The organism is Sphingobium sp. B11D3A (assembly GCF_025961695.1).
GTDB lineage: Bacteria > Pseudomonadota > Alphaproteobacteria > Sphingomonadales > Sphingomonadaceae > Sphingobium.
Window position 1 is genome coordinate 2,306,666 of the sequence record NZ_JAOQOE010000001.1, and the last position, 55,698, is coordinate 2,362,363.

Consider the following 55,698-nt stretch of genomic DNA (forward strand, 5'->3'; position numbering starts at 1 on the left):
CGCATCGTGCTCGTGCTGCCGCCGCTGATCCAGTTGCTGATCTTCACCTTCGCAACCACGCTGGACGTCAAGAATGTCGACATCGGCCTCGTCGATCGCTCCGGCGGCGCCCATGCGCAGGAATTGCTCCAACGGATCGAGGGCAGTCCGCGCTTTCGGGACGTCATCGTGCTGCCCTCCATGGCGGCGATGGAAGAGGCGATCGACGAGCAAAAGGTGCTTGCGGCGCTCGTCATTCAGGAGGATTTCGACCAGCGGCTGGCCCGAGGCCAAAGCGCCACGCTGGGCCTGGTGCTGGATGGCCGCCGGTCCAATGCCGCACAGATCGTCGCGGGCTATGTGAACCAGATCGCGGCGGGCTATGGCGCGGAACTGGCGCCGATCAGTGTGCGCATGGCCGGCGGCAGCGCGGTGACGCATTGGTACAATCCCAGCCTCGATTACATGTGGTTCACCCTGCCGGGGCTGGTGGCGCTGATCATCTCCATCGCCGGCATCGCCATCACCTCGCAGGCGGTGGCGCGCGAGCGGGAACTTGGGACGTTCGATCAGCTGATGGTCTCGCCCATGCGCGTGCATGAGATTCTCATCGGCATGATGGTGCCGCCGCTCTTGGTCGGCATGGTCAATGGCGTCTTGTTTCTGGTGGTGGCGCAGGTGGCGTTCGGGGTGCCTTTCACCGGCTCCTTCCTGCTCTTCGTCATCGCGATGCTGTTCTACCAGCTTGCCCTCATCGGCCTGGGTCTGCTCGTCTCGGCTATGTCGATGACGCAGCAGCAGGCGTTTCTCGGCTCGTTCATCGTCACCGTGCCGCTCATCCTGCTCTCCGGCTATGCCGCGCCGATCGAGAATATGCCGGACTGGTTGCAGATCATTACGCACGCCGATCCCGTCCGCTATTTCCTCATCATCGTGCAGGGCCTGTTCTTGAAGGCCATGCCCGCCGCCGTCGTGTTCCATCAGCTCTGGCCGCTTGGCGTCATAGCCCTCGTCTCTCTGAGTGCGGCGGCCTGGCTGTTCCGTGCCCGAATGGAGTGAAGTCCATGCGTGTTACCTCTCTCCCTCCGCTCGCCGGCGCTGCGCTGGCACCACTGCTGCTCTCCGCCTGTGCGCTCGGTCCCGCCTATGCGCTGCCGCAGACCCATGTGACGGATCGCTGGCTGGGCGAGGCTGGGACGGGCGCCGTGCAGGCCGAGCGGTGGTGGGAGCAGTTGCACGATCCCATGCTTAACGGACTGGTCGAGCAGATGCTGGCTGGCAATCCCGATCTGCGCGAGGCACAGGCGCGGGTCGCGGAGGCGCGGGCAAATCGCGATGCCGTGCGCGGCGGGCGCCTGCCGCAGGTGACGACGAGTGCGAGCGGCAATCAGGTGGTGCTGAGCGAGAATGGCCAGATGCCGGTGGGCCAGATTCCCGGCTTCGCGCGGGACTTCCCGCTGTTCGATGTCGGCTTCGACGCCAGTTGGGAACTTGATCTGTGGGGCCGGCAGGCGCGCCAGAGTGAGGCCGCGCAGGCGCGTAGCGAGGCGGCGGCGCTCTCGGCGCAAGCGGTGCGGATGCAGCTCATCGCGGAGCTGGCCCGGGCCTATGTTGGTCTGCGGCAGGCGCAGGCGGATCTTGCGGTCGCGCAGGACATGCTTGCCGCGCGCACGCAGCTTGCCGATCTGGCGGGGCTGCTGGAGCGTGCTGGCGAAGCCAATGCCATCGATGCCGGCCGCGCGCGGGGCGAGGCCGAGACCGCCCGGCTGGCGGTAACGCAGGCTCAGGCCGGCGTGCGGAGCGCGGCGGTGCAGGTGGCGCGGCTGGTCGGCAAGGAACCCGCGGCGCTGGTCCCGCAACTGGAGCAGCCGGGCGCCATTCCCGCGCCGCCGCCGGCCATTGCCGCGGGCCTGCCCTCCGAGCTGTTGCGACGTCGGCCGGATATTCTCGGCGCCGAGCGGGAGCTGGCGGCAGCCACGGCCGACATCGGCGCGGCGCGGGCCGATCTGTTCCCGCGCCTGTCGCTCAGCCTGGCTGTCGGCCAGCAGGCCCGCGCGATCGGCGATCTGGTGAGCGGGGACAGCACCCGGCTGCAGGGCGGGGGCGGCCTGTTCTGGCCGCTGTTTAACGGCGGGCGGGCGCGGGCGATGGTGCGTGCGGCCGATGCGCGCGCGCAGGCAGCGGCGGCCCGCTATGATGGCGCCGTGGTCGGCGCGCTGGCGGACAGTGAAGACGCGATCAATCGATTCGACCGCAGCGTGGAGGGGCTCACCGCTGCACGCGAGACGCTGGCGCGGGAAGAGGCTGCCTATGCGCTGGTGTCTCGCCGCCAGGCCGCAGGCGAGGACGACCGGCTCGCCCTGGCGCGGGCCGCTCTGGCGCGCCAGTCCGCGATGCAGCAGCTGAACCGCGCGCAGGCGGGGGCGGTGCAGGCTGCGATTGCACTCCACAAGGCATTGGGTGGTGACTGGTCGTCCGAGTCGCAGGCCTCAGTGGAACCCTTGGGAGCGCGCTGAGCGAGCCGCGTGAGAACAAGAAGAGGACAAGCGCAAATGGTGTCCGAACGGTTAAACTTTCGGGGCTCGGGAGCGCTGTGACCTGATCTTCGGAATCCCAACGATTCGCAGCGGGCGCAGTGAATTCCGACCTTTCAATGCCAGAAAAACATATTAGATATCAGATACTTATCTGTTTAACCGTCCTTCTGGTCGGGATTCCGTGGTCAAGCATTTTATTTCAGATTTTTGACAGAGGGCGTGCTTGATCGGGGGGGCGAGCACTGCCACAACTTGCCCTCGGCGGGGCTCGAATCATAGCCTCGTCATACAGCGGTCTGAGTTGAACACTGGACGTGGGAGGGGCACTCCCGCGAGGGATTTTCGCGTCCAGCGTCTGACGGCAGATCACCTGCGAGGAGTAGGACGATCGGGGATCGGGAAGACATGGGGCAACACGTGAATCAGCAACATTTCAGCAGCGTTGCCGACGGCATCGGGCCAGCCGACATTGGCGAGCAGCCCGAGCGGGAGGCGCTGGAACAGGCATGGACGGAGATCCGCGCAGGGCTGCGCAGGGCCGTCGGGGTTCGCCTGTTCGATCAATGGATTCGGCCGTTGCGGCTGGGCAGCTTCTGCGCCCAGTCCGGCACGCTCGATATCGAGGCGCCGTCGGAATTCGCGGCGAGCTATGTTTCCAGCAATTTCGCCACCCGTATTGCTCTGGCCTGGCGCACGACGCCGGTCGGCGTGCATGACCTGCGCATCGTTCGAGCCAGCGAAGCGCCTGAAACGGTGCCGGTCACCCCGCGCGGCTTCCGCCCACAGGAGAGCACGGCGCGTCCGGGCCAGTCGGCGCGGGCGCTTGCGTCCTCGCAAGACGCATCGACCAACCGCGAGTCGGCGGGGCGGCGCGCTGCGCAACGCTTCGAGCCGCGTCACGATTTCGCCGGCTTCATGACGGACGAGAGCAATGTGCTGGCGGCGTCGGCTGCCAAGGCCATGGCCGGCGCGACCCGCCCGGCCTTCAATCCGCTGTTCGTCCACGGCCCGACCGGCTTTGGCAAAACGCACCTCCTCCACGCCATTGCGCAGGCCTATGGTGAGACGCTTGGCGGCAGCACCGGTGCGCAGCCGAGGGAGGGGGCGATCCTCTATATGTCGGCCGAGCGGTTCATGAACGAGTTCGTGGCGGCGATTCGCGCCAACGACACCTTCTCGTTCAAGGCCCGGCTGCGCGAAGCACGGATGCTGCTGGTCGACGACATCCAGTTCATCGCCGGCAAGGGGCCGACACAGGAGGAATTCCTCCATACGCTCAACGATCTCATCGATGCCGGTGCGCGGATCGCGATCGCCGCCGATCGGCCGCCCCAGCAGCTTGGCTCGGTCGATCCGCGCATCCTGTCCCGCCTCGCCGGCGGGCTGGTCGCCGACATCCAGCCTGCAGGCCTCGAGCTGCGCATGAAAATTCTGGAAGCGCGGCGCGAAGCAGTGGCGGACATTGCGGTGCCGGACGACGTCATCGCCCTGCTCGCCGGGGCCATCCGCACCAGCATTCGGGAGCTGGAGGGCGCCTTCAACAAGCTGGTGGCTTATGCCCAGCTCGTCGACAAGGCGATCACCACCGAACTGGCACAGTCGATGCTGGCCGAATCGCTGCGAGCCAGCCACCGGCGCATCACCATCGACGAGATCCAGAAGCTGTGCGCGGCTCATTACCGGATCGACCAGTCCGAAATGCGCTCACAGCGTCGCGCCCGTGCGGTTGCACGTCCGCGTCAGGTGGCGATGTATCTGGCCAAGAAGCTCACGCCGCGCTCGCTGCCGGAAATCGGCCGCGTGTTCGGTGGACGGGACCACAGCACGGTGATCCACGCCGTGAAGACCATCGAGGCGATGCGTCTCGATAATCCCGAGATGGATGCGGATATCCGCACGCTGCAGAAGCAGCTCGAGGGATGAAGGGGTGAAGAGGCGGGCTGGGTGCGGTGTGCATCCGGCTCGGCTGGTCACGGGCCGCCGCCAGCCGAGATAATCATGTCCCGCGTCGGCCCGTTTGAGGCGATCAAATGCTCTCCACCCACCCACTACGTGCTCCTGCGAAGGCAGGAGCCCAGGGCGGTTTAGGCGGTCCCATGCGCCCTAGGCTCCTGCCTTCGCAGGAGCACGGGGTGGTCAGGTCGTGGGGTTTTCTTCCCCAACGTGCGGCCATCGAAAGGCACGATGCACCGCACGGAACTTGGCAAATGAGGGCTCTTCCCCTATTTTCCGATCTATCGAAGCCTCCGTGGGGACGGGATGCGGGGCGCGTTGCAATCATCGATTGATCGAAAAGAGCCGTCATGTCCGTTGTGCATCGCCGTCAGTTTCTTACGCTCGCTGGAGCCGCCGCATCGGCTGCTCTGGTGCCTGCCAGTGTGCGCGCCGCCGTGCGCACGCCACCGCAATGGGCCAAGCTCGTTGCCAAGGCGGAAGCGGCCATGGACCAGTATAGCATCAAGTTGCGCGACCGGTTCGTCGTGGTGGACTTCTCGCTGCCCTCGGCCGCCGCGCGGATGCTGCTGGTCGATCGCGAGAGCGGCCTCCATCGGCTGCTGACCGTCGCGCACGGGCGTGGGTCCGATCCGGCGCATAGCGGCTTCCTGCACAGCTTCAGCAATGCGCCCGGCTCCAACGCCAGCTCGCGCGGGGCCTATCTTACCGGCGCTCATTATACTGGCCAGCATGGCCGCTCGCAGCGGCTGATCGGGCTGGAGACGAGCAACGACAATGCCGAATCGCGCGCCATCGTGATTCACGGCGCTTGGTACAGCAATGACGACATGGTGAAGCGCCTCGGCAAGCTGGGGCGCAGCGAGGGCTGCTTTGCCGTGAGCGAAACGCAGATCAACCCTCTGCTCGACTGGCTCGGCCCCGGACGGATGCTCTACGCCGACAAGGTGTAAGGCGCCGCTACTGACGAGCGTGTTACGGGGCGCCTAGCCGGCCAGACATCCCATGCTGGAGAGTTGCCGGGTCGCGGCGAGGTTGCCGGCGCCGAGGGCCGCGGCAATGTCGCCATCCAGCCCATAGACATCATCGAACCTGTTGAGCCGGCCCTTCGCGTCGGCACGCGCGGTCATGTAGACGATGTAGACCGGAATCGGTGCGGACAGCTTGGCCGTCACGGTGGTACCGGCGGCGACGGCAGCGTTGATCTGCGCTCGCGTCCACTCCGTTCCGGCGAGCATCGCCACGGCGAGGTCGAACGGTTGCTCCGTGCGCACACAGCCATGGCTGAAGGTGCGCTCTTCTTTCTCGAACAGGCTCTTGCTCGGCGTATCGTGCAGGAAGATGGCGAGCGGATTGGGCATGTCGATCTTCATCTGACCCAGCGCATTGCTGGGGCCTGGCTGCTGCACGACCTGCAGGCCGCTGCCTTGCTGGGTCCAGCTATACCCCCGTGCGCGGGCCGTGGCTGGGCGCGTGCGGATCAGCGCGCCGACGCTCTCGCGGACGATCGATTGCGGCACGGTCCATGTCGGGTTGAGGATGACGCCTGTGGCGGTGGTGGTGAATTGCGGGGTTGGCGTGCCGAGTTTGCCCACGATCACCCGGTGCGTGGCCAGCACGGCACCGCGATCGACCAGTTGTGCCACATATTCCGGCACGTTCACAATCAGATAGCGCGACCCCATGTTACGGGGCAGCCAGCGCCAGCGTTCGAGATTGGCGCGCAGCCTGGCGCGGTCTGCGGCCGCATCGGCGGGCAGGCTCAGCAGTGCGGCGCGGAGTCTGCGATAATCGGGATGGGCAGGGGCCAGCCGGTCCAGTTCGGCAGCGACATCGCCGTTGCTCAGCGCACGGTCGATCAGGGCGAGCACCGCGTCCGGGCTGAGATTGGGGGTGCGGAAATAGGAGAGGCGGCGCTGGTCGACAGGCACCCGGCCATTGGCGAGGTCGCGCGCCATCAAGGCAAAGCTGCGGGTCGCGGCGATGTCGAGGCCGCGCTGGTCTCCGCCTTCGAGAGCGCCGCGCAACCGGTCCAGCTCATAATCACGCGGATCGAGGCCATGTGAGTCAATCTTGCGGCCATAATCGAGCAGCGTTGTGGCCGCCGGGCGGGACCAGGGCGTGCTCGCCTGCGCCGGCATCGCGATGAGAAAACACAGAAGAGCGAGCAAGATACGAGGCATGGGCCGTCCTCCCAAGGTGATCGGTCCCTCCTAGGCCGGCACCGCAACCCCGCCATGATATGCATCAATCTCCGCCGTCAGGCTGCGCATGGCGGGATGAATCGGCCGTCCGTCCGGAATGTTCAGCCAAAGGCGCAGTAGCAGGCGGCGCGCATCGGGCGTGTCATGGAATTGCTGGCGCGAGTGCAGCACGAGGAAATTGTGCCAGAAGAACATCTCGCCGGGCTGCAGCACGAAATCGGCGCGGACATCGGGCCGCAGCGCGATCTCGTCGAACAGGGCAAGCGCCTCGCGGAATGCAGCAGGCAGCTTCTCCGGCTCGCGGCCATGGCGCAGGAACACGCGGTTGTTGAACCCGCTCGTCTTGCCATCCAATGTCCAGAAGAAAGGCAGCGCCTCTTCGTGAGGCTGCTGCCGCTGGGGCCAGTCGATATAATGGCCTTCGTAGAGACGGGCGAGAAGATCGGGTCGCTCGCGGGCCATGATGTTGTGGATGGCGAGCAGGCTGACAGCACCACTCTCGCCGCCCTGCGCCGAGGCACGAAGGCCGTAGAGCGAGAGGACTTCGTGAAAATCGGTATGGGAGCGCAGTTCCAGATCGGACGTGTAGCCGCGCGACGGCCCGCCCTCTTCCTTCTGGACATGGGCGATATGGTCGCCACGCGGGCTTTGCACCACGCCGGCGCCGATATGGGTGCCGAGCCCCCAATAGAGCCGCTCATGATCTGCCAGATCATAACGGCCCGCATCGATCCCGGAGAGAATGACCGCGCCGCAGCCATGGAAAAGCTGCCAGCGTGCTGCCTTCATCAGCGCGTCGATTTCAGGGCAGGAGAAATCCTCGCGCCGGAGGTCATGCGCGACTCGGCCGCGCACGCGGAGCACGGCGCGATCGATAGCGTCGCGTTGCGCCGGGGAAAGCCGATGGGTGAAGCCTTCGCGTCCACCAATTTCGGCGCTGGTCCAGACAGCGGGATCGTCGACCGGCACGGGATGCAATGGCATGGGCGGTCGATCCTCTCCGTTGATGGCCCGGTCTTCGCCGGTTCGGTCGTCAGCCGTTCAGAGGCTGGCGCCGGACGAAATGTCTGGTTTGTTCACAATGTCCGGGGTGTCGGCCGGGCCGCCCGCCAGCACGAAGCGCCTGTCGCAATAGCCGCAATCGACATAGCCATGCTCGTCGATCTCCAGGAAGATGCGCGGATGCCCCAGCGCAGCGGGGATGCCGTGGCCCGAGCCATCGCAGGAGACTCGGCGAGCATGAACGTGAATGATTTCAGGCGGCGTGTGCATGAGGTTGGCGGTTAGCATCCCCGCCGCCAGCGGGCAATATGGAGGATGCGGTTGATCTCGCGCAAAGCCTGGCGGTGGGGGCTGACCTATCTTCTGCACATGTTGGAAGACGAGCGGCAGACGATGGGCAATCCACCAGAGCAGCAGGACCGCGCGATGGCCGCACGGCTCGCTTATGCGGCTGCACTGGCCTGCGCGTCGCTCGCCCTTGCCTATGTCGGCGGGCAACTGCTCGAATGGCTTGGCCTGCTCGGCTCTGCCGGCGGCCCGAATGCTGCCAGCACGGCGCGCGGGCTGGCGCTGCTGCTCACGCCCTCGCTGCTGCTCGGCCCGGCCTTCGTGATCCTCACGGCCGCCCTGCATCGGCTCGCGCCGCCGGGGCGTCGGGCCTTCAGTCAAAGCGCGTTTGGCTTCGCGATCATGTATGCCACGCTCACGGGCCTTGTCTATTTCGTTCAGCTCACTTTCGTCGCGCCGAGACTGGCCAGCGGCCATACGGCCGGCATCGAGCCCTTTCTCTTCCTGCCCTATCGTAGCTTTCTCTTCGCGGTGGATCTGCTGGGCTACGCTCTGATGAGTCTCGCTACCTTGCTGGCTGCCTTCGCGCTTCCCGTCGGGCGGGGCGGTCGCGCGGCCCATGCAGCCCTGCTCGCCAACGGCCTCCTGATGCCGGCGCTGGCGCTGCAGATGTTCTGGCCGTGGCTGATTTGGGTGGGCGCCTTGTGGGCGCTCAGCTTTCCCGCCGCGATGCTTCTCGTCGCGCGCTTGGTGCGGCGGATTTGATTCCGCGCACGATCGCGCCTACATCGCCCCTTCAACGCCGGCAGGAGCACATCATCATGGACAAGGCACCGGACATCCGCCCGATTGTTCCTTCGTCACAGGTGTTCCATGCCCGGCCCAAATCCCGCTCTTCTCACCCTCGATTACGTCACGCTCGCCCGGCCTGACGGGACGGCGCTTTTCTCTGACTTGACTCTGGCCATCGGGCGGGAGCGGGTCGGCCTTGTCGGGCGCAACGGCGCCGGCAAGTCGAGCCTGCTCGCCATGATCGCCGAGGGCGGCGCGCCACAGGCGGGGACGATCCACCGGACCGGGCGCATCGGCACCTTGCGGCAGATCCAGCCGGATGCTGGCAGCGTTGCACATGCGCTCGGCTTGTCCGATGCGCTGGAGAGACTCGCGCGCCTGGACGCGGGCGAAGGATCGCTGGAGGATGCAGCGGAGGCGGACTGGACTCTGCCCGAGCGCCTTGAGCGAGCGCTGGCCGATGTCGGGTTGACCGGCACCGGCCTTGATCGCGATTGCGCGACGCTGTCTGGTGGGGAACGCACCCGCGTCGGGCTGGCGGCGATGCTGCTTGCAGAGCCCGAACTGCTGCTGCTCGATGAACCCACCAACAATCTCGACGACGCCGGCCGGGCCGCGGTGGGGGAGTTGCTGGCCTGCTGGCCGGGCGGCGCACTCGTCGCCAGCCATGATCGCGCGCTGCTGGAAGGCATGGACCGGATCGTCCAGCTCTCGCCGGTCGGGGCCTTCAGCGTCGGCGGGGGGTGGAGCGCCTTTGTGGCGAGTCGTGACGCGATGCGCGCACGGGCCGAGGACGAGCTGGATCGCAGCCAGCGCACACTCGCCCGGCAGCAGCGGGATGCCCAGGCTCAGGCCGAGCGAAAGGCCCGGCGGGACAAGGCCGGGCGCACTGCCCGGGCGCGGGGGGATCAGCCGCGCATTCTGCTCGGCAAGCGGGCGGAGCAAGCCGAGCAAAGCGGGGCGCGCGAGCGTCATCAGGCTGAGCGCCAGATCGACGCGGCAAGCGAGTCGCTGGAGGCTGCCCGCGCGCAGGTGGAGGTTCTGACGCCGCTGCAGATCAATCTGCCATCGGCCGGCCTCCCGCATAATCGCACGTTACTGCGGTTTGAGGATGTGATGCTGGCACGGGGCGGGCGCCGGCTGTTCGGCCCGCTGTCCTTTGCCATGACCGGGCCGGAGCGCGTCGCGATCACGGGCCCGAACGGCAGTGGCAAGACCAGCCTGCTCGCCCTGGCGGTCGGCTTGGCCGAGCCGAGCGCGGGGGCCATCCATCGCGGACCGGGCCGGATCGCGCTGCTCGACCAGCATGCCGACCTGTTGAGGGCCGGCCAGACCCTGCAACGGGCGATGCTGGCCGCGCATCCCGGGATGACCCCGCACATGGCGCATGAGGCGCTGGCCCGCTTCGCCTTCCGCAACCGCGATGCCCTGAAGGATGTCGCGGTGCTGAGCGGCGGCGAGCGGCTGCGCGCCGCCCTGTGCGTGATCACAAGCGGGCCGGTGCCGCCGCAGCTTTTAGTTCTTGATGAGCCGACCAATCATCTCGACATCGAGAGTATTGAGCTCCTTGAGCAGGCGCTCGCCGACTATGACGGCGCCTTGCTCGTCGTGAGCCACGATGCCGCGTTTCTGGACCGGATCGGCATTGAGCAGCGGCTTGCGCTGGGCGTGGACGGCGCTGGCACGCGACGCTGAATGCCGCCGATCAGTCGAACAGCTCTTCGAGGAACGACTTCTTCCGCTTGGGATAGCCTTTATGCGAGCGGTAGCCGCCGTCTCGATAGCCCTGCTCGCGATATCGCTCATCGCGGTACGGCTGCTGGGCCTGAGGCTGGGGCGGATAAGGCTCGGCGCGGGTCTGCGGCGGGGCGGCAGGCGCCAGTTCGGCACTGGCGCGCTCGATAATCTTGTCCAGCTCGCCCCGGTCCAGCCACACGCCACGGCATTGGGGGCAATAATCGATTTCGACGCCTTGGCGCTCGCTCATCACGAGCGGCACGTGGCAAACCGGGCAGGGCATGGATTGGGCTGATGTCATGAAAAACCTCCGATGGAACGATTGTCGATCGGGTGGCTGATGCAGGTGTTCAATAAGTCTGGACCCGGCACCGAGCGCACTCGATGCGGTCCGACATCACGATCCATAGGGGATCGCCAGAGGGGCCCGGCCCGCAGACCCAAAGTAGGTGAGCCCTGTCGTAGGTCAAGCCTTCGCGCGTGAAGCTATGCGCGCTGCGCCCATAATGCGCCTAAAGGAAAAGGGCCGCCCTGAAGAGCAGCCCTTGTTCCGGTCCCGGACGGGATATTCTGAACCTTCTGCGCGTCCGCGGAGCCGGACCATGGTCTGCTCCGCGAAACGACGTCGACGTTCTTAGCGCTTCGAGAACTGGAAGCTGCGGCGAGCCTTGGCGCGGCCGTACTTCTTGCGCTCGACGACGCGCGGATCGCGCGTGAGGAAGCCTTCTGCCTTCACGGCGGCGCGCAGCGTGGGCTCATACTTGCTGAGCGCCTGCGCGATGCCGTGCTTCACGGCGCCGGCCTGACCGGAGAGACCGCCACCCTTCACGGTGCAGATCACGTCATACTGGCCGGTGCGGTCGGTGACCGTGAAGGGCTGGTTGATGACGAGACGCAGCGTGGGACGTGCGAAATAGGTTTCCTGATCGCGGCCGTTGACGGTGATCTTGCCGGTGCCGGGCTTCACCCACACGCGGGCGACGGCATCCTTACGGCGACCAGTGGCGTAGGCGCGGCCCTGCTTGTCCAGCTCCTGCTGGCGCAGCGGCGCGTTCGAGACCTTTACCGGCGCGGGTGCGGCAGCATCGGCAGCCGGTGCGTCGGCGTTACCCTGGGTGAGGTCCTGCAGATCGGACAGCGAGTTGACGGTATCGGACATCAGGCACCAACCTTGTTCTTGCGGTTCATCGCCGCAACATCGAGCACTTCGGGGTTCTGGGCTTCATGCGGATGTTCGCTGCCCGCGAAGACGCGCAGGTTGCGCATCTGCTGACGACCGAGGGGACCGCGCGGAATCATGCGCTCCACGGCCTTCTCCAGCACGCGCTCGGGGAAACGACCCTCGAGCACCTTCTGCGGAGAGGTCTCCTTGATGCCGCCGGCATAGCCGGTGTGCTTGTAATAGCGCTTGTCGGTCAGCTTGTTGCCGGTGAACTTCACCTTGTCGGCATTGATCACGATGACATTGTCACCGCAGTCGACATGCGGGGTGAAGCTGGGCTTGTGCTTGCCGCGCAGGATGTTCGCGATGATGCTCGCGACGCGACCGACGACGAGACCCTCGGCGTCGATCAGCAACCATTTCTTCTCGACCGTGGCCGGGGTTGCCGGCTTGGTGGTCTTCATGAGCGCCTTCATGGCCTCTTGCCTCCAGGAATGAGTATCCAGAAAATAACAACAGCGGCGCCCCGGAAAAGGCACCGCCCGCGCGGCCCCAATGGCGATGAGGGGCCGGAGAGTCAAGAAAAAGCACGCCCTTGCTGACGGGTATCAAGATACCCTATCAGTCCAGACGGACGTCAGGCCGTGTTTTTTCGTGCACCCAGGCCGCATAGGCCGGGGTGGTGTGCGCGGCCCAGGTGAGGATCGCGGGGAGATCATAGGCATGGGCCTGCGCGATGGCGGTCATGAGCGCCGCGCAGCGGTCCGGCGCGGTCTTGAACAGCACCACCGTTTCGACGCTCTGCTCGATGGCGCCATCCCACGGATAGATCGAGCAGCCTTCGCCCAGCACATTGGCGCAGGCGGCCAGTCGCTCTTGCACCATCTGGTGGCCCGCCGCTTCAGCCTCCGCGCGCGAACCATAAGGCACGTAGACCAGAGCGATCTCGCTCATGCGCGCTTAGGCGTGAGATCCGATTCGCGATCCCGCTGGCCGAGTCGATGCGCGCCGGCCACCGCGATGGCGAGGAGCAGCGCGCCGGTGACCTGATGCGTGACGGCAATGTGCAGCGACACGCCGGTCAACACCGTGCCGATGCCGAGCATCACCTGCACCAGCGTGGCGCCGGTCAGCGCATAAGAGAGGCGAAGCCCGCCCCGGGCATGAAGGCGCCCGGCCATCCACAGCATGGCGCCCGCCGCGACCATGGCCCACCAGCGATGGAGGAAGTGGACGAGGAACGGGTCGCTGGTCAGCGTCATCCACAGCGATCCCCACCATGCGATGCCGTCCGGCACGAAGCGGTCGTTCATCATCGGCCATGTATTGGAGACATAGCCCGCGCGCAGGCCGGCGGTGAGCGCGCCGAGCAGCAACTGGATGAAGAGGATGAGCACGGGGATGGCGCCCGCCCATGTCGGCACGGCCCGTCGCGGCGCGAGGGCGGCGGACGTGGTGGGGCTGGCGGGATTGGCGGCATCGTGCCGGGCCAGCCGCAGGAAATCGCAGGCCGTCCACACCACGGCGCCGAGCAGGATCAGCGCCATGCCCAGATGCGCGGCGAGCATCGCCGGCTGCACGTTCACCCGGTCGACAAGGCCGCTCTTCACCATCAGCCAGCCGACGGTGCCCTGGGCGCCGCCGAGCGCCAGCAGCACCAGCAAGCGGACACCGAAGCCGCGCGGAACAGCGCGACGGAGCGCGAACCAGGCCAGCGGCACGGCATAGGCAAGGCCGATGATGCGGCCGACCAGACGGTGGAAATATTCCCAGAAATAGATGTGCTTGAACGCTTCGAGCGTCATGCCCTTGTTCATCAGCGCATATTGTGAACTGGTCCGATACTGGTCGAACTCTTGCTGCCACTGTGCCTCGTTCATGGGCGGCAGGGTGCCGGTCACCGGCTTCCACTCGGTGATGGAGAGGCCCGACTCGGTCAGGCGGGTGATGCCACCCACCGCCACCATGAAGAGAATCAGGCCCGCGACGACGAACAGCCAGCGTGCCAGCGTGGCGGGACGGCCAAGATGGCGCCCGCTGACCGCGGGCGCACCGGGCGAGGACGAGTGCGCAAGTTCAGCCATCCGGTCCCCATGCGCCGCGGGATCGGCGGAAGCAAGCCCCCAGCATAAAGGGCTCACCCGGAGGCAAAGGATATGTTGTATCTTCCCGCGAGGGGGCGTATGGCCCTTGCAATGAGAACGCTCACCGCACCCCGGATGTGGACAATGCCACAGCTCGACCGGCTGGCCATCGGCCTGTCCGGCCTGTGCGCCGTGCATTGCCTGACGACGGCGATTGCCGTGGGCGTGCTGTCTTCTGTCGCGGGCATTTTCGAGGCGGAGATCATCCACGAAGCCGGCCTGATGATCGCCATGGTGCTCGGCGCGCTGGCGCTCGGCCACGGCGCGCTCAAGCATGGCATGGCCCTCCCGGTCGCGGTCGGCGCGCTCGGCCTTGGCATCATGGCCGGGGCGCTCAGCCTGCCGCATGGCTGGGCCGGCGAGACGCCTTATACGCTGCTCGGCGTCGCCCTGCTTGCCTTCGGTCACGAGCTTAATCGCCGCGCCTTCTGGTGACTCCCTAGCGCCAGGGGCGCTGCGAGGACGACCCCCCGCGCGATCAACATCCCCTGCTTGATCAAGGTCAATGTCTGCCCGGCGCGGCGAGCGCAGTGACGGATCCAGTCCTGAAGCAGGAGCATGGATCAATGGGTGCGATCGAAACGATCGAGGCGGGAACGACCGCCAAACGAATCATTCCCGGTACGCCGGTCTTCGACGGTGATGCGGCGGCGCGCGGCTTCGCGCTGAACGCCATGTGCTTTTCGTTCAACGATGCTGCCAATCGCGCCGCCTATCAGGCGGACGAGGAAGCCTATTTCGAGCGCTTCCATCTGACTGAGGAGCAGCGCGAGGCGGTCCGCGCCCGCAATGTCCTCCAGATGATCGAGGCGGGCGGCAACATCTATTATCTCGCCAAGCTGGCCGGCATCTACGGCCTCAATGTGCAGGATGTGGGGGCGCAGCAGACCGGCATGAGTGTCGAGGCTTTCCGTCAAATGCTGCTCGACGCAGCCCATCAGCAAGAGGAGGCCTGAGCCATGGCGCATATTCTCGGCGGTATCTTCACCAGCCACGTGCCGGCAATCGGCGGCGCCATTGCGCGCGGTCAGGAGCAGGACCCTTATTGGAGCCCGTTCTTCGATGGGTTCAAGCCGATCCATCGCTGGCTTGCAACCGCCAGACCGGACGTTGCCGTGGTCTTCTACAATGACCACGGCCTCAACTTCTTCCTCGACAAGATGCCGACCTTCGCGGTGGGCGCGGCGGACAGCTATCACAATGCCGATGAGGGCTGGGGCCTGCCGGTGCAGAACGGGTTCAAGGGCGACGCCGCCCTCTCGTGGCACATCATCGAGGGACTGGTGGAGGACGAATTCGATGTCACGACCTGCCAGTCGATGCTCGTGGATCATGCGCTGGTCGTGCCGTTCCAGCTGTCATGGCCCGGCGGCGGACAGTGGCCGGTGCGCATCGTGCCCATCGCCATCAACACCGTGCAGCATCCGCTGCCGAGCCCCAAGCGCTGCCTGGCGCTCGGTCGCGCGGTCGGCAAGGCGCTGCGCAGCTGGCAGGGCGATGAGCGGATCGTGGTGTTCGGCACCGGCGGACTCTCCCACCAGCTGGACGGGGAACGCGCCGGCTTTATCAACCAGCGCTACGACCAGTTCTGCATGGACAATCTCGGCCCCGATCCGGATGCGCTGACGAAAATCAGCGCCCTCGATATTGTCGAGGAAGCGGGCAGCCAGGGCATAGAGATCGTCAACTGGATCGCGGCGCGTGGGGCCTTGGGCGAGGATGTGGCCGAGGTCAGCCGGAATTATCACATCCCCATTTCCAACACGGCGGCTGCGACGATGTTGCTGGAAAGCGGCTCGACCGCCCTTGAACAGGCGGCCTGAGGGGAGGCTGAATCTCCCCTCCTGTTGAGAGGAGGGGCTGGGGGTGGTGGCGATGCGCCAGCATCGCATAGCCGGTGAATGACTGCGCGGGTGTAACACCACCCCAACCCCTCCTCTGAGCCGCAGGCGAGCGAAGCTCAACAGGAGGGGCTAAGGTTGTTCGCTTACGCCCCGATGATCGAGCAAATGCGGCCCGGCGTCCGTAACGCGGGCGCAGCCGGTGAGCGCGAGGCCGGAGCGTAGTTCGAGCGCATATTGTGCGAGCATGCGGGAGACGGCGGCTTCTCCCCCGGCGGCGAGGGCGAAGGCCCAGGGGCGGCCGATCATGACGCCCTTGGCACCCAGCGCCAGCATGCGCAGCACATCGAGGCCGTTGCGGATGCCGCCATCGATCAGCACGGTGAGGCGATCACCCACCGCTGCCACGATATCCGGCAGCGCCTGCGCGGTGCCGACCGTGGCATCGAGCTGGCGGCCGCCATGGTTGGAGACGACGATGCCATCGGCACCGATCTCCGCCGCGCGGACTGCGTCGGCCGGGTCCATGATGCCCTTGAGCACCAGCGTGCCGGACCAATGCTCGCGGATGAAGGCCAGATCCTTCCAGGTGACGGACGGATCGAAGTTCTGGCCGCTCCAGCGCAGAAAATCGCCCATGCGCACCTTGCCGTTCATGATCGGCACCAGATTGCCGAGCGTATGCGGGCGGCCATGCAGCCCGACATCCCAGGCCCAGCCGGGATGGGCAAGGATCTCACGCCAGCGCCGGGCCTGACCGCGCAGGCCGGGCGGTCCCGAGAGGCCCGAGCGCTGGTCGCGCCAGCGCGGGCCGGGCAGGGGCAGGTCGACGGTCATGAACAGCGTGTTGCAGCCCAGAGCCTTCACCCGGGCCAGCAGGTCGGCGATGAACCCGCGATCCTTGGCCATGTAGAGCTGGAACCAGAAGGGCAGGCCGGTGCCGGCGATTTCTTCCGCCGAGCAGACCGTCACGGTCGAGGCGACCATCGGCACGCCGTTGGCATGGGCGGCCCGGATCGCCTGCGCCTCGCCGCGCCGCGCCAGCAATCCACCCATGCCGATCGGCGCGAGCATCAGGGGCATGGCGAGCTTTTGCCCGAACAAAGTGGTCGAAAGATCGGATGCCGAGACGTCGTTCAGCACCTGCTGGCGCAAGGTGACGGCGCGAACGGCGGCGCTGTTGCGCGCCAGGGCCAGCTCGTCGATGCTCCCGCCATCGACATAATCGAACAGGAAGCGCGGTAACCGGCGGCGGGCGGCGTCACGCAGATCGGTGAAGCTGTGCGGCCAGACCATTCAGCGCCGTGCCTCGCGGGCCTTGGCCGGCGCGTTCGACGCCGCCTTCGTCATCCTCATCATCCGGCTCTCCTCACGGGGGGTGTGCCCGCATTCTGTTCGCGGCGGTGAGCGTAGAGCGGATGATGCGCAAACAAAATAGCATGCTTTCGATATGGCGCTCGGTGTGTGATGGTGAATTTCGCCAACTATCTGAACGAATAACCAACCTGTGGGAGGAGGCTTTTGAAGGTGCTGAGCCTCCTGATTTTCAAAACACTGAAAAGACGTGTTTTTATGAGTTGGCACGCAAAGTGCAAAGCCTTGTGTGTCAGTCATTCGGGACTGAAAAAATTCAGTAGGGAGAACCAACATGTCGAGCAAATTTCATCTGATCGCCGCCGCTGCCGCTATCGCCATCCTGCCGCTGGCCCAGCCGGCGCTGGCCGCGCCTGCTGCGGAAACCACCTATCAGATTCCGGCCAAGGTGCTGAAGCGTGGTGGCCAGACCTTCTATTGCTTCAAGCAGCAGGCGACGACCGGCACGCGCATGTCCCGCCGGGTTTGCGTGACCGAGAAGGAACTGAGCTATGCCGGCGCGCGGATCGAAGGCGCGGGGGACTCGGTGCAGATCAGCAAGGGCGGTGAAACCCGGATCGCGAGCCAGCGCTGATCGTTCCAGGGCACAGGCCGGGGGGAGCGTGGGAGCGTGACCCCTCGGCAGCCGGCCCGGTCGGTTAAGGATTTCAATCCCGGTCCGGCGCGCCAAGCGGGAAATAATGGCGATAGGGCCTTGCGCCCTCGATACAGCGGGCAACCGACGGGCGTGCGTTCAGCCGCCCGCGATAGGCGCGCACTTCCGGATAGCGCTCGCCGATCGGGTGGACCCAATCGGCATAGAACAGAGCCGGCGCGGCGGCGCAATCCGCCATGCTGAAGCCTTGCGGCGAGGCCCAGAGATGCCCGGTCAGCCGCGCTTCCAGCCAGCCATAAATGGTCTCGAGCGCATCGCGCGCGCGCTGGGTGCGCACCGGATCGCTCGCGCCGACGAGGTGGGGCAGGGCCTCGGTCACCGCCGCCTGAACCGGCGTCATCACATGATTGTCGAACACGCGGTCCATGAAGCGCACATCCAGCGCATCATGGGCAGTGGCGGGAATCAAGGGCGCGCGCTCATAGTGGCGCAGGTCGAGATATTCGATGATCGTCGTCGCCTCGATTGCCGGCGTGTCTTCATCCACCAGCACCGGGAACTTGCCGAGCGGCCACTGGTCGCGCAGCGCGTCCATCACGCCTTCGTCTTCGACATTGCGCAGCGTGTAGGGCAGTTCCTTCTCGTGCAGCGCGATCATCGCCTTCCAGCTGTAGCTGGAGAAGGGATGGGCGTAGAGGATGTAACTCACGGGGTCAGTCTCCGGAAAAGGCGGTTTCGAGCGTGGCGATGTCGATCTTGTGCATGGTCATGAGCGCGCTGCTCATGCGGCGGACGGCGTCTGCGTCATCGCTGGCCTGCATCTCCAGCACGCGGCGCGGCACGACCTGCCAGGAGACGCCGAAGCGATCCTTGCACCAGCCGCACATGCTCTCCGCGCCGCCATCCGCGGTGAGGGCGGTCCAGACGCGGTCCAGCTCGGCCTGATCATCCACGGGGATGACGAACGACACGGCTTCGGTCTGCGGAAACATCGGCCCGCCGTTCAATGCGGAGAATGGTCGGCCGCTCAGCGTGAACAGCACGAGCATGGCCGTGCCGGCGGGGAAATTGGGCGGGAAGGGCGAGTCATCGACATAGCGGACGATCCGGTCGATGCGGGAATCCGGGAAGAGCGAGACGTAGAAGGTCGCGGCCTCCTCGGCTGTCCCGTCCATCCAGATGCAGGGCGTGATCGCGCTGGTCATCTCCGCTCTCCTTATCGATCGCCCACAAGCGCAAAACGCGCGCCCTGCGGATCGGTGCCCATGACGACCCAGTCACCGCCGGGAACCTCATGGGGGCCTGTGGTGATGGTGCCGCCATGGGCTGTGATGGCTTCCATCGCGGCGCGGATGGACGGGACGCGGAAATAGAAGCGCCATTCGGCCCGCTGGTCTTTCTGTTCCAGACTGGCGCCGATGGGCAGATCGCCCACGGACAGGAAACGATAGTCGCCCATCGGCCCCATCGGCATGGCGGAGGGATTGGTCCAGCCGAACAGGCCTGTATAGAAGGCGAGCGCTGCCGGTTGGTTTGGCGATGAGAGTTCGTTCCAGCCGCAATGGCCCACCGCTTGCGGCGAGAAGGCGCGGCTGACGCCACCCTCGACGCTGCCGCGCATGATGTAGAAGGGCGCGCCATGCGGGTCGGCCGCCATGGCGAAGCGGCCGACACCGGGGATGTCCTGCGGTTGCACGTAGAGGCGACCGCCCATGGCCAGGATCGCGGCCGCCGTCACGTCGACATCATCGACGCCGATATAGCCGATCCAGATCGGGCGCCCGCCGCCTGCGATCATCTCGGCATCCAGCGCCATCATGCCCCCGACCTCGCCATCGGCGGCGCGGATCATGCGATAGTCCATGCCGGGCATGTCGCTCCGGTCCGCGATGCTCCAGCCGACCACCGCCCCGTAGAAGGCGCGGGCGGCCTCCAGATCGGAGGTCATCAGCTCGTACCAGATGAATTCGCCCTGCCTGTTGGTCATGGGGCCGCCTCCTCCCGCCAATGCTATTTGCGCTCGTCCAGAATCACGGTGAAGCCCCCGTAGATCATGCGCGGGCCGACCATTGGATTGTCCTCCGGGGCGTGCGCCATGCGCTCGTCGGCCATCAGCTTCTGCCAGCCGGAATCGCGGGTCGCCTTGTCCGGCCACTCGATCCAGGAGAAGACGACATCCTCGCCCTCTTCCGCCAGGACGGCGGTGCGCAGATCGTTGGTCTTGCCGGGCTGCACATCGTCATTCCAGCCCTCCACCACGCGCAGCGCGCCATATTCGATGAAGAGCGGATCGACCCGGCGGGCGATCTCCAGATAGTCCGCCTTGCGGCCCGGCTTCACCGGCACGAGAATGCCATCGATATAGGTCATGCGGATACTCCTTCTGATTGGACCGCATCATCGGAGATGAAGTCGGCCATTTGCGCCGCCATGGCGGCCTTGAATGCGGGACGCGCCTCGCCGCGCGCGACATAGGCGGTCAGCACGTCCGGTATGGCGAGGCGATCCGGCGAGAGATTGCTCAGCGCCTCGACCATCAGAAGGTCGCCGACCGTGAAGCGCTCTTCCAGCCAGGGTTTGTCGCCCAGCGCTGCGGCAAGCCGGTCGAGGCGGCCTTCCACCTGCTTGACGGCATCCGGGCGGCGCAGCCTCGCCCACTCCTGCCCGGCGCAGAACAGGTCGATATCGGCCAGATGCATGATGCCCGGCTCGATGCTGTTGAGTGCGGCGACGGCCCATGTGATCGCCCGCGCCCGCCCGACGGGATCGCGCGGCATCAGCCGCTCGTCCTTCTCGGCGATGTGGAGGACGATGGCGCCACTCTCGAACAGGGCGACATTCCCCTCCCGATAATGCGGCACCTGGCCGAAGGGCTGCTCGCGATAATAGTCCGCCGGCCGGTCGATGGCGCTGATCAGGCGGGTGCGATAATCGAGGCCTGCCTCCTCCAGCGCCCAGCGCACCCGCAGATCGCGGACATGGCCGCGCGCGAACGGCGGCACCCATGAAAATGCAGTCACCTCGATGGAGGCGCTATCCCTCTGAGACATGTATCACTCCTCTCTGTGCGGTCTGAATGCTGCAGGGGCTCAGTCGCCTTCCTTGCGCGTACCCTTGAGCAGGGCGTAGACCGCCATCGCGTGACCCTGACCGAGATCGAAATCGCGCTTGAGACTGGCGACCAGCGTCGCCGCCTTCACCTCCGGGCGCAGCTTCTTCTCGTCGTCGAGAAAGCCTTGAAAGGCGGCGTAAGCGCGCAAGTCGTCCGGCGACTGGCCGGTTTTTGCCTTGATCGTGTCCAGATAGGCCTGGAAGGACATGGTCGCATCTCCTGCCGAAGCAATCAGGCCGGTTGCGGGACGGCGCTCATGTCCATCCACGCGGTTTCCCAGATGTGGCCATCGGGATCGGCGAAGCTGCGGCCATACATGAAGCCGTGGTCCTGCAGCGGATTGGGATCGGGCGTGCCGCCCGCAGCAGCCGCGCGCTCCGTGATCGCATCCACGGACGCACGGCTCTCCTCGCTGAGTGCGAGCAGCACTTGCGCACATTCATGCGCATCGGGAATTTTTCGCGGCGTGAAACTGGCAAAGCGCTCGCGGGTGAGCAGCATGACGCAGATCGTCTCGGAAAAGCGCATCATCGCGGCGCTCTCGTCGGTGAATTGCGGATCGTTGACTGCTCCGATCGCCTCATAGAAGCGCATCGACCGTGCCAGATCCGTGACTGGCAAATTGACGAAAATCATCCGTTCCATGGCAGCTACCCGTCCTCTCCCAAACTCTCTCGCCGTATCGGCCCCACCCGAATCACCGACCTTGACGATCCTGACGGAAGAAATTAGATGTTGCAACTATGGAGTTAGAAAAAATAACTCACGAGGCGAAACTCCCTCAAAAGCGTCGGTTTGACGACGCCTGCGGCCTTGCGCACGGGCTCGATCTGGTCGGGGAGCGCTGGGCGTTGCTTGTCGTCCGCGAATTGCTGCTCGGGCCGCGCCGCTTTTCCGATCTGCGCGCGGCCTTGCCGGGGCTGAGCGCCAATGTGCTCACCCAGCGCCTGACCGAGCTGGAGGAGCGCCACATTGTCGAGCGTCTGCGCCTGCCGCCGCCCGCCAATGTGCAGGTTTATGGCCTGACGCCATGGGGCAAGGAGGCCGAGCCGATGGTGCTGGCGATGGCGCAATGGGCCTATCGCTCGCCGACGCATGACCGGATGCTGCCGCTCAACGGCACGGCGATGATGCTCTCTTTCAAGGTCAATCTGGATCGGGCAGCGGCGGCGGAGATGGTGCTGCAGGTCGGCTTTCGCATTGACGGCACGCCCTATCGCGCCAGTCTGGATCGCGGGCTTTATCATGTCGAAGCCGGCGAGGTCTCGGCGCCGGACCTCGCCTATGAGGGCAGCGCGCGCGGCCTTGCCAAGCGCTTCTACGGCAAGATGCCCGTCGACCAGCTTGCCGAGACGGGCGAGCTCAGCGTGAGTGGCGATGCGGCGCTGGAGGCGCGCTTCGCGGCGCTGTTCAACCTGCCGCCGCGCTACCAGCCCGACGAAAGCGGCTCGACTTTGCCCCGTTGACCCGACATAGACAGGGAGGGGAACAAAGAGGGGGCAAGTCTTGGTTGCGACGGTGGAAACGGTGGCGTTTCTCGGGCTGGAGGCACGGCCGGTCGAGGTGCAGTGCCAGCTTGTCTCCGGCTTGCCGAACTTCATCGTCGTCGGGCTGGCGGACAAGGCCGTGGCGGAAAGCCGCGAGCGCGTGCGCAATGCCATCGCCGCCATCGGCCTCTCGCTGCCTCCCAAGCGCATCACGGTCAATCTCTCACCGGCGGACCTGCCCAAGGAAGGCTCGCATTACGATCTGCCGATCGCGCTGGCCCTGCTGGGGGCGATGGGCGTCGTCGATGCCGAGCAACTGGCCGATCATCTCGTCGTGGGTGAGCTGGGGCTGGACGGGCGCATCGCGCCGGTGCCGGGCGTGCTGCTGGCCGCGCTCCATGCGGCGCAGGCGGACAAGACGCTGATCTGCCCGGCGGCGCAGGGGTCGGAGGCTGCCTGGGCAGGCTCCGAAGGCGTGCTGGCTGCGCCGGATCTGCTCGGTCTCATCAATCATCTCAAGGGCGCGACGGTGCTGCCGCGCCCGGCGCCCGGCACTGTCGAACCGCCTGTGCCGGGGCCGGATCTGCGGCAAGTGAAGGGCCAGGAGGTCGCCAAGCGAGCGCTGGAGATCACGGCGGCCGGTGGCCATAATCTGGTGATGGTCGGGCCGCCAGGAGCCGGCAAATCGCTGATGGCGAGCTGCCTGCCGGGCATATTGCCGCCGCTGACCCCGGCCGAAGCGCTGGAAGTCTCCATGGTCGCATCCGTGGCCGGCACGCTCTCGGGCGGGCGGATCAGCCAGAACCGCCCCTATCGCGCGCCGCATCACAGTGCCTCCATGGCGGCGCTGGTCGGGGGCGGGCTGCGGGTGAAGCCGGGGGAAGTCAGCCTCGCGCATCTGGGCGTGCTGTTTCTGGACGAGCTGCCCGAATTTCAGCGCGCGGTGCTGGATAGTTTGCGGCAGCCGCTGGAGACGGGCGAGGTCAGCGTCGCGCGCGCCAATGCGCATGTGACCTTCCCGGCGCGGGTCCAGCTGATTGCCGCGATGAATCCTTGCCGCTGCGGGCATCTCGCCGATCCCGCTTTGGCCTGCTCGCGGGCGCCACGCTGTGCGGGGGATTATCAGGCGAAGGTTTCGGGACCGCTGCTGGACCGGATCGATCTGCATGTCGAGGTCGGCGCGGTTTCCGCGGCGGATCTGCTGCTCCCGCCCCCGGTCGAGGGATCGGCGGAGGTTGCCGCCCGCGTCGCGCAGGCCCGGGCACGCCAGACGGCGCGCGCGGCATCAAGCGGTGGCGCGCGCACCAATGCGGAACTGACTGGCGATGCGCTGGATGCCCATGCCGCGCCGGACGCGCCGGGCCGCGATCTTCTCGCGCAGGCTGCCGCCGCGATGAAGCTGAGCGCGCGGGGCTATACCCGCGTGCTCAGGGTCGCCCGCACCATTGCCGATCTGGCAGGCGCGGAGACCGTGGGGCGGGCGCATGTGGCGGAAGCGCTGAGTTACAGGCGGCGCGCGCCTGTGAATTGAGGGGGTGAATTGAGGGGATGGCTTAGCCCTTCGGCGCGGCGTCCATCGCCTCGCGCGTGCCGGTGGCGGGTGGTTCGTCCTTCAGGGAGGCGGCGACCTTCTCGGCCTGTTCCATGACGCGCAGGATGTTGCCGCCGGCCAGCTTGGCGATATTGGCATCGCTCCAGCCGCGTTTCATCAGCTCCAGCAGCAGTGGCGGATAGCTTTCAACGCCGGTCATGCCGTCCGGCAGGGCCGGCAGCCCATCATAATCGCCCCCAAGGCCGACATGATCATAGCCGGCGACCCTGGCGATATGATCGATATGGTCGGCGACCATCTGCACCGTCACGCGCGGCTCGGGATTGGCGGCGAGCCAGGCTTCCATGGCGGCCTTCGCCCGGTCCGGCTGGCCGATATAGAGGCGGTTGAGCGGCGGCTGGTTGTAGAGCGCGCGCTGGGCGCCCTGCTGCACGCCCCACACCCGGCGCGGCTCCGAAATATAATTGGGCGCGAAGGCGACCATGACGATGCCGCCGGTGCGCGCGACCTCCTTGAGCACCTTGTCCGAGACGTTGCGAGGATGATCGCACAGCGCCCGTGCGCTGGAATGGGAGAAGATGACCGGCGCGCGGCTCGCGGCGATCGCGTCCAGCATCGTGTCCTCGTTCACATGGCTGAGATCGACCAGCATGTTCAGCCGGTTCATCTCACGCACCACCGCCACGCCGAACGGGGTGAGCCCGCCATGGGCCGGATCGTCGGTGGCGCTGTCCGCCCAGGCAATGGTGCGGCTGTGCGTCAGGGTGAGGTAGCCCACGCCCAGCTCGGCATAAGCGCGCAGGACCGAGAAGCTCTCGTCGATCTGGCCGCCGCCTTCCGCGCCGATCAGCGAGGCGATCCGCCCGGCCTTGTGCGCGGCCCGGACCTGCGCGGCGGTGCGCGTGAGCGTGAACTCGGCCGGGTAGCGGCGCACGATGGATTTCACGAGGTCGATCTGTTCCAGCGTCTTCTTGACCTGTTCCAGCGGCGGCAGCGTCGCGGGGACATAGACGGACCAGAACTGACCGCCGACCATGCCCTGCCGAAGCCGGGAGATGTCCGTATCGAAATCCTCTGTGTTCAGCCGGGTCAGATCCACCGACCAGCGCGCATCGCCATCATGGCCGGCGATGGCGCCGGGCCAGTCATTATGCCCGTCGATCAGCGGCGTGGCGGCGAGCACCTTCTTGAGGCGCGGCAGATTGGGATCGGCGGGGTCGGCCGGTTCGGCCAGCGCGGTTGTCGCGGAGAAAGCCAGAGCGGCGGTGAGCAGGCGCGTGAGCATGGACATGGCTGCATTTCAGCATGTCCGCGGGCTGGTGGGAAGAGCCCGGCGCGGGGCTTGAGGGGGGAGAAATGTCGTACGGCGGGCGGCGGCGCTATGGCTCAGCGCCAGCCTGCGTCCCCCTGTGCGGCGAAGAAGCGCACGCCTGATTGGGCGCTGCGGAGGTTGAAGGGCGCCTTGGTGGTCGCCTTCTCGCCATCGACGAGCAGGTCCAGCGTCTTGCCGGCGCTTTCTACCTCCAGATGATCGGCGGCGCCGAGCGATTCGGAGGGCCCATTGCGGAAATCGCCCGAGAGCCAGGCCCAGCCATGCGCGAACAACTCGCCGGCATTGCGGGCGAGAACGCCATAGGCATGCAGGCCCTGCTTGGCCGGCTCGACGAAGATCGCGGGATAATCGCGCGGATCGCCGACGAGGGAGACGGCCGGGGCCTCGAAGGTGGCGGTGATGGCCTCCGGCACCTTTTCCGCCAGCGCGGCGAGATCATGATTGCGCAGCGCCTCGCGCACATTGCCCCACGCTGCCGTGGGACCGACGATGATGCCGGTATAGGCGGTGATCTCGTCTGCCTCGATCACCGGCACGGCCATCACGGTCCCCTTGTTCGCCAGATAGGCCTTGGCGATGGCGAGCGGATCGAGATTGCCGTGGAGCCGGTGAGCCAGCAGGTTCATCGTGCCGCCGGGCAGCGCGAGCAGGGTGCCATCCCAGCCGGCGAGCGCCTGCGCGGTGGAGGCAAGAGAGCCATCCCCGCCGAGAATGATGACGAGGCCAATGCCGCGCTCGACTGCCTGCGCGGCGTCTGGCAGCGGGCCGTCGTCGATGGGCCGGGAGGTGCCGATGGGGCGGCCCGCCTGCGCGAACGCGGCCTGGATCGCGGACACCAGCGCAGGATCGCATGTGCCGCTGCGCTCATTATAGATGAAGAGGGAGTCGCTCATTGTGACCGTCATGCTCGCCGGGAACGTCTGGCGGGGTGTTTGGATGCAGGATGGCAGCGGTGACAAGCAATTTCGCGTGGCCTCCGCTCGGTGCTTGAGCCGCGCGGACACACGCGCTAGGACGCCGCATTGCTTTTATTGCGGCGCGGCATCAAGCGCCCGATCAGCCAGCAGGCGGCAGGAAACAGACGATGGCCGAATTCTCCCTCCCCGCAAACAGCGTCGTTCGCAAGAACGGGACCGTGCATAAGGCGCAGGACGGCGCCACGAACGTCAAGACGTTCAAGGTCTATCGCTACGATCCGGATAGCGGCGAGAACCCCCGCTACGACACGTTCGAGATCGATCTCGATAAATGCGGGCCGATGGTGCTGGACGCGCTCATCAAGATGAAGGGCGAGCAGGATTCGTCGCTGACCTTCCGCCGCTCCTGCCGCGAGGGCATTTGCGGCTCCTGCTCGATGAACATCAACGGCAAGAACGGCCTCGCCTGCACGACCGCGATCGAGGATTGCAAGGGCGAGGTCCGCATTACGCCGCTGCCGCATATGGACGTGATCAAGGATCTGGTGCCGGACTTCACGCATTTCTATGCGCAATACAGCTCGATCAAGCCCTGGCTGCAGACCGTCACCCCGCCGCCGAGCGGCAAGGAGCGGCTGCAGAGCCCTGAGGATCGCGAGAAGCTGGATGGGCTCTACGAGTGCATCCTGTGCGCCTGCTGCTCCTCCAGCTGCCCGAGCTACTGGTGGAATTCCGATCGCTTCCTCGGCCCGGCGATCCTGCTCCAGGCCTATCGCTGGCTGGCCGACTCGCGCGACGAGATGACCGGTGAGCGGCTCGATGATCTGGAAGATCCCTTCCGCCTCTATCGTTGCCACACCATCATGAACTGCGCCAATGTGTGCCCCAAGGGCCTGTCGCCCGCCAAGGCCATTGCCGAGACGCGAAAGATGATGGTCGAACGCGCGATTTGACGTCACAGTCGACCGAGACAACGACAATTCGGAGATCGGCGCTGGTGAAGGAAGGCGAAGTTCTGGATGGCGGCTGCTTGTGCGGAGAGCTCCGCTACAAGCTGACCGGGCCGACGCTGTGGGTGTCCCAATGCTGCTGCAAGGATTGCCAGAAGGCGACCGGCACCGGCCACACCACGATCATCGGCATTCATAACAGCCAGCTCGCCATCGAGGGCACGCCCAAGACCTATACCAACCATGGCGACACCGGCGGGGATGTGACGCGGCATTTCTGCGGAACATGCGGCGGACGGATTTTCACATCCGGCACGCTGCCGGGCGAGTTCATCATGGTGCAGGCCGGGTCTCTCGATGAGCCCGACCGCGTCTCGCCGCAAAGCGTCATCTACATGAAGGATGCCGTGGCCTGGGACTATTTCGACCCGGCGCTGCCCAAATATGAGATCATGCAGCCGCGCGTGCAGCACAGCGCCCCGGCGGAGGCCTCCCCGCGCGACGCATGAGTGGCCTGCTCTCCTGTTATGACGACCTTATCGCCGCTGGAGAGCTGAAACCCGATCCGGATCAGCGCGCTGCCGCGATCCGGCTCGACCGGCTGCAGCAGGAACTGGAAGCCGCGCCGAAGAAAGGCTCCGTGCTCTGGCGGATGCTTCGCAAGGCGCCGGAGCCGATCCGCGGCGTGTACCTATGGGGTGGCGTCGGGCGCGGCAAGTCCATGCTGATGGACCTGATGCGCGATTGCCTGGATGGCCCCGCCAAGCGCCGCATCCACTTCCACGAGTTCATGCTCGATGTGCATGCGCGGCTGCGGGCGGTGCGCGAGAGCGAGAGCGGCGACCCGATTGCGCCTGTCGCCGCGCAACTCGCGGCCGAGGCCAAGGTGCTGCTGTTCGATGAAATGGTGGTCAACAATATGGCGGATGCCGCCATCATGTCCCGCCTGTTCACCGCGCTGTTCGATGCCGGGGTGACGCTGGTCGCCACCTCCAACCGCGCGCCGGACGATCTCTACAAGGATGGGCTCAACCGCGAGCTGTTCTTGCCCTTTATCGATCTGCTCAAGGCGCGGCTCGACGTGGTGCCGCTCAACGGGCCAACCGATTATCGGCTGGATCGGCTGGGCGGCATGGACATCTGGCATGTCCCTAATGGCGATGAGACCACTGCCAAGCTGCGCGAAATCTTCTTCCGCCTGACGGACTATCCGCCTGAAGACAGCGCCAATGTGCCGAGCGAGGAATTGAGCGTCGGTGGCGGGCGCAGCCTGCAGGTGCCCAAGAGCCTCAAGGGCGTGGCGGTGTTTTCCTTCAAGCGCTTGTGCGGAGAAGCGCGCGGCGCGGCGGATTATCTCGCCATTGCGCGGCGCTTCCACAGCGTCATCATCGTCGGCATTCCGGTGCTCGGGCCGGAAAACCGCAACGAGGCCGCGCGTTTCGTTACGCTGATCGACGCCCTGTACGAGCATAAGGTCAAGCTGATCGCCGGTGCGGACGCCCTGCCGCAGCATCTCTATCCGCAGGGGGATGGCAAGTTCGAGTTCGAGCGGACGGTCTCCCGCCTGATGGAAATGCAGTCGCTGGAGTATCTCGCGCTCGGCCATGGCGCGCACGCCAGTTGACGTAAAATTAGGCTGCCGGTGCTAGCGGCTAGCTGAATGATGATCTGATATGCGGGCCGGTGGGCCTGTGGGACGTGGGGAATCAATGAAGCAGGGGTCCAGCGGTGCAGGACGGCTTTGGCTTGCGGCCACGCCCGTCCTCGTGATTTTTGCCATCGCGGCAGTCCTCTTCGCGCGCCTCCAGAATATCTGGATCGACGAGACGACCCAGCTTTCCGGCGTCACCCTCGCGCCGGGCGCGCTGCTCTCCTGGCTGGCCGGCGGCTATGATGCCGGGTTCGGCGTGCCGGACGACCGGATGCCGCCGCTCAGCTACTTCATCGATATGATCGGCTGGCACCTGTGGGGTGCGAACGAGCTGGCGTTCCGGCTCTATCATGCCGGGATCACCGCCGGCGGCATCCTGATCCTGATGCGCGCGCTGGCATCCCGTTACGGGTTGCGCGCGGCCCTGATTGCCGGGCTGCTGCTGGTGCTTTCCCCCCGACTGGTCTCCATGGCCGTCGAAATCCGGGCCTATCCCATCCTTCTCGCGATTAGCTGTGCGCAGGCGGCGATGGTGATTCGCGGCGACGTGGCGCAAAGCGTGCGGCGGCTGGGCCTGTTCGTGCTGCTCGGTGTGCTGAGCGGCTACACGCATTTCTTCGGCATCGTTGCGACATCGGCCTATACGCTGGCGATCTTCATCGATGCGCGGACTGTGCGCGGCGCCGTGCGGGTGGTGCTGGCCTATGCGCTGCTGCTGCTGCTGTGGGCTGGACTGGCGCCCTTCGTTCTGGGAGCGGCCAATCTGAGTTCGCCGGCACCCGGCTCCGCCGCGCCGGCCGGCGGGGTCGGTCTGGGCGACATCGCGGCCTTTCTGGCGCAGATGCTGGTGAGTGGCGCGACTTTAGTCGATCTGCCGGTGGCCGCCTTGTGCTTTGCGGGGGGCGCTATCCTTTTGCTCATCGCCGCAGTCGGCCTTGGCGGGCAGGCCGCCACACGCGGAACAGCCATCCGGCATGATCCGGTCATCGGCCTGATCCTCGCGCTGGCTGCGGGCACGATCGTGACCATCGCGGCGGCGCTGCTGGTCTCGCAATTCGATGCGCTCGCGCCGCGCTATAATATCTGGATGCTGGCGCCGCTCGCGGTGATCCTCGCGCTCGCCGCTGACGGGGCCATCGCGAGGCGCGGGCGGGTCGCCGACTGGGTTCGCCACGCGGGCACCGCCCTTCTGGTCATCGGTAGCGCGGCGGCGCTGGTCATGTTCCTGGTGCGGGCCGACTGGTTCATCCACGGGCCTTCGCGCACGCTGGAGTCCATGGTGGCCAAGGCGGAGAAGCCGCTCGCCGTGCTGCATGTCGGCGATGCCTGGGCATGGGCCTATTTCCCGCTCTATCGCACCCATCGCGACGATCTGCCGCAATGGCTGCTGACGGCGGACGGGCGATCCGCGATTCGGATCACGCGCGGCGGCGATCCGGGTGGGCCGCCGCAGCCGCTGACGGCGCTGGCCGACCGCGCGACATTGCTGGTCAGCCATGTCGAACTCAAAAGCCACAATGACCTGCGCGCCGTGGCGCGGGGTGAGACGCCCCCGCCGGCGAGGGATTTGGTCCCCGCCCTGACGGCGGCCGGATGGCGCCCGGCGGAAACAATCGATCGTCCCGGTAATTTCGCCTTCACCGGTACGCTGTACCATCATCCCGACCCTGCATCAGCGCCGACCCGTCAACCCGCCGCGCCAGCCATTGAGGACCTTTCCGAGTGACCATCCAGATCATGACAGACGCTCCGGTCGCGGCGCAGATGCTTCCGGCCGAGCTTGCGATCGTCGTTCCGACCTTCAACGAAGCGCAGAATGTGGCCCTGCTCGCCGATCTGGTCGACAAGGCCCTGCCCGGCGTCGCCTGGGAGCTGGTGTTCGTGGACGATAATTCGCCCGACGATACCTCCGGCAAGGTGCGGGCGCTGGCTCAGCGCGATCCACGCGTGCGCATTCTCCATCGCTTTGGGCGCCGGGGCCTGTCGAGCGCCTGCGTCGAGGGCATTCTTGCGACATCCGCCCCTTATGTGGCGATCATGGATGCCGATCTTCAGCACGATGAGAGCGTGCTCAAGACCATGTTCGAGCGGATCAGGGCGGATGATGTCGATCTGGTGGTGGGTAGCCGCTATGTCGAAGGCGGTGGCATGGGCGACTGGAGCGAGAGCCGCCAGCGGATGAGCCAGTTCGCCACCAAGCTGGCGCTCAAGCTGACCAAGACGCCGATTTCCGACCCGATGAGCGGCTTCATGATGATGCGGCGGGATGCCTTCATGCGCTCGCTGCCCAATCTCTCGACCGTGGGCTTCAAGATCCTGCTGGATATCGCGGCCAGCGCACCCACGCCGCTGCGGGTTGCGGAAGTGCCCTACACCTTCCGCACGCGCCAGTTCGGCGAGAGCAAGCTCGATAGCCTGGTGCTGTGGGAATATGTGCAGCTGCTCATGGACAAGGCGGTGGGCCATATCGTGCCCGTCCGCTTCCTGAGCTTCGCCATGGTTGGCGGCACGGGCGTGGTCGTCCACTTTGCGGTGCTGACGCTGCTGTTTGTGGCGCTGGGGGTCAGCTTCGCGGCGGCGCAGACCGCAGCGACGCTCGTCGCCATCACCAGCAACTTCCTGCTCAACAACATGTTCACCTACCGCGACCAGCGCCTGCAGGGCTGGGGATTGCTGCGCGGCTGGATCACCTTCAACCTCGTCTGTGCCTTCGGTGCTGCGGCCAATATCGGCGTGGCGGACTGGCTGTTCGTCAACAAGGCCTATTGGGCCCTGTCCGCACTGGCCGGAATCATGGTCAGCGTCGTGTGGAACTACGTCATGTCCGCCTTCTTCACCTGGAAGAAGAAGGGCTGACGACCAATCAAGCATGATGCGCCCCGGCGGTTCGCAATCGCCGGGGCGTTTTGCATCTGACGGGAACGTGCATCGGGCAGGAAGATGCGCTAGCGAAGCGGCAAAGGAGCCGCCAACGTGCTGAGTCTTGTGAAAACTGCCTGGAAAATCATGATGGGGGTGAAGGACGCGCTGGTCCTGCTCTTCCTCATCCTCTTCTTCGCGATGCTCTACGCCGGCCTCAAGGCCGCGCGGATGGAAGAGAGCTTTCCGGCCAGTGGTGCGCTCTATCTTGCGCTGGACAGGCCGATCGTCGAGCAGCCCCGGCCGATCGATCAATATGCGATGGTCGCGGGCACCGGCGGGTCGGGCGAGTATCGCCTGCGCGACGTGGTGCGCGCCATCGAGGCGGCGGCCGGCGACAGCGCGATCAAGGCCGTGGTGCTCGATCTGGATGGCTTTGGCGGCGGCGGTCAGGTCGCGATGCAGCGCGTGGGCGAGGCGCTGGACAAGGTGCGCGCCGCGGGCAAGCCGGTGCTCACCCGCGCCTCTTATTATGACGATGCCAGCTACATGCTGGCCGCCCATGCCAGCGAAGTGTGGCTCGATCCGCTCGGCATGGTCGGGGTGACCGGGCCGGGCGGGAGCAATCTCTACTTCAAGGGCCTGATCGACCGGCTGGGGGTGAAGGCGCATGTCTACCGCGTCGGCAGCTTCAAGAGCGCGGTGGAGCCCTATACGCAGGCCGAACAGTCGCCCGAGGCGCGTGCCGCCAATGAGGCGCTGGTAACGGCGATCTGGTCCGACTGGCTGGAACATGTGGGCAAGGCGCGTCCGGCGGCGCGGGTGCGGGATTATCTGGCCGATCCGCTGGCGCTGCTGCGCGCCAATGGCGGTGATACGGCCAAGGCGGCGCAGGCGGCAGGGCTGGTCGACAAGCTCGGCGATCCGGTGACGTTCGGCAATCATGTCGCCGAAATCGTCGGGGAGGCGAGCGATCCGCGGCCGGGCGATTACGCCGCCATCCCGTTCGAGGGCTATTTGCGCAAGCACAAGGAAGGCAGCGGCGGGCAGGTCGGCGTCGTCACCGTGGCCGGAGAAATCGTGGATGGCGAAGCGGCGCCGGGGCAAGCCGGGGGCACCAGCGTCGCCAGCCTCATCAACGATGCGGTGGCCGAGGATTCGGTGAAGGCACTGGTGCTGCGCGTCGATTCGCCCGGCGGATCGGCGGCGGCGGCGGAGGAAATTCGCCTCGCCCTGGCGCAGGCGCGGGCCAAGGGCTTGCCGATCGTCGTCTCGATGGGCAATGTCGCGGCCAGCGGCGGCTATTGGGTCAGTACGGCCAGCGACATGATCTTTGCCGAGCCGGCGACGATCACCGGGTCGATCGGCGTGTTCGGCATATTGCCGAGCTTCGAGGATGCGCTCGCCAAGGTCGGCATCACCAGCGATGGCGTGAAAGCGACGCCGCTCTCCGGCGAGCCGGACGTGATCGGTGGGGTGAGCCCCGAGTTCAACGCGCTGGCGCAAGCGAGCGTGGAGGATATCTACGGCAAGTTCATCGGTCTGGTCGCCAGCAACCGCAAGATGACGCCGCAGCGCGTCAACGAGATCGCGCAGGGCCGGGTGTGGGCCGGCGGCATGGCGCATCAGCTCAAGCTGGTCGACCGCTTCGGCGGGCTGGAAGAGGCCGTGGCGGAAGCCGCGCGGCGCGCCAAGCTGAGCGGTGACGCCGCAAGCGCGCGCTATTTCGACCCGGAGCCGGATTCGCTCGCGCAGTTTCTCGGCATGTTCCTGAGCGGGGAGACTAGAGCGCCCGCCATCACCGCCCCGCGCGATCTGCTGAGCTATGCGGCGCGGCAGCAGCGGCAGATTGCCGTGCGTATCATGCGTGATCTGAAGGGGCTGGTGGAAGGCCCGTCGATCCGCGCGGACTGCCTGGAATGCCGCGCCTTTACGCCGGCCAGCGCCATGACGTCGGGCGAGCAGGCAGGCTGGCTCGGCATCCTCGTTGGCGCTGCCCAGCGGCCGCTCTGAAATGGCGGCCGCGATCACCGGCGGTTGCCTGTGCGGCGCTTGCCGCTATGCGACCGATACGGCGCCGATCAACATTCGCGCCTGTCATTGCCGGCTCTGCCAAAAGGCGACCGGCGCACCGCTTTATGCGCGGGTGCTGGTGCTGCTCGATGCCGTCCGTATCGAAGGCCCGGTGGGATGGCATCACAGCTCGGCGGCGTTGCGACGCGGCTTCTGCACCGCGTGCGGAACCACATTGTTCTCGGAGCGCGCCTCGGCCAATGTGATCGGCCTTGCCATTGGCAGCCTGGATGAACCCGAGCGCTACCCGCCGACCGAGCATATCTGGACCTCAAGCGGGCTGAGCTGGCTGACATCGGCCGATGATCTGCCGCATTATCCCGAGGGGCCACCTGCCTGATCCGGGCTGATGCTGGCGCGATAATGCGGGAGCGCAAGGCCGCGCACGATGGCAACGGCGCGCAGGATGAAGCCGGCGATCACCGCCAGCACGGCGGCCCAAGGGGCGGCCATGCCGATGCTGGCGAGCAGGGCATAGAGGCCTGCCGACAGGGCGGCGGCGGTCACATAGATTTCCGGGCGCAGCACGATAGAGGGGTGGCCGGCCAGCAGATCGCGGATAATGCCGCCCACACAGGCCGTGATGATGCCCATGAGCGCGCCGATGAAGGGCGGGATGTCCAGGCTCATGGCCTTGGCGGTGCCGAACACGGCGAAGGCGACCAGCCCCACGGCGTCCAGCCAGTCGAGCGCGCGCTCGCTCCACCAGCGCTCGGGCGTCATCCATACCACCAGCGATGCACCGAGGCAGATGAGCGCGGGGCGCACATCGTGAATCCAGAAGACGGGCGCGCCGATCAGCAGATCGCGCACCGTGCCGCCGCCTACGCCGGTGGCGATGGCGAAGAAGGCGAAGGTGACGAGCGTCTGGCCCAGCCGCGCCGCCGCCAGCGCGCCCGAGGCCGCAAAGACGAAGATGCCGACCAGCCCCATGGCGGAGAGCAGCGCATCGACGGGTACGGGCAGATCCTGCGGTGTCATGCGCCTTCCTTAGCGCAGATCGGCGGGCTTTCCATCTCTGCTCCCCCCTTTGCTGCTCCGGCGTTTCGCCCGTCGCGCAGGATGGGACAGGCTGCTAGGCTCGCATCATCATTGCCACGGAGCCTGACAATATGAGCCTTTCGCTTCTCGTCTTCTATGGATCCTATCGGGAGGCGCGCGCCGGCATAAGGCTTGCGGACTATTGCGTGCGCATGCTGTCCGAACGGGGCCATGCAGTGGAGCTGATCGATGCGCGGGCGGTCGGCCTGCCGATGCTGGACAAGCGCCTCTCCGATTATGCGCCCGGTACTGCCCCTGCCGAGATGACGGCGCTGGCCGACAAGATCAGCGCGGCCGATGGGTTCGTGTTCGTCACCGGCGAGTATAATTCCGGTCTGCAGCCGGGCCTCAAGAATCTCATCGACCATTATTATCAGGAATGGCGTCGGCGGCCGGCCGGCATTGTCAGCTATTCGGCAGGGCGGATGGCGGGCGCGCGCTCCAGCTACGCCTGGCACCCGACGCTGACGACGCTGGGCATCGCCGTGATTCCCGCCAGCGTGGCAGTCGGTGGGATCACGGACAGTCTCGATGCGGCCGGCGAACCGAGCGGCGCGGGCGGCGCGGCGCTGGTGCGCAGCTGCACCGGCTTTGCGGACGAGCTGGAATGGTGGGCCGGCGCGGTGAAGGCGCAGCGCAAGCCGGGCTGACGTCAGACGGCGTCGCGGGTACCGAACAAAGCGGTGCCCACGCGCACATGGGTGGCGCCGAGCATCACCGCCGTCTCATAATCGCCGGACATGCCCATGGAGCGGCCCGGCAGTCCATGATCGCGGGCCAGCTTGTCGAGCAGGGCGAAATAGGGCGCGGCTTCGACCTCAGCGGGGGGCACGCACATCAGCCCGACGACCGGCAGGTCCGCCGCACGCGCCTGCTCCAGCAAGGCCGGCACATCGGCGATGGCGCAGCCGCCCTTCTGCTCTTCCTCGCCGATATTGACCTGCAGGAAGCAGTCCGGCCGGCGGCCCGCCTTGTCCATGGCCTTGGCCAGCGCCGCGATCAGCGAGGCGCGGTCGACGCCATGAATGGCATCGAACAGGGCGACGGCATCCTCCGCCTTGTTGGACTGAAGCTGGCCGACAAGGTGGAGGCGGATATCGGGATAAGCCTCGCGCAGCGCCGGCCATTTGGCCTGCGCTTCCTGAACGCGGTTTTCGCCGAACACGCGCTGCCCGGCCTCGATGAGCGGGCGCACCGCCTCAGCCGGATGCGTCTTGCTGACGGCGATCAGCGTCACGGACCCCGCAGGACGACTTGCGACGCGCTCGACCCTGCTGATGCTGTCCCGCACATGCGCCAACCGGCTCTCGGCCGTGCCCTCAGCGCTCATTTGATTATTTTGCCCATTCATCGGCGCCGCTATAAAAGGCGCGATGCACGCAGGCCAAGGCAAATCGCGCACTCCCCTGCCAACCCTGTGGCTGATGAGCGACGAGCGCGTTGCGACGGACGATCTGCTGCGCGCCATCGCGCGTCTGCCGCGCCATTCGGCCATTGTGCTGCGCCATTATCGCCTCGACCCCATCGCACGGCGGGCCTTGTTCAATCAGGTGCGGCGGGCAGCGCGCAAGCGCCATTGCCGCATTCTGCTGGCCGGCGATGCGGACATGGCCCGGCACTGGGGGGCAGATGGCCATCATGGTCCGGCGCGGGGGCCGCGCGACTCGCGCTGGCTGCATAGCGCGCCGGCGCACAGCCATAGGGAAGCGTTGGCCGCGCAGGGCGCCGGTGCGGACGTTGTGCTGCTCTCGCCGCTGTTTCGCACGCGTTCGCACCCCGGCGCGCGACCACTCGGCCCTGCACGCTTTGCGGCGCTCGCGCGGCTTGCGACCCTGCCGGTGATCGCGCTTGGCGGGGTCCACCCGCGCCACGCCGCCCTGGTGCGGCGCCTTGGGGCTGTGGGTTATGCCGCTATCGACGGGTTGACGCCCAGACGTGGCCCGCGCGGTGGCGCTATTTGAACAGCGAGAGATCGATGGACGCGGCCAGCGCCTCATAACCCGCGTCGGTGCCGTGCAGGAAGTCGCCCATATGATAGCCGGGCCGCATCTGCTGGGGATTGGCCGGGTCCGCAAAGGCGACGTCGAAATCCAGCCAGGCATCGAAGATCGTACCGGAGCGGATGGCGGCATTGATGCCTTGCCGCACGGTCTCGGCCTCCGGCGTCCAGTAGGTCGCGCCCTTATAGGGGGCGATCGTCGCGCCGACCGCCGTGATGCCGCGCGCCCGTGCGCGCTCGGCGATCTGGCGATAGCCTTCCAGCATCGTCTCCAGCGTTACCTTGGTGCCATCGGCGAGGACATTGGGCCGGCCAGCCTGCTGGGCCATGCGCTCGGCGCCAAAGGCGATGCCAAGATCGTTCACGCCCTCGAACACGATCAGATAGCGGATGCCGGGCAGGGCGAGAATGTCGCGGTCCAGACGGGCCAGGGCGCTATCGCCAAAGCCATCGCTGAGCACGCGGTTGCCGCTGATGCCCTGATTGGCGATGCCCCACTTGCCGGGATTCGCCGCCAGCAGACGGGCGGCGAGGAAGTCCGGCCAGCGCCGGTTCGCACCGGGCGTGGAGCCGATGCCATCGGTGATCGAATCGGCCAGCATGGCAATCGTCCCGGCACCGTCCTGCGCATCGATCTCCACGGCGGCGAGGAAGGGGCGGTGCGGACCTTGCTGCACAGGCTCGAAGGGCTTGCCGAGATAATTGCCGGGCGGCGAGACGCGCAGCGTATCCAGCCCGCTTTCATGGCAGGTGCAGGGGCCGGTATCGCCCGGCACATAGATCTGCACGGAGAGGCGGGCGAGATCCGGCACGGGCATATCGACCGTGTCGCTCAGCAACGGTGCGCGCGCCGGGATGCGGGCTGTCGCCGCGCCGCCGAAGCGCAGCATCCGCGCCGAGCCCGGCACTTCGGCGCCTTGTGGATCGAGCAGGGCGATGCGCACCCCGCCGATCTCCAGCGGCTTTTCGCCATAGGCATTGGTCAAGCGCAGCCGCAGTGCCGTGCCGCCGGCCGCGATGCGAAGCGTCTGCACCAGCGTCTGATTATTATAGCTTCTCGGCGCCATCAGTGGGCCAAGATCCGTGCGGGGCCGGACGGGCGCGGCGGACCAGCTGGTGATCCAGTCCGCCCGCGCGGGGGCTGCCGAGAGAAGTAGGCCGAGGGCCATGGCGGCGATGCCCGTCGTGCGTCCGAGCCGGCTTTTTTCGGCGTGATCGCGACGATGATGGGCGATCTGATTTATGCGCATAGTCCCTCTCCCCGTTGCGGTGCCATCTGAAGGCCTGCACTGCGGTGCTGCCTTGTGGGGCGCCGCTGTGTCAATCATCGAGACGGAAGAACCACAGCACTTGCGGGCGCGACTCATCGCGTTCGCAAACGAGAGGTCAGCGCACAGGCGGGCTTAGAACTTGAATGTGGTCCCGACGTAGACGGCCTGGCTGTCTTGCGCCTGATCCGTGACGGTCGGCGCGAGCCGGTTGTTCGGCCCGGCATAGCGCACGCCAGCCTTCAGGTTCAGGTTGCGGGTCAGCGAGTAGCTGCTCGACAGATCGACGGCATAGCTGGGCTCGGCGCCGAGCGTGGCCGGCGTATCTTCCGCCGGGGAGGCGGCAGCGACTTCGCGATGCTCAAGCTGGACATTCGCCGAGAAGCGATCCTGCTTCGGGCGCAGCGTGAAGCTGGCAACCGGCTCGCTGATCGACTTCTCGATGATCGGGTCGAGCCTGGAGGATTCGATGCGGGTGCCCGGCGTGAACCGCGCGAGACCCTTGGTCACGCCCAGCCGGTATGCGACAGGCGCGACGCCGAGATTGGGCAGAACCCGCTCGGACCGGCCATCCAGCGCGGAGGCCATGGCGTTGGGCGTGCGGACGAGAATGGTCAGCGAGCGATTGCCGGCCGCCGAACCACTGGTCGGCGTGAAGCGGAAGCCCTTGCTCTGCGATTCGCGCGCGGCCTGCGCATAGGCCTTGGCCAGCTTCTCGTCATGGGTGACCGGCGTGAACGAACCGATGCTGCCCAGCATCTTCAGCGACACGCCGCTTTGATCCAGGCTCTTCGATTCTGCGCCGAGAACAGCGGAAAGCGCCGGGGTGAGGGCGAGCGAAAGGGCGGCTGTCAAAGCCCCCGCCAACGCGATCTTTCCCGTCTTCACCGTCACCGTTCGCTCCCTGCGCCGACTCCATTTTGAGGGCCGGTCTGTGTTCTTATATCATGAGGGGATAGCGCGGACCAGAAGCAGAGACGATTCGCTGGAAAGCGTGACCGATTCTCCACAGTGGCCACCGGCGAGCCGGTTATCCCCTTATAATCCCTTTGTGAAACGACCATTGTTCAACACGGTTGCAAAAATCAACCCACCGCAACTGAAATTGCGCCGGGCCGATGCCGGCAGCGGCGCGAGCGGCAGAGCCCGCGCAATCCGCCACTTGTGCCGCCGCCCTGCCTCACTATAGAGGCTGATCGACAGGGAGCCCGGTCACCACCGGACATCACGGGATAGGCAACGCATGGTTCTGAGCGGACACAAGACTTTGAAGGGCGGCCTGCTGCTGGCGCTTTCCTGCGGGCTGCTGGCAGGCTGCGGTGGCGGGAAGGATCGCCCCAAGGCCGATCTGGCCGCCTCGCGCGTGACCAGCATCGGCATCAACGGCTATCTCTGGCGCGCGAGCCTCGAGACGCTGTCCTTCATGCCCCTGCTCCAGACAGATTCCAACGGCGGCGTGATCCTGACCGACTGGTACATCAATCCCGCCGCGACGAACGAGCGCATGAAGCTGACGGTGACGATCCTCGACCAGGATCTGCGCGCCGATGCCCTGCGCGTGGCGGCCAGCCGCCAGATGCTGCAGAACGGCCAGTGGATCGATGCCCCGGTGCAGGCGGCGACGACCCAGAAGCTTGAAGAAATCATCCTGACGCGTGCCCGCGACCTGCGGCGCCGCGCGATCAGCGGCTGACAAAGCCCGGCCTCGGCGCCCGTCACGGGGCCGGACCGGCCCTATTGATGAACGAGGCGAGAGTGAGCGACAGACGCTTCAACCCTGCGCAGGCTGACGCCCGCTGGCAGGCCGTGTGGGACGACAGGGAGAGCTTCAAGGCCGGCACCCGCCAGGGCGCGCCGAGAAGCTATGTGCTGGAGATGTTCCCCTACCCCTCCGGGCGCATCCACATCGGCCATGTGCGCAACTATTCCATGGGTGACGTGCTGGCCCGCTTCCGCCGGATGCAGGGCCATGACGTGCTGCACCCGATGGGCTGGGATGCCTTTGGCATGCCCGCCGAAAATGCCGCGATGGAAAAGAAGATCCATCCGGGCAGCTGGACGCGCGACAACATCGCCTCGATGAAGGCGCAGTTGAAGCGCCTCGGCTTCGCGCTCGACTGGAGCCGCGAGTTGGCGACCTGCGAGCCGGATTATTACGGCCAGGAACAGGCGCTGTTCATCGACCTGTATGAAGCCGGCCTCGTCTACCGCAAGGAAAGCGCGGTGAACTGGGACCCGGTCGATATGACCGTGCTCGCCAATGAGCAGGTGATCGACGGGCGCGGCTGGCGCTCGGGCGCGCTGGTCGAGAAGCGCAAGCTCAACCAATGGTTCCTGCGCATCACCGACTTCGCCGACGACCTGCTCGCCGGTCTCGGCACGCTGGACAAGTGGCCCGAGAAGGTTCGGCTGATGCAGGAGAACTGGATCGGCAAGTCGCAGGGCATGCAGTTCCGGTTCCGGCTGGAAACGCCGGTTGGCGAGATTCAGGAGCTGGAGGTCTTCTCCACCCGGCCGGACACGCTGTTCGGCGCGAGCTTCGCGGCGATTGCCGCCGATCATCCGATTGCGCTGGCGCTCGCTCAGGACAACGCCGATCTGGCGGCGTTCGCCGAGGAATGCCGCCGGTCGGGCACCGCTGCGGCGGATTTGGAGACGCAGGAGAAGAAGGGCTTCGATACGGGCCTGAGCGTCGTCCATCCGCTCGATCCGGACTGGAAGCTGCCCCTGTTCGTCGCCAATTTCGTGCTGATGGATTATGGCACCGGCGCCGTCTTCGGTTGCCCGGCGCATGACCAGCGCGATCTCGACTTCGCGCGCAAATATATGCTGCCGGTGGAGCGCGTCGTCGCGCCGCAGGGCGAGGAGCAAGCGCCGATCCATGACGAGGCCTATACCGGCCCCGGTCGCCTCGTGAACTCGCGCTTCCTCGACGGCATGGCCGTGGAAGAGGCCAAGGCCGAAGTCATCCGCCGCGCCGAGGCCGAGGGCTGGGGCAAGGGCACGACCGTGTGGCGCCTGCGCGACTGGGGCGTCTCGCGCCAGCGCTACTGGGGCACGCCGATCCCGTTCATCCATTGCTCGGATTGCGGCGTGGTGCCCGTCCCCAAGGCGCAGTTGCCGGTGGTGCTGCCCGAGGATGTGAGCTTCGACGTGCCGGGCAATCCGCTCGACCGGCACCCGACGTGGAAGCACGTCGATTGCCCCAAATGCGGCAAGGCTGCGGTGCGCGAGACCGACACGCTCGATACCTTCGTGGATTCGAGCTGGTACTTCATCCGCTTCGCCAGCCAGCCCGATGACCAGCCGTTCGACCGCGCCGAGGCTGAGAGCTGGCTCCCGGTCGGCCAGTATATCGGCGGTATCGAGCATGCGATCCTGCATCTGCTCTACGCCCGCTTCTGGACGCGCGCGCTGGCCCATATCGGCAAGATCAGCGTCGCCGAGCCGTTCGAGAGCCTGTTCACGCAGGGCATGGTCACGCATGAGACCTATGCCCGCAAGCAGGGCGAAGGCCTGCCGCCGCTCTACTACGCGCCCAGCGAAGTGACGCGCACCGCTGAGGGCGCGACGCTGCTGGCCGATGGCGCGCCGGTCGAGATCGGCCGCGTCATCAAGATGTCCAAGTCCAAGAAGAATGTCGTGGACCCGGACGAGATCATCGAGCGCTATGGCGCGGATGCGGTGCGCTGGTTCATGCTCTCGGATTCGCCGCCCGAGCGCGACCTGCCGTGGAGCGAGGCCGGCATCGAGGGCTCATGGCGCTTCGTCAATCGCCTGTGGCGGATCTTCGGACAGGTCGGCGAAACCGGCGACGGCAGCGAGGACAAGGCGCTCAAGCGCAAGCTGCACCAGACGGTCGACGGCGTTGCGAGGGACATCGAGGCGCTGGCGTTCAACAAGGGCGTCGCCAAGATTTACGAGCTGGCCAATGCCATCGAGAAGGCGGCGCCGTCCGCCACCCGCGCCGAGGCGATTCGCGCGCTGGCGCTGCTCGTCGCGCCGATGACGCCGCACATCGCCGAGGAAGCCTGGGCCGAGATGGGCCATGAGGGCCTGATCGCCGACGCCATGTGGCCGTCTGTCGATCCCGCCTTGCTGGTCGATGACGAAGTGACCATCGCCATTCAGGTGATGGGCAAGCTGCGCGATACGATCACGGTCGCCAAGGGCACGGACAAGGCCACGCTGGAGAGCCTTGCGCTCGCCGCGCCCAATGTCGCGCGGCAGCTTGAAGGCCGGGCGCCGAAGAAAGTGATTGTGGTTCCGGATCGTCTGGTCAATCTGGTCGTCTGATGACCAGCGCTTTCTCCCGCCTCGTTCAGGGCCGCCTCGTTTTGGGCCTCGCCCTTGCCGCCAGCCTCTCGGCCTGCGGATTGAAGCCCATGTATGCCGGCGGGCGCAGCGGGGCTGCGGCGCAGGCGCTGGCGAGCGTGCAGGTGGAACCGATCCCCGGCAAGAGCGGCTGGCTGATGCGTAATGCGCTCAACGACCGGCTGGCCGCCATGGGCGATGCCGCCCCGCGCTTTCTGCTCAAGGTGCAGCTCGATGATCGCATCGAGGGTCTGGGTGTGCGCGCGGATGACACGGTGACGCGCGAACGCCGGACCCTGCGCGCGCGCTACCAGCTGGTTGACACGCAGAGCGGCAAGACCGTGCTCGATGAAACTTCAAGTTGGGATGCCGGCATCGACGTGGCCTCCAGCGAATATGCCACGGTTGCGGCTGAGGATAGCGCGCTGGAGCGGCTGACCGAGATCGTCGCCGACCGCGTGCTGGCCAGCGTGGCGCTCGCCGCGCGCGAATGAGCCTGCGGGCGGACAATCAGGCCGCGCTCAAGGCGCTGGACGATCCCGCGCCGAACATCCGCCTCTATCTGCTGTACGGGCCGGATGAAGCCGGCAGCGAAGCGCTGTCGGCGCGCGTCGGCAAGGCCATGGGGGCGGGCGCCGAGCGAATCGACCTGGATGGGGCGACGCTGCGCAGTGACCCGGCCCGCCTGCCGGATGAGGCCGCCGCCATCTCCATGTTCGGGGACAAGCGCTGGGTGCGCGTGCAGCCGGCGGGTGAGGAAGTCGTGCCCGCCGTCGAGGCCCTGCTGCAGGCGCCTGCGACCGGCAATCCGGTGGTGATGATCGCGGGCAATCTGCGCAAGACAAGCAAGCTGCTCAAGCTGTGCGAGGGCGACAAGGCGGTGGTCGCCATCGTCAGCTATGCGCCGGAGGGCCGCAATGCCGATGCGCTGGCGGTCAGCATGGCGCGCGAACTCGGCCTGGAACTGCCGGGCGATCTGGCCCGTCGGCTGGTTGCGCTGACCGGCGCCGAGCGGGGGCTGCTGGCCGGCGAGATGGAGAAGCTGGCGCTGTATCTGGATGCCTCGCCCGAGGAGCCCAAGGCCGCGACGCCCGAGGCGCTGGATGCGCTGGGCGCGGAGGGGGGCGACCAGCAGCTCTTCAAGGCGGCGATGGTCGTGCTCTCCGGCAATGTCCGCGCCACCGAGCATGAGATGGCCCGGTTGCGCCAGAGTGGCGGCTCGCTGGCGGGGCTTGCCCGCCTCACCCTGCAACGCGCCATCGGCTTTGCGCAGGCGCAGGGCGGACAGGCGCCGCGCTTTGGCGGGCGCGGCGACGAGGAGGTCGCGCGCCGCTGGAGTGCGGAGGCGCTCGACAAGGCCATTCACCGTTTGGCGGAGGCCGAGCGGACCAGCCGCCTCTCGCACCAGATCGGCGAGACGGTGCTGGCGCAGGAGTTGATCAACGTCGCACGGCTCGGCGCACGCGGGCGCTAGGGCCAATCGACATTCAGCGCTGACGGCCTGCAAATGGCGGCATTCCGCGCTTCCGGTGCTCACGTACCTGAAGTACGCTGCGCTCCGGGTCACGGAAAACCGCCATTTTCGTCACGTCATCATCTGAATGTCGATTGGCCCGAGGGGCGTGGACAGTTCCGAGGCGATGGCGCCGGACCCTATCTCGTCATTAGCGACGTCATCCCGGACTTGATCCGGGATCCCGCTTCTTCCGGTTTCTCAATCTGGACCTGCGATCTTCAAGGGCAGCGGGATCCCGGATCAAGTCCGGGATGACGAAAAGAAGGGTTGAAAAGCGGACGTTTGCTTCCCGTAGATTCGGCGCGTTGGTCCACGCCCCACGATCCGCCGCTCGGTGCCATTGACGCGCCCGGGCAGGCACCCGATATTCCGCGCATGGACAAGATGAACCTCAGCGATGCCGAGTGGCGCGAGCGCCTGACCCCCGAGCAATATCATGTGCTGCGCGAGCATGGCACCGAGCGCGCCTTTGCGGGTGCCTATGACAAGCTCAAGGATGCCGGCATCTATCATTGCGCCGGTTGTGGCCTGCCGCTGTTCGACAGTGGGCATAAATATGACAGCGGCTCGGGCTGGCCGAGCTTCACGGCGCCGCTGGAAGACGAGGCAGTCAGTGAATATACCGACACGAGCCACGGCATGCGCCGCGTCGAGGTGCGCTGCGCGCGCTGCGACGGGCATCTGGGCCATGTCTTCCCTGATGGGCCGGGGCCGGAAGGCCTGCGCTACTGCATGAACAGCGTCGCGCTGGACTTCGAGCCGCAGGGCACCGCACAGGACGATTGATATCCTATTCAGCGCTTGTAAAGGCGCTGGACGCTTGTAGCGTCCTGCACAGTTGCAGCACGCAGCGGTTCGGAGCGGTACAAGGCAAGGCATGGCCAAGGCAAAATCGGGGAGCTCGATCAGGCTCTGGACCATCCGGCTGATCAAGGTCGGCATCGCACTCGCCATCGGGGGACTGATCGCGCTGGTGATTGCGGTCGTCATCGCGATGCAGTCGCTGCCGAGCTTCGACTCGCTCAAGAGCTCGCCCAATGGGCAGATGATCCGCGTTCACGCCGCGGACGGCTCGGTGCTCGTCTCGCTCGGGCCGAGCTATGGGCGCTGGCTCAATCATTCGCAGATTCCCGAGGTGATGACCCGCGCTTTGGTCTCGGTGGAAGACAAGCGCTTCTACATGCACCCCGGTGTCGATCCGATCGGCGTCGCCCGCGCGGCCTGGGTGGGTTATGTGCGCCGTGGCGAGGGGCGGCGTCTGCAAGGCGCGTCGACCATCACCCAGCAGCTGGCGCGCAACATCTTCCTCAACAACAGCTATTCCGCTGGCCGCAAGCTGCGCGAGATGATCCTGGCGCTGGCGATGGAGCGCAAGTTCAGCAAGTCCCAGATCCTGGAGCTGTACCTCAACAAGGTCTATTTCGGCGGTGGCGCCTATGGCGTGGATGCCGCGAGCCGCAAGTTCTTCAATCACCCCGCGACGACGCTCAGCCTCGAGGAAGCGGCGATCATCGCCGGGCTGGTGAAGGCGCCCTCGCATTATTCGCCGACGGCCGATGCCGATGCTGCCGCCGGCCGCGCCAGCGTGGTGCTGGACGTGATGGCGGCCAATGGCGACCTTACCAGCGCCGAGCGGGCCGCTGCCGATCTCGATAGCGTGCGGCTGGTGCCCGAGAAGGCGCAGGACAGCGTGCGCTACTTCACCGACTGGGTGCTGCCGCAGCTCGATACGCTGATCGACGAGCGCGAGCAGCCGCTCGACGTCTACACCACGCTCGATCCCCGGATGCAGCGGGCCGCCGTGGCGGCGCTCAAGGGCAATGTGCCGGGCGGCGCGCAGGGTGCGCTGGTCAGCCTCGACCGCGATGGCGCGGTGCGGGCGCTGGTCGGCGGGCTGGATTATGTCAGCTCCAACTATAACCGCGCGACCGTCGCCCAGCGGCAGCCGGGCTCGGCCTTCAAGCTGTTCGTCTATCTCTCCGCGCTGGAAGCGGGTTACACGCCCGAGACGCGGGTGGTGGACAGTCCGGTGACGATCAACGGCTGGTCGCCGCGCAACGACAATCGCCGCAATGTGGGCGAGATCGACGTGCGCACGGCCTTTGCCTATTCGATCAACACAATTGCCGCCAAGCTGGGCATGGAAGTGGGCTTCTCGACGGTCGCCGACATGGCGCGCCGGTTCGGCATTTCCACGACGATCAACACGCACCCCTCGATGGTGCTCGGCACGTCCGAGGTCCACCTCATCGACATGACGCAGGCCTTCGCGTCGGTTGCCCGCAAGGGCGTGGCGGTGCGGCCCTATGGCATCCTCAAGGTGACCACGGCCGATGGCACCACGCTGTATGAGCATGAGGACGATACCAGCCGCGTGCTGGTGGCGCCCTGGGTCGCGGCGGGGATGACCGACCTGATGCAGACGGCGGTGAACACCGGCACGGGCCGCGCGGCCCAGATCGGCCGGCCTGTCGCAGGCAAGACCGGCACGACCACCAGCAACAAGGATGGCTGGTTCGTCGGCTTCTCCAGCGGCCTCACCACCGGCGTGTGGATGGGCCGCGACGATAGTCGTAGAGTGGGTGGCTTGGCCGGCGGTCGCGCGCCAGCGCGGGCCTTTGCGGCCTTTATGCGCACCGCCGTGGCCAATCGCCCGGTCGAGAATTTCGAGACCGAGGTGGTGCTGCCCGAATGGCAGCTCGAACCGGACGAAGAGGCCTATGGTTCGCCCGACAATGGCATGATGGTGGACGAGAATGGCCTGCCTCTGCCGCCCGCCGAGGGCCAGAGCAGCGGTGCCGAAGGCGCAACGCCGGGCGACACCAGCGGCACCGAAGCGCCGCGCCGGATCGACCAGCGCTGGATCGACGAAGTGCTCGGCCGCGACGAACGCCCGGCGCGCCCGGCACCCGCCCAGCCGGGCCAGCAACGGCCGCCGCAGCAGCAGCGTCAGGCACCGCCCGCGCAGCCCCAGCCGCAACGGGAATCGCCGTCGATCCTGCCATCGGGGATGCAGTAGGGGGGCTGGTTCAGCCGCGGAAGACTCGTCAGCGCGGCGCCAGACGTGCGCGAATCTTCCGCCAGCATTCAGCTTCGCTGGCGAACAAGCTTACACGCGGGCAAAGGGGAAAGCCCCTGACCGGACAAGCCGGCCAGGACGCCAATTCACATGTGGATGGGCTTGCCGAGCACCGCCATCGCGGCTTCCTTCACCGACTCATTGTGCGTCGGGTGGGCGTGGCAGGTGTAGGCGATGTCTTCTGATGTGGCGCCGAACTCCATGGCCTGCGCGGCCTGGGCGATCATCGTGCCGGCGGGATCGGCGACGATCCACACGCCCAGCACCCGGTCGGTCTCGGCATCGGCGATCACCTTCACGAAGCCGTCGGTGGCGCTGATTGCCTTGGCGCGGCTGTTCGCCATCATCGGGAACTTGCCGACCTTGACCTCGCCCTTCTCGCGGGCGGCTTCCTCGGTCAGGCCGACACCGGCGATCTCCGGGCTGGTGTAGACGACGCTGGGGATGACGTCATGGTTCACGATGCCGGTCATACCGGCGATGTTCTCCGCGACGGCAATGCCTTCATCCTCGGCCTTGTGCGCGAGCATGGGGCCGGGAATCACGTCGCCAACGGCCCAGACGCCGTCGACTTTCGTCGAGAAATCATGGCCGGTCTCGATCTGGCCGCGTTGGTTCAGCTCCAGCCCGATCTTGTCGAGGCCGAGGCCCTGCGTGTTCGGGCGGCGGCCGATGGCGACCAGCACCGTATCGGCCTCGATCGTCTCGGCGGTGCCACCGGCAGCCGGCTCGACCGTCACGCTGGCCTTGCCGCCCTTGACGGCGACGCCGGTCACCTTGGTGCCGGTGCGGATATCGAAACCCTGCTTGGCGAACAGCTTGGCGGCTTCCTTGCGCACCTCGCCGTCCATGCCGGGCAGGATCTGGTCGAGATATTCGATCACGGTCACCTTGGCGCCCAGGCGACCCCAGACCGACCCCAGTTCGAGACCGATGACGCCGCCGCCGATCACCACCAGATGATCCGGCACCTGCTTGAGCGCCAGCGCGCCGGTGGAATCGACCACCACGCCCTTGTCATTGTCGATCTCGACACCGGGCAGCGGCGTCACGCTGGAGCCGGTGGCGATAACGATGTTCTTGGCGGTCACGGTCTTGCCGGCCACCTCGACGCTGTGCGCGTCCTTGAAGCTGGCCATGCCCTTGAGCCATTCAACCTTGTTCTTCTTGAACAGGAACTCGATGCCGCCGGTGAGGCCCTTCACGGCCGCATCCTTGTCCGCCAGCATCGCCGGCAGATCGAGCGACACGGAGCCGAGCTTGATGCCGTGCTTGGCCAGCACGCCATCCTTGGCCTCATGGAACAGGTGCGAGGCGTGCAGCAGCGTCTTGGAGGGAATGCAGCCGACATTGAGGCAGGTGCCGCCCAGCGTCTCCCGGCTTTCCGCGCAGGCGGTCTTCAGCCCAAGCTGCGCGGCGCGGATCGCCGCCACATAACCGCCGGGCCCGGCGCCGATTACGAGAACGTCATAGTCGAACTGGTCTGCCATTACTCGCTCCATTGACCGGTCACCGTTTTGTGTTCCTGCGAAGGCAGGAACCCACGGCTAGGTCGCAATCACCGACCACAGATCGCGCCATTCGGGATTGTTCTCCCTGATCAGGCGGACTTTCCAGGCCCGTTTCCATTTCTTCATCTGCAGTTCGCGTAGCCGCGCTTCCTGCAGATCGTCATATACTGCGTACCAAACAAGGAGCCGGCAACCATAGCGTTTGCTGAACCCTTCGACGTGACCCTCGCGATGCTGATGACACCGCGCGACGAGGTCGCTCGTGACGCCGAGGTGCAGCGTTCCGTTCGGCTTGCTGGCCATCAGATACACGAAGCCAGATTTCGTCGTTTCTTCTCCGTCGATGGGCTCCTGCCTTCGCAGGAGCACGGGCTAGTTTGCTATTTTTCCCTGCCTCACAAATCGATCAGCAGCCGGGTGGGGTCCTCGATGGCGTTCTTGAGGGCGACGAGGAAGGTCACCGCCTCGCGGCCATCGACCATGCGGTGATCGTAGCTGAGCGCCAGATACATCATCGGGCGTGCGACGATCTGGCCGTCGACCACCACGGCGCGCTCCTCGATGCGGTGCAGGCCGAGCACGCCGGACTGGGGCGGGTTGATGATCGGCGTCGACATGAGCGAGCCGAACACGCCGCCGTTGGAGATGGTGAAGGTGCCGCCGGCCATGTCCGCCATCGACAGCGTGCCTTCCTTGGCGCGCTTGCCGAAATCGGCGATGGTCTTCTCGATCTCGGCGATGCTCATCGTCTCGGCATTGCGGATGACCGGCACGACGAGGCCATTGGGCGCCGACACCGCGACCGAGATGTCGCAGAAATCATTATAGACGATCTCGTCGCCCTCGATCTGCGCATTGACGCCGGGGATGTCCTTGAGCGCCATGCATGCGGCCTTCACGAAGAAGCCCATGAAGCCGAGGCGCACGCCGTGCTTCTTCTCGAACAGATCCTTGTACTTGGCGCGCGCGGCGATGACGGCGCTCATGTCCACATCGTTGAACGTGGTCAGAATGGCGGCGTTGTTCTGCGCTTCCTTGAGGCGCCGCGCGACGGTCTGGCGCAGGCGCGTCATCTTCACGCGTTCCTGATGGCGCGACGGGCCGGAGCTGCCGGTCGCCGGTGCCGGCGCGGCGGCGGCCACGGCGGACTCGCTCGCGACGGCGCTGCCATCGGCAATGGCGGCCATCACGTCGTCCTTGGTCAGGCGCCCGTCCTTGCCGGTGCCCTTGATCTTGCTGGGGTCGAGACCATGCTCGAGCACCAGCCGGCGCACGGCCGGGGAGAGGGTGATGGCGCCGAGCGTGCTGTCGCCTTCATGCGCGGCCTGCGCGGGCGCGGGCGCGGGTGTGGGCGTCGGGGTCGGTGCAGGGGCTGCCTCGGTCTTGGCCGGGGCCGGCGCAGCGGCTTCCGCCTTGGCCGGTGCGGGCTTGCTGGCCGCAGCCGCGCCTTCCTGCACGGTGGCGATGACGGCGCCGACATTCACGGTGTCGCCCTCCTTCACCAGCAGCTCGCCGAGCACGCCGGCGACCGGCGCGGGGACTTCTACTGCGACCTTGTCGGTCTCCAGGCTGGCGATCGGCTCATCGGCCTTCACCGCGTCGCCGGGCTTCTTCAGCCACTGGCCCACCGTCGCTTCCGTGACGGATTCACCCAGAGTCGGCACTTTCACTTCAGTGGCCATGTCTTTCCTCCTGCCCGGCGCGGCCTGCGCGGACTATGCTTTCTTCTGGCGCTTGATCTCGGTGCGCACATTGTGACCGAGCGCGTCCGCAATGAGCGCACCCTGCTCGGCCTGGTGACGGCGGGCAAGGCCGGTGGCGGGCGAGGCCGAAGCCTTGCGACCTGCGTAGCGGGCGCGCATCGGCGCCTTGCCGGCCTGATCGAGCGCCTCCTCGATATAGGGCTCCACGAAGAACCACGCACCATTGTTGCGGGGCTCCTCCTGACACCACACCACTTCCTCCAGCACGGTCATGCGCTTGAGGCGCGTGGCGAGCGCCTCGGTCGGGAAGGGATAGAGCTGCTCGATGCGGACGATCTGCACGTCCTTGTCACCGGCTGCGTCGCGCGCTTCCATGAGGTCATAGGCGACCTTGCCGGAGCATAGCACCAGCCGGCGCGTCTGCTCGTCCGCCGCCGGTGTGGGGTCGGAGAGGATGCGCATGAAGTGGCGATCGCCCTGGAAATCCTCGGCCTTGCTCACCGCCAGCTTGTGCCGCAGCAGCGACTTGGGCGTGAAGATGATCAGTGGCTTGCGGAACGGGCGCAGCATCTGCCGGCGCAGGATGTGGAAATAGTTGGCCGGCGTGGTGCAGTTGGCGATCTGGATATTGCCTTCCGCGCAGAGCTGCAGGAAGCGCTCGAGCCGTGCGGAGCTGTGCTCGGGCCCTTGCCCTTCATAGCCATGCGGCAGCAGCAGCACGAGGCCGTTGGCGCGCAGCCATTTGGACTCGGACGAGGCGATATACTGATCGATGATGATCTGCGCGCCATTGGCGAAATCGCCGAACTGCGCTTCCCACAGCACCAGGCTCTTGGGGTCAGCCATGGCATAGCCATATTCAAAGCCCAGCACGCCATATTCGCTCAGCGGGCTATCATAGACCTCGAAATGGCCGTGCGGCACGGTGGAGAGCGGGATGTACTTCTTCTCGCTATCCTGATCGACCCAAACCGCGTGACGCTGGCTGAACGTGCCGCGCCCCGAGTCCTGACCGGACAGGCGCACGCCATAGCCTTCCGACAGCAGCGAGCCGAAGGCCAGTGCCTCGCCCGTTGCCCAGTCGAAATTCTCGCCGGTCTTGAACATCTCCGCCTTGGCATCGAGCACGCGCCGCAAGGTGCGGTGGACGTTCACGCCTTCGGGCACCGTCGTCAGCGTCCGGCCCAGGCTCTCGAACAGCTTGGGGGAGACGGCGGTTTCGACATTCTTGCGCGCGGTTTCGATGTCGGCGGGCTGATGCAGGCCGGACCAGCGACCGGCGAACCAGTCGGCATGATTGGCCTTGTAGGTCTTGGCCGATTCAAACTCTTCCTCGAGATGATCGACAAAGCCCTCGACCTGCGCGGACAGGAACGAATCGTCCACCACGCCCTCTTCACGCAGGCGGGAGGCATAGACCTCGCTCACCGGCGGATGCTGCTTGATGCGCGCATACATGAGCGGCTGGGTGAAGCTCGGCTCGTCGCCCTCATTGTGGCCGAAGCGGCGGTAGCACCACATGTCGATCACGATGTCGCGATGGAAGGTCTGGCGATATTCGATCGCCAGCTTGCAGGCGAAGGTCACCGCCTCGGGATCATCGCCATTCACATGGATGATCGGTGCCTGCACGCCCTTGGCGACATCGCTCGGATAGGGCGAGCCGCGCGAGAATTGCGGGCTGGTGGTGAACCCGATCTGGTTGTTGACAACGAAGTGGATGCAGCCGCCGGTATTGTAGCCGCGCACGCCGGAAAAGCCGAAGCACTCCCACACAATGCCCTGACCGGCAAAGGCCGCGTCGCCATGGATGAGCACGGGCAGCACCTGCTTGTGCTTGCCGGGGCCGATATCGTCGCGGAAGAGCTGCTGCGCGCGCACCTTGCCGAGCACGATCGGGTCGACCGTCTCCAGGTGCGACGGGTTGGGCACCAGCGACATATGGACATTGATGCCGTCGAAATCGCGGTCGGTCGACGTGCCGAGATGGTATTTCACGTCGCCGGAGCCGCCGACATCCTCGGGATTGGCGGTGCCGCCCGAGAACTCGTGGAAGATCACGCGGAAACCCTTGGCCATCACATTGGCCAGCACATTGAGGCGGCCACGATGGGCCATGCCGTACACGATCTCGCGCACGCCCAGTTGGCCGCCATATTTGATCACGGCTTCGAGCGCAGGAATCATGGACTCGCCGCCATCGAGGCCGAAGCGCTTGGTGCCGACATATTTGCGGCCCAGGAACTTCTCATATTGCTCGGCCTGGATGACCTTGGCGAGGATCGCCTTCTTGCCCTCGGGCGTGAAGATGATCTCCTTGTCCTTGCCTTCCATGCGGTCCTGCAGGAAGCGGCGCTCCTCCACATCGGAGATGTGCATATATTCGAGGCCGACATTGCCGCAGTAATTGGCGCGCAGAATGTCCACCAGTTCGCGGATCGTGGTCCACTCAAGGCCGAGCGCGCCGCCGACATAGACCTTGCGGTCCTGCTCCGCGCCGGAGAAGCCATGATATTCCGGCGTGAGATCGGCCGGCAGGTCGCGCTGGCTCAGGCCGAGCGGATCGAGATTGGCGGCCAGATGGCCGCGCACCCGATAGGTGCGGATGAGCATCATCGCGCGGATCGAATCGGCGGCCGCCTTGGCGACATCGGCCTGCGAGGCGGGCGCGCCGCTCTTCGCTACCGCGGCCTTGATCGCCACCTGCATCTGCGTGGGGTCGAGCGCGGCGGTCAGGTCGTCCGTGCTGTCGAGTGGCCAGCCCTTGCGCGCCCAGCTCGGCCCTTGTTCGGCCTCTTGCGCGCCGCTGAATTCCTGATTCTCGTAACCCATCGGTTCGATCCTTGCCTCTCTCCGCCGGGCGGAAGACGCCTGTGCCGCCATCCCGGACCGGCCTGTTAAGCCGTCCCGGGTGAAGCGGCTGTTAACCACCTACGCCTTGAGCACCTCAAGCAGCGTCGTGCCCAGCTCCGAAGGGCTGGCCGCAACCTTGATGCCCGCTGCTTCCATCGCCGCGATCTTGCTTTCCGCATCGCCCTTGCCGCCCGAGACGATCGCACCGGCATGGCCCATGCGACGGCCCGGAGGCGCCGTGCGGCCCGCGATGAAGCCGGCCATCGGCTTCTTGCGGCCCTTCTTGGCCTCGTCGATCAGGAACTGCGCGGCCTGCTCCTCGGCATCGCCGCCGATCTCGCCGATCATGATGATGCTCTGCGTCGCCTCGTCGGCGAGGAACAGCTCCAGCACGTCGATGAAGTTGGTGCCGTTGACCGGATCGCCGCCGATGCCGACGGCAGTCGTCTGGCCAAGGCCGGCATTGGAGGTCTGGAACACCGCCTCATAAGTGAGCGTGCCCGAGCGCGAGACCACGCCCACGCTGCCCTTGCGGAAGATGGAGCCGGGCATGATGCCGATCTTGCACTCGTCGGGCGTCAGCACGCCGGGGCAGTTCGGGCCGATGAGGCGCGACTTGCTGCCCGAGAGCGCACGCTTCACGCGCACCATGTCGAGCACCGGAATGCCTTCCGTGATCGTGACGATCAGCGGGACTTCCGCGTCGATCGCTTCCAGGATCGAATCGGCTGCGAATGGCGGCGGCACGTAGATGACGCTCGCGGTGGCGCCGGTCTTGGCCACGGCTTCTTCCACCGTGTCGAACACCGGCAGGCCGATGTGGCTGGTGCCGCCCTTGCCCGGCGTCACGCCACCGACCATCTGCGTGCCATAGGCCAGCGCCTGTTCGGTGTGGAACGTGCCGGTCGCGCCGGTCATGCCCTGCGTGATGACCTTGGTGTTCTTGTCGACGAGGATGCTCATGGGCTCGCTTCGCTTCCTTGTTCCCCGGCGAAGGCCGGGGTCCAGTTCTGACAGATGGACTCGAACAGATCGTTCCAGTCCGGGTTTATCTCTTCAATGATCCGCAGCTCGCACGGTCGCGTTCTGAAGATCGTCATGAGCTTCGTACCAAAGCAGCAGCCTGCAGCCATATTTGGTGGTGAAGCCCTTGATCTCTCCTGTCCGATGCTGAGTGACGCGTCTCACCAGATCACTCGTCACACCGGTATAAATCGTCCCGTTCCGCCGACTTGCCATGATGTAGACATAGTCGGCGCAGGTCATTGCATCACGGCCGCTGCTGGGCCCCGGCCTTCGCCGGGGAACAGGAAGAGCAAGCGATGCGCTTCATCGCTTAGGCCAGGCTCGGATCGATGCCCTTGCACGCCACCAGCAGTTCCTTGACCGCATCGACGCTGACCTGGAGATTGCCCTTGGCTTCGTCATCCAGCTCGATTTCGACGATCTGCTCGACGCCGTCCTTGCCGATGATCACCGGCACGCCGACATACAGGCCGTCGACGCCGTACTTGCCCTCGACATAGGCGGCGCAGGGCAGCAGGCGCTTCTGGTCGCCCAGATAAGCTTCCGCCATGGCGATGCCGCTGGTCGCGGGCGCATAATAAGCCGAGCCGGTCTTGAGCAGGCCGACGATCTCGCCGCCGCCCGAACGGGTGCGCTGCACGATGGCATCGATACGCTCCTTGGTGGAGCGGCCCTGCTTGATGAGGTCAGGCACGGGAATGCCGGCGACGGTGGAATATTGCACGACCGGCACCATGGTATCGCCATGGCCGCCGAGCACGAAGGTCGTGACGTCCTTGGCGGACACTTCGAACTCTTCGGCGATGAAGTGGCTGAACCGGGCCGAATCAAGCACGCCGGCCATGCCGACGACCTTGTTGTGGGGCAGGCCGGAGAATTCGCGCAGCGCCCAGACCATCGCGTCGAGCGGGTTGGTGATGCAGATCACGAACGCGTCGGGCGCATTGTCGCGAATGCCCTCGCCGACGGCCTTCATGACCTTGAGGTTGATGCCGAGCAGATCGTCACGGCTCATGCCCGGCTTGCGGGCGACGCCGGCGGTGACGATGATGACGTCGGCCCCGGCAATGTCCGCATAGTCGTTGGAGCCGGTGATCTTGGCGTCGAAGCCTTCGACCGGACCGCACTGCGAGAGATCGAGCGCCTTGCCCTGGGGAATCCCTTCGACCACGTCGAACAGGACGATATCGCCAAGCCCTTTGAGAGCCGCGAGGTGAGCAAGCGTGCCGCCGATATTGCCGGCACCAATAAGCGCGATCTTCTTCCGGGCCATGCGCGTCTCCTTCTTTGCGCGGTGGTCGATGAGGCGCCCATAGGCCCAATTTCCTTACCGTTCAATGACGATCGGGCCAGATTTCGGCTTTTCTTTGCGATTAGTTCGCAATATCATTTAAGGGCGTTCAGCCGGTCCTTAGGGCGGATGAGTGACCGTCATTGATGGATCGCGACGCCTTCGACGCGATACCGTCCAACGGCCGAGAACGCCGAACGGTCCACCGCGCGGGGAAAAGAACGAATAGTTTTTTGCTGCACCGCGCCTTGACGTGGGGTTCGACCGACCCATATGGCGGCCGTTAGCACTCACTCGCTGACAGTGCTAACACAGTGTTTCACAGGCGGGGTGCCGGAGTCGGTATCCGGGGGGCGCGCAGGCTTCGGCAAGGGCCGGCCGGGCGATCCATCGGAGAGCGACAGCGCCCGCCGCTATGGAAAGGACTTGGATAATGGGATTTCGTCCGCTGCACGATCGCGTGCTCGTTCGCCGCATCGAAGCCGATGAGAAGACTGCCGGTGGCATCATCATTCCCGACAGCGCCAAGGAAAAGCCGCAGGAAGGCGAGATCGT

56 protein-coding genes and 1 pseudogene (2 of these 57 only partly in view) are annotated in these 55,698 nt (G+C 66.1%); 28 read left to right on the top strand and 29 right to left on the bottom strand.

Annotated features, from left to right (window positions below; genetic code table 11):
- The 4 genes from M2332_RS10940 to M2332_RS10955 all read left to right on the top strand — a co-directional run.
- Positions 1 to 1,038 carry the 3' portion of an ABC transporter permease gene (locus M2332_RS10940; RefSeq protein WP_264574059.1) on the top strand. The gene continues 75 nt to the left of window position 1, outside the view, so 1,038 of the gene's 1,113 nt are visible here — the last part of the coding sequence; its start codon lies off the left edge, out of view; its stop codon occupies positions 1,036 to 1,038.
- A gap of 5 nt (positions 1,039 to 1,043) precedes the next feature.
- Complete coding sequence (locus tag M2332_RS10945) at positions 1,044 to 2,495, top strand: efflux transporter outer membrane subunit (RefSeq protein ID WP_264574060.1); 1,452 nt, start codon at positions 1,044 to 1,046, stop codon at positions 2,493 to 2,495.
- A 426-nt stretch (positions 2,496 to 2,921) separates the two neighbouring features.
- Complete coding sequence (gene dnaA, locus M2332_RS10950; protein WP_264574061.1) at positions 2,922 to 4,439, top strand: chromosomal replication initiator protein DnaA; 1,518 nt, start codon at positions 2,922 to 2,924, stop codon at positions 4,437 to 4,439.
- 380 nt (positions 4,440 to 4,819) lie between these two features.
- Complete coding sequence (locus tag M2332_RS10955) at positions 4,820 to 5,422, top strand: murein L,D-transpeptidase catalytic domain family protein (RefSeq protein WP_264574062.1); 603 nt, start codon at positions 4,820 to 4,822, stop codon at positions 5,420 to 5,422.
- A 33-nt stretch (positions 5,423 to 5,455) separates the two neighbouring features.
- Here M2332_RS10955 and M2332_RS10960 read toward each other — a convergent pair whose 3' ends face one another.
- From M2332_RS10960 to M2332_RS10970, 3 genes are read right to left on the bottom strand one after another with little or no spacing between them, the layout of a single operon-like run.
- The gene (locus tag M2332_RS10960) at positions 5,456 to 6,652 is read right to left on the bottom strand and encodes a L,D-transpeptidase family protein (protein WP_264574063.1); all 1,197 of its coding nucleotides are present in this window, start codon (positions 6,650 to 6,652) and stop codon (positions 5,456 to 5,458) included.
- Positions 6,653 to 6,682: 30 nt separating this feature from the next.
- Positions 6,683 to 7,657, bottom strand: coding sequence for a TauD/TfdA family dioxygenase (locus tag M2332_RS10965; protein ID WP_264574064.1), 975 nt, complete (start codon positions 7,655 to 7,657; stop codon positions 6,683 to 6,685).
- A gap of 57 nt (positions 7,658 to 7,714) precedes the next feature.
- A complete protein-coding gene (locus M2332_RS10970) occupies positions 7,715 to 7,945 on the bottom strand; it encodes a zinc-finger domain-containing protein (protein WP_181561563.1) in 231 nt (76 codons plus the stop codon).
- A 51-nt stretch (positions 7,946 to 7,996) separates the two neighbouring features.
- On the opposite strand from M2332_RS10970, the gene M2332_RS10975 reads away from it, so the two are divergent.
- Both M2332_RS10975 and M2332_RS10980 read left to right on the top strand, forming a co-directional pair.
- Positions 7,997 to 8,728 (top strand): hypothetical protein, encoded by a 732-nt coding sequence (locus M2332_RS10975; RefSeq protein ID WP_264574065.1) that lies wholly within the window; start codon positions 7,997 to 7,999, stop codon positions 8,726 to 8,728.
- A 108-nt stretch (positions 8,729 to 8,836) separates the two neighbouring features.
- Positions 8,837 to 10,450 carry an ABC-F family ATP-binding cassette domain-containing protein gene (locus tag M2332_RS10980; RefSeq protein ID WP_264574066.1) on the top strand — a complete coding sequence of 538 codons (1,614 nt, stop codon included), beginning with the start codon at positions 8,837 to 8,839 and terminating at the stop codon, positions 10,448 to 10,450.
- Between the two features lie 10 nt (positions 10,451 to 10,460).
- On the opposite strand, the gene M2332_RS10985 is transcribed toward M2332_RS10980, so the two are convergent.
- The 5 genes from M2332_RS10985 to M2332_RS11005 form a co-directional block, all read right to left on the bottom strand.
- The gene (locus M2332_RS10985) at positions 10,461 to 10,793 is read right to left on the bottom strand and encodes a zf-TFIIB domain-containing protein (protein ID WP_264574067.1); all 333 of its coding nucleotides are present in this window, start codon (positions 10,791 to 10,793) and stop codon (positions 10,461 to 10,463) included.
- A 333-nt stretch (positions 10,794 to 11,126) separates the two neighbouring features.
- Positions 11,127 to 11,651 carry a 30S ribosomal protein S9 gene (rpsI, locus tag M2332_RS10990; RefSeq protein ID WP_264574068.1) on the bottom strand — a complete coding sequence of 175 codons (525 nt, stop codon included), beginning with the start codon at positions 11,649 to 11,651 and terminating at the stop codon, positions 11,127 to 11,129.
- The gene (gene rplM / locus M2332_RS10995; protein ID WP_181560974.1) at positions 11,651 to 12,130 is read right to left on the bottom strand and encodes a 50S ribosomal protein L13; all 480 of its coding nucleotides are present in this window, start codon (positions 12,128 to 12,130) and stop codon (positions 11,651 to 11,653) included. Before rplM ends, rpsI begins: the two co-directional genes overlap by 1 nt.
- A 145-nt stretch (positions 12,131 to 12,275) precedes the next feature.
- On the bottom strand, positions 12,276 to 12,608 hold the full coding sequence (gene cutA / locus M2332_RS11000; protein ID WP_264574069.1) for a divalent-cation tolerance protein CutA: 333 nt from the start codon (positions 12,606 to 12,608) through the stop codon (positions 12,276 to 12,278).
- Positions 12,605 to 13,738: a COX15/CtaA family protein gene (locus M2332_RS11005; RefSeq protein WP_264574070.1), complete on the bottom strand. Its 1,134-nt coding sequence runs from the start codon at positions 13,736 to 13,738 to the stop codon at positions 12,605 to 12,607. The genes cutA and M2332_RS11005 overlap by 4 nt, the downstream gene beginning before the upstream one ends.
- Positions 13,739 to 13,849: 111 nt before the next feature.
- Here M2332_RS11005 and M2332_RS11010 point away from each other — a divergent pair, with 111 nt between their 5' ends.
- From M2332_RS11010 to M2332_RS11020, 3 genes are all read left to right on the top strand, one after another.
- Positions 13,850 to 14,233 (top strand): MerC domain-containing protein, encoded by a 384-nt coding sequence (locus M2332_RS11010; RefSeq protein ID WP_264574071.1) that lies wholly within the window; start codon positions 13,850 to 13,852, stop codon positions 14,231 to 14,233.
- A gap of 131 nt (positions 14,234 to 14,364) precedes the next feature.
- Complete coding sequence (locus M2332_RS11015) at positions 14,365 to 14,754, top strand: protocatechuate 4,5-dioxygenase subunit alpha (protein ID WP_181560971.1); 390 nt, start codon at positions 14,365 to 14,367, stop codon at positions 14,752 to 14,754.
- A 3-nt stretch (positions 14,755 to 14,757) separates the two neighbouring features.
- Positions 14,758 to 15,621, top strand: a complete 864-nt coding sequence (locus M2332_RS11020; protein WP_264571590.1) for a class III extradiol dioxygenase family protein — start codon at positions 14,758 to 14,760, stop codon at positions 15,619 to 15,621.
- A 150-nt stretch (positions 15,622 to 15,771) separates the two neighbouring features.
- On the opposite strand, the gene M2332_RS11025 is transcribed toward M2332_RS11020, so the two are convergent.
- Complete coding sequence (locus M2332_RS11025) at positions 15,772 to 16,935, bottom strand: L-lactate dehydrogenase (RefSeq protein WP_264574072.1); 1,164 nt, start codon at positions 16,933 to 16,935, stop codon at positions 15,772 to 15,774.
- 352 nt (positions 16,936 to 17,287) lie between these two features.
- On the opposite strand from M2332_RS11025, the gene M2332_RS11030 reads away from it, so the two are divergent.
- Complete coding sequence (locus tag M2332_RS11030; protein ID WP_264574073.1) at positions 17,288 to 17,587, top strand: hypothetical protein; 300 nt, start codon at positions 17,288 to 17,290, stop codon at positions 17,585 to 17,587.
- Positions 17,588 to 17,660: 73 nt separating this feature from the next.
- On the opposite strand, the gene M2332_RS11035 is transcribed toward M2332_RS11030, so the two are convergent.
- The 7 genes from M2332_RS11035 to M2332_RS11065 are packed head-to-tail and all read right to left on the bottom strand — an operon-like array spanning position 17,661 to position 21,365.
- A complete protein-coding gene (locus M2332_RS11035; RefSeq protein ID WP_264574074.1) occupies positions 17,661 to 18,317 on the bottom strand; it encodes a glutathione S-transferase family protein in 657 nt (218 codons plus the stop codon).
- A 4-nt stretch (positions 18,318 to 18,321) separates the two neighbouring features.
- On the bottom strand, positions 18,322 to 18,813 hold the full coding sequence (locus tag M2332_RS11040) for a VOC family protein (RefSeq protein WP_264574075.1): 492 nt from the start codon (positions 18,811 to 18,813) through the stop codon (positions 18,322 to 18,324).
- Between the two features lie 11 nt (positions 18,814 to 18,824).
- A complete protein-coding gene (locus tag M2332_RS11045) occupies positions 18,825 to 19,595 on the bottom strand; it encodes a VOC family protein (protein ID WP_264574076.1) in 771 nt (256 codons plus the stop codon).
- A 23-nt stretch (positions 19,596 to 19,618) separates the two neighbouring features.
- On the bottom strand, positions 19,619 to 19,978 hold the full coding sequence (locus tag M2332_RS11050) for a DUF1428 domain-containing protein (RefSeq protein WP_181560964.1): 360 nt from the start codon (positions 19,976 to 19,978) through the stop codon (positions 19,619 to 19,621).
- Complete coding sequence (locus tag M2332_RS11055; protein ID WP_264574077.1) at positions 19,975 to 20,658, bottom strand: glutathione S-transferase family protein; 684 nt, start codon at positions 20,656 to 20,658, stop codon at positions 19,975 to 19,977. Before M2332_RS11055 ends, M2332_RS11050 begins: the two co-directional genes overlap by 4 nt.
- Positions 20,659 to 20,697: 39 nt before the next feature.
- The gene (locus tag M2332_RS11060) at positions 20,698 to 20,928 is read right to left on the bottom strand and encodes a DUF4287 domain-containing protein (protein ID WP_181560962.1); all 231 of its coding nucleotides are present in this window, start codon (positions 20,926 to 20,928) and stop codon (positions 20,698 to 20,700) included.
- 23 nt (positions 20,929 to 20,951) lie between these two features.
- On the bottom strand, positions 20,952 to 21,365 hold the full coding sequence (locus M2332_RS11065) for a VOC family protein (protein ID WP_181560961.1): 414 nt from the start codon (positions 21,363 to 21,365) through the stop codon (positions 20,952 to 20,954).
- A gap of 98 nt (positions 21,366 to 21,463) precedes the next feature.
- Between M2332_RS11065 and M2332_RS11070 the strand changes: the two genes are divergently transcribed.
- Complete coding sequence (locus M2332_RS11070; RefSeq protein ID WP_264574078.1) at positions 21,464 to 22,186, top strand: winged helix-turn-helix transcriptional regulator; 723 nt, start codon at positions 21,464 to 21,466, stop codon at positions 22,184 to 22,186.
- 40 nt (positions 22,187 to 22,226) lie between these two features.
- Positions 22,227 to 23,738, top strand: coding sequence for a YifB family Mg chelatase-like AAA ATPase (locus M2332_RS11075; protein WP_264574079.1), 1,512 nt, complete (start codon positions 22,227 to 22,229; stop codon positions 23,736 to 23,738).
- 22 nt (positions 23,739 to 23,760) lie between these two features.
- On the opposite strand, the gene M2332_RS11080 is transcribed toward M2332_RS11075, so the two are convergent.
- Together M2332_RS11080 and M2332_RS11085 are read right to left on the bottom strand one after the other, a co-directional pair.
- On the bottom strand, positions 23,761 to 25,050 hold the full coding sequence (locus M2332_RS11080) for a dipeptidase (protein ID WP_264574080.1): 1,290 nt from the start codon (positions 25,048 to 25,050) through the stop codon (positions 23,761 to 23,763).
- A gap of 95 nt (positions 25,051 to 25,145) precedes the next feature.
- The gene (locus M2332_RS11085) at positions 25,146 to 25,985 is read right to left on the bottom strand and encodes a diacylglycerol/lipid kinase family protein (protein WP_264574081.1); all 840 of its coding nucleotides are present in this window, start codon (positions 25,983 to 25,985) and stop codon (positions 25,146 to 25,148) included.
- Positions 25,986 to 26,176: 191 nt separating this feature from the next.
- On the opposite strand from M2332_RS11085, the gene M2332_RS11090 reads away from it, so the two are divergent.
- The 7 genes from M2332_RS11090 (at position 26,177) to M2332_RS11120 (ending at position 33,882) form a co-directional block, all read left to right on the top strand.
- On the top strand, positions 26,177 to 26,962 hold the full coding sequence (locus M2332_RS11090) for a succinate dehydrogenase iron-sulfur subunit (RefSeq protein WP_264574082.1): 786 nt from the start codon (positions 26,177 to 26,179) through the stop codon (positions 26,960 to 26,962).
- Positions 26,963 to 27,006: 44 nt separating this feature from the next.
- A complete protein-coding gene (locus M2332_RS11095; RefSeq protein ID WP_264574083.1) occupies positions 27,007 to 27,468 on the top strand; it encodes a GFA family protein in 462 nt (153 codons plus the stop codon).
- Positions 27,465 to 28,583: a cell division protein ZapE gene (zapE, locus tag M2332_RS11100; protein ID WP_264574084.1), complete on the top strand. Its 1,119-nt coding sequence runs from the start codon at positions 27,465 to 27,467 to the stop codon at positions 28,581 to 28,583. The genes M2332_RS11095 and zapE overlap by 4 nt, the downstream gene beginning before the upstream one ends.
- Before the next feature lie 85 nt (positions 28,584 to 28,668).
- Positions 28,669 to 30,336: a hypothetical protein gene (locus tag M2332_RS11105; RefSeq protein ID WP_264574085.1), complete on the top strand. Its 1,668-nt coding sequence runs from the start codon at positions 28,669 to 28,671 to the stop codon at positions 30,334 to 30,336.
- 11 nt (positions 30,337 to 30,347) lie between these two features.
- Entirely contained in the window at positions 30,348 to 31,466 is a 1,119-nt protein-coding gene (locus M2332_RS11110; RefSeq protein WP_264574086.1) for a glycosyltransferase, read from the top strand.
- 120 nt (positions 31,467 to 31,586) lie between these two features.
- On the top strand, positions 31,587 to 33,482 hold the full coding sequence (gene sppA, locus M2332_RS11115; protein WP_413715984.1) for a signal peptide peptidase SppA: 1,896 nt from the start codon (positions 31,587 to 31,589) through the stop codon (positions 33,480 to 33,482).
- Entirely contained in the window at positions 33,457 to 33,882 is a 426-nt protein-coding gene (locus M2332_RS11120) for a GFA family protein (RefSeq protein WP_264574088.1), read from the top strand. Before sppA ends, M2332_RS11120 begins: the two co-directional genes overlap by 26 nt.
- Here the strand turns inward: M2332_RS11120 and M2332_RS11125 are convergent.
- Entirely contained in the window at positions 33,858 to 34,523 is a 666-nt protein-coding gene (locus tag M2332_RS11125) for a trimeric intracellular cation channel family protein (RefSeq protein WP_264574089.1), read from the bottom strand. The two genes, M2332_RS11120 and M2332_RS11125, sit on opposite strands and share 25 nt — an antisense overlap.
- A 131-nt stretch (positions 34,524 to 34,654) precedes the next feature.
- Here M2332_RS11125 and M2332_RS11130 point away from each other — a divergent pair, with 131 nt between their 5' ends.
- A complete protein-coding gene (locus M2332_RS11130; RefSeq protein ID WP_264574090.1) occupies positions 34,655 to 35,233 on the top strand; it encodes an NADPH-dependent FMN reductase in 579 nt (192 codons plus the stop codon).
- Positions 35,234 to 35,235: 2 nt separating this feature from the next.
- Here the strand turns inward: M2332_RS11130 and M2332_RS11135 are convergent, their stop codons facing one another.
- Entirely contained in the window at positions 35,236 to 35,913 is a 678-nt protein-coding gene (locus tag M2332_RS11135) for a YggS family pyridoxal phosphate-dependent enzyme (RefSeq protein ID WP_264574091.1), read from the bottom strand.
- A gap of 94 nt (positions 35,914 to 36,007) precedes the next feature.
- On the opposite strand from M2332_RS11135, the gene M2332_RS11140 reads away from it, so the two are divergent.
- Positions 36,008 to 36,544 carry a thiamine phosphate synthase gene (locus tag M2332_RS11140; RefSeq protein WP_264574092.1) on the top strand — a complete coding sequence of 179 codons (537 nt, stop codon included), beginning with the start codon at positions 36,008 to 36,010 and terminating at the stop codon, positions 36,542 to 36,544.
- Here the strand turns inward: M2332_RS11140 and M2332_RS11145 are convergent.
- Together M2332_RS11145 and M2332_RS11150 are read right to left on the bottom strand one after the other, a co-directional pair.
- Positions 36,537 to 37,832, bottom strand: a complete 1,296-nt coding sequence (locus M2332_RS11145; RefSeq protein WP_264574093.1) for an SGNH/GDSL hydrolase family protein — start codon at positions 37,830 to 37,832, stop codon at positions 36,537 to 36,539. The two genes, M2332_RS11140 and M2332_RS11145, sit on opposite strands and share 8 nt — an antisense overlap.
- A 153-nt stretch (positions 37,833 to 37,985) precedes the next feature.
- Positions 37,986 to 38,744 carry a hypothetical protein gene (locus M2332_RS11150; protein WP_264574094.1) on the bottom strand — a complete coding sequence of 253 codons (759 nt, stop codon included), beginning with the start codon at positions 38,742 to 38,744 and terminating at the stop codon, positions 37,986 to 37,988.
- A 349-nt stretch (positions 38,745 to 39,093) separates the two neighbouring features.
- Between M2332_RS11150 and M2332_RS11155 the strand changes: the two genes are divergently transcribed.
- The 6 genes from M2332_RS11155 (at position 39,094) to M2332_RS11180 (ending at position 46,699) form a co-directional block, all read left to right on the top strand.
- Entirely contained in the window at positions 39,094 to 39,543 is a 450-nt protein-coding gene (locus M2332_RS11155; protein ID WP_264574095.1) for a DUF3576 domain-containing protein, read from the top strand.
- Between the two features lie 47 nt (positions 39,544 to 39,590).
- Positions 39,591 to 42,146: a leucine--tRNA ligase gene (gene leuS, locus M2332_RS11160; RefSeq protein ID WP_264574096.1), complete on the top strand. Its 2,556-nt coding sequence runs from the start codon at positions 39,591 to 39,593 to the stop codon at positions 42,144 to 42,146.
- Positions 42,146 to 42,658, top strand: coding sequence for an LPS assembly lipoprotein LptE (gene lptE / locus M2332_RS11165; protein ID WP_264574097.1), 513 nt, complete (start codon positions 42,146 to 42,148; stop codon positions 42,656 to 42,658). The genes leuS and lptE overlap by 1 nt, the downstream gene beginning before the upstream one ends.
- Complete coding sequence (locus tag M2332_RS11170; RefSeq protein ID WP_264574098.1) at positions 42,655 to 43,638, top strand: DNA polymerase III subunit delta; 984 nt, start codon at positions 42,655 to 42,657, stop codon at positions 43,636 to 43,638. Before lptE ends, M2332_RS11170 begins: the two co-directional genes overlap by 4 nt.
- Positions 43,639 to 44,055: 417 nt before the next feature.
- Positions 44,056 to 44,466, top strand: a complete 411-nt coding sequence (gene msrB, locus M2332_RS11175) for a peptide-methionine (R)-S-oxide reductase MsrB (protein WP_264572327.1) — start codon at positions 44,056 to 44,058, stop codon at positions 44,464 to 44,466.
- 91 nt (positions 44,467 to 44,557) lie between these two features.
- A complete protein-coding gene (locus M2332_RS11180; protein WP_264574099.1) occupies positions 44,558 to 46,699 on the top strand; it encodes a transglycosylase domain-containing protein in 2,142 nt (713 codons plus the stop codon).
- Between the two features lie 146 nt (positions 46,700 to 46,845).
- On the opposite strand, the gene lpdA is transcribed toward M2332_RS11180, so the two are convergent.
- From lpdA to mdh, 7 genes and pseudogenes are all read right to left on the bottom strand, one after another.
- On the bottom strand, positions 46,846 to 48,249 hold the full coding sequence (lpdA, locus tag M2332_RS11185; RefSeq protein WP_264574100.1) for a dihydrolipoyl dehydrogenase: 1,404 nt from the start codon (positions 48,247 to 48,249) through the stop codon (positions 46,846 to 46,848).
- Positions 48,250 to 48,306: 57 nt separating this feature from the next.
- Positions 48,307 to 48,615, bottom strand: coding sequence for a GIY-YIG nuclease family protein (locus M2332_RS11190; protein WP_264574956.1), 309 nt, complete (start codon positions 48,613 to 48,615; stop codon positions 48,307 to 48,309).
- Positions 48,616 to 48,665: 50 nt separating this feature from the next.
- Positions 48,666 to 49,952, bottom strand: a complete 1,287-nt coding sequence (gene odhB / locus M2332_RS11195) for a 2-oxoglutarate dehydrogenase complex dihydrolipoyllysine-residue succinyltransferase (RefSeq protein ID WP_264574101.1) — start codon at positions 49,950 to 49,952, stop codon at positions 48,666 to 48,668.
- A 33-nt stretch (positions 49,953 to 49,985) separates the two neighbouring features.
- Positions 49,986 to 52,805, bottom strand: coding sequence for a 2-oxoglutarate dehydrogenase E1 component (locus M2332_RS11200; protein ID WP_264574102.1), 2,820 nt, complete (start codon positions 52,803 to 52,805; stop codon positions 49,986 to 49,988).
- Between the two features lie 99 nt (positions 52,806 to 52,904).
- On the bottom strand, positions 52,905 to 53,789 hold the full coding sequence (gene sucD / locus M2332_RS11205) for a succinate--CoA ligase subunit alpha (protein WP_181560935.1): 885 nt from the start codon (positions 53,787 to 53,789) through the stop codon (positions 52,905 to 52,907).
- Positions 53,786 to 54,092 (bottom strand): annotated as a pseudogene (locus M2332_RS11210) (GIY-YIG nuclease family protein). The gene sucD and the pseudogene M2332_RS11210 overlap by 4 nt, the downstream one beginning before the upstream one ends.
- 70 nt (positions 54,093 to 54,162) lie before the next feature.
- Entirely contained in the window at positions 54,163 to 55,125 is a 963-nt protein-coding gene (gene mdh, locus M2332_RS11215) for a malate dehydrogenase (protein WP_181560933.1), read from the bottom strand.
- A gap of 451 nt (positions 55,126 to 55,576) precedes the next feature.
- On the opposite strand from mdh, the gene groES reads away from it, so the two are divergent.
- A protein-coding gene (groES, locus tag M2332_RS11220; RefSeq protein WP_181560932.1) for a co-chaperone GroES crosses the window boundary here: on the top strand, positions 55,577 to 55,698 show its 5' portion. The gene runs 166 nt beyond the window's last position; the window shows 122 of its 288 coding nt (coding positions 1-122); it begins with the start codon at positions 55,577 to 55,579; its stop codon lies beyond the right edge, outside the window.

Bases quoted from the DNA above. Each gene is read 5' to 3' on its own strand.
- M2332_RS11090 (WP_264574082.1), top strand. From the start codon at position 26,177: ATGGCCGAATTCTCCCTCCCCGCAAACAGCGTCGTTCGCAAGAACGGG.
- M2332_RS11125 (WP_264574089.1), bottom strand. From the start codon at position 34,523: ATGACACCGCAGGATCTGCCCGTACCCGTCGATGCGCTGCTCTCCGCC.
- M2332_RS11180 (WP_264574099.1), top strand. From the start codon at position 44,558: ATGGCCAAGGCAAAATCGGGGAGCTCGATCAGGCTCTGGACCATCCGG.
- lpdA (WP_264574100.1), bottom strand. From the start codon at position 48,249: ATGGCAGACCAGTTCGACTATGACGTTCTCGTAATCGGCGCCGGGCCC.
- zapE (WP_264574084.1), top strand. From the start codon at position 27,465: ATGAGTGGCCTGCTCTCCTGTTATGACGACCTTATCGCCGCTGGAGAG.
- M2332_RS11140 (WP_264574092.1), top strand. From the start codon at position 36,008: ATGAGCGACGAGCGCGTTGCGACGGACGATCTGCTGCGCGCCATCGCG.
- rplM (WP_181560974.1), bottom strand. From the start codon at position 12,130: ATGAAGGCGCTCATGAAGACCACCAAGCCGGCAACCCCGGCCACGGTC.
- M2332_RS10955 (WP_264574062.1), top strand. From the start codon at position 4,820: ATGTCCGTTGTGCATCGCCGTCAGTTTCTTACGCTCGCTGGAGCCGCC.
- M2332_RS11085 (WP_264574081.1), bottom strand. From the start codon at position 25,985: ATGAGCGACTCCCTCTTCATCTATAATGAGCGCAGCGGCACATGCGAT.
- M2332_RS11065 (WP_181560961.1), bottom strand. From the start codon at position 21,365: ATGGAACGGATGATTTTCGTCAATTTGCCAGTCACGGATCTGGCACGG.
- sucD (WP_181560935.1), bottom strand. From the start codon at position 53,789: ATGAGCATCCTCGTCGACAAGAACACCAAGGTCATCACGCAGGGCATG.
- M2332_RS11055 (WP_264574077.1), bottom strand. From the start codon at position 20,658: ATGTCTCAGAGGGATAGCGCCTCCATCGAGGTGACTGCATTTTCATGG.
- M2332_RS11170 (WP_264574098.1), top strand. From the start codon at position 42,655: ATGAGCCTGCGGGCGGACAATCAGGCCGCGCTCAAGGCGCTGGACGAT.
- M2332_RS11080 (WP_264574080.1), bottom strand. From the start codon at position 25,050: ATGTCCATGCTCACGCGCCTGCTCACCGCCGCTCTGGCTTTCTCCGCG.
- M2332_RS11010 (WP_264574071.1), top strand. From the start codon at position 13,850: ATGAGAACGCTCACCGCACCCCGGATGTGGACAATGCCACAGCTCGAC.
- M2332_RS11135 (WP_264574091.1), bottom strand. From the start codon at position 35,913: ATGAGCGCTGAGGGCACGGCCGAGAGCCGGTTGGCGCATGTGCGGGAC.
- M2332_RS11040 (WP_264574075.1), bottom strand. From the start codon at position 18,813: ATGACCAGCGCGATCACGCCCTGCATCTGGATGGACGGGACAGCCGAG.
- M2332_RS11020 (WP_264571590.1), top strand. From the start codon at position 14,758: ATGGCGCATATTCTCGGCGGTATCTTCACCAGCCACGTGCCGGCAATC.
- M2332_RS11130 (WP_264574090.1), top strand. From the start codon at position 34,655: ATGAGCCTTTCGCTTCTCGTCTTCTATGGATCCTATCGGGAGGCGCGC.
- odhB (WP_264574101.1), bottom strand. From the start codon at position 49,952: ATGGCCACTGAAGTGAAAGTGCCGACTCTGGGTGAATCCGTCACGGAA.
- mdh (WP_181560933.1), bottom strand. From the start codon at position 55,125: ATGGCCCGGAAGAAGATCGCGCTTATTGGTGCCGGCAATATCGGCGGC.
- lptE (WP_264574097.1), top strand. From the start codon at position 42,146: ATGACCAGCGCTTTCTCCCGCCTCGTTCAGGGCCGCCTCGTTTTGGGC.
- M2332_RS11105 (WP_264574085.1), top strand. From the start codon at position 28,669: ATGAAGCAGGGGTCCAGCGGTGCAGGACGGCTTTGGCTTGCGGCCACG.
- M2332_RS10985 (WP_264574067.1), bottom strand. From the start codon at position 10,793: ATGACATCAGCCCAATCCATGCCCTGCCCGGTTTGCCACGTGCCGCTC.
- M2332_RS10970 (WP_181561563.1), bottom strand. From the start codon at position 7,945: ATGCACACGCCGCCTGAAATCATTCACGTTCATGCTCGCCGAGTCTCC.
- msrB (WP_264572327.1), top strand. From the start codon at position 44,056: ATGGACAAGATGAACCTCAGCGATGCCGAGTGGCGCGAGCGCCTGACC.
- M2332_RS10965 (WP_264574064.1), bottom strand. From the start codon at position 7,657: ATGCCATTGCATCCCGTGCCGGTCGACGATCCCGCTGTCTGGACCAGC.
- M2332_RS10980 (WP_264574066.1), top strand. From the start codon at position 8,837: ATGCCCGGCCCAAATCCCGCTCTTCTCACCCTCGATTACGTCACGCTC.
- M2332_RS10960 (WP_264574063.1), bottom strand. From the start codon at position 6,652: ATGCCTCGTATCTTGCTCGCTCTTCTGTGTTTTCTCATCGCGATGCCG.
- M2332_RS11005 (WP_264574070.1), bottom strand. From the start codon at position 13,738: ATGGCTGAACTTGCGCACTCGTCCTCGCCCGGTGCGCCCGCGGTCAGC.
- rpsI (WP_264574068.1), bottom strand. From the start codon at position 11,651: ATGTCCGATACCGTCAACTCGCTGTCCGATCTGCAGGACCTCACCCAG.
- M2332_RS11030 (WP_264574073.1), top strand. From the start codon at position 17,288: ATGTCGAGCAAATTTCATCTGATCGCCGCCGCTGCCGCTATCGCCATC.
- M2332_RS11045 (WP_264574076.1), bottom strand. From the start codon at position 19,595: ATGACCAACAGGCAGGGCGAATTCATCTGGTACGAGCTGATGACCTCC.
- M2332_RS11050 (WP_181560964.1), bottom strand. From the start codon at position 19,978: ATGACCTATATCGATGGCATTCTCGTGCCGGTGAAGCCGGGCCGCAAG.
- M2332_RS11155 (WP_264574095.1), top strand. From the start codon at position 39,094: ATGGTTCTGAGCGGACACAAGACTTTGAAGGGCGGCCTGCTGCTGGCG.
- M2332_RS11070 (WP_264574078.1), top strand. From the start codon at position 21,464: ATGGAGTTAGAAAAAATAACTCACGAGGCGAAACTCCCTCAAAAGCGT.
- dnaA (WP_264574061.1), top strand. From the start codon at position 2,922: ATGGGGCAACACGTGAATCAGCAACATTTCAGCAGCGTTGCCGACGGC.
- M2332_RS11200 (WP_264574102.1), bottom strand. From the start codon at position 52,805: ATGGGTTACGAGAATCAGGAATTCAGCGGCGCGCAAGAGGCCGAACAA.
- M2332_RS11145 (WP_264574093.1), bottom strand. From the start codon at position 37,832: ATGCGCATAAATCAGATCGCCCATCATCGTCGCGATCACGCCGAAAAA.
- leuS (WP_264574096.1), top strand. From the start codon at position 39,591: ATGAACGAGGCGAGAGTGAGCGACAGACGCTTCAACCCTGCGCAGGCT.
- cutA (WP_264574069.1), bottom strand. From the start codon at position 12,608: ATGAGCGAGATCGCTCTGGTCTACGTGCCTTATGGTTCGCGCGCGGAG.
- M2332_RS11015 (WP_181560971.1), top strand. From the start codon at position 14,365: ATGGGTGCGATCGAAACGATCGAGGCGGGAACGACCGCCAAACGAATC.
- M2332_RS10945 (WP_264574060.1), top strand. From the start codon at position 1,044: ATGCGTGTTACCTCTCTCCCTCCGCTCGCCGGCGCTGCGCTGGCACCA.
- M2332_RS11060 (WP_181560962.1), bottom strand. From the start codon at position 20,928: ATGTCCTTCCAGGCCTATCTGGACACGATCAAGGCAAAAACCGGCCAG.
- M2332_RS11110 (WP_264574086.1), top strand. From the start codon at position 30,348: ATGACAGACGCTCCGGTCGCGGCGCAGATGCTTCCGGCCGAGCTTGCG.
- M2332_RS11025 (WP_264574072.1), bottom strand. From the start codon at position 16,935: ATGGTCTGGCCGCACAGCTTCACCGATCTGCGTGACGCCGCCCGCCGC.